Source organism: Citrobacter sp. CK185 (assembly GCF_030333565.1).
Lineage (GTDB): Bacteria > Pseudomonadota > Gammaproteobacteria > Enterobacterales > Enterobacteriaceae > Citrobacter_B > Citrobacter_B koseri.
Genome location: NZ_JAOWFR010000026.1, coordinates 623,908 through 679,450 on the forward strand (window position 1 = coordinate 623,908; position 55,543 = coordinate 679,450).

Consider the following 55,543-nt stretch of genomic DNA (forward strand, 5'->3'; position numbering starts at 1 on the left):
ACCGTCATGGAACGTATGCGAAAAATGCTGTTATCAGCGCCAAAGAATTATAAAAAATGATGCACGCCAGGGCCGAAAATAGTTATTCGGCCCTTTTATCAGGCAATTGTCGCAATACGTTCCCGAGCGTTACGTTTTGCCTTCTCGCTTAATAGGCCGGAGACATCATCTCGTCCAGAATGCTACTGACCTGTTTCCCGCTCATATTCCGATACCCGCATTCTTTTATTTTCGGAATTCGTTTAGGCAATCCCTTCGCTATTGATTCCGCCTGCTCTCAGCGTCAAGCGCACTTGCCTCGCTTATCACGTTACGCTTTCTGTGGCACTAAATGATTAACCCTCCTAACTAATTGGGTATCTATTAGCAATTTCTCTAACTGAAATGGATGATAATCATGGGATGGGACACAAGAAGCGCCGGAAACTGGGCAAAACATCACGCCGAACCGGGGCCAACGAATAACTGTGCATCGTATGTGCGCAAGGCCATAAAGGCAGGGGGCGTGACCGTAACAAACACGCAAAACGCCAAAGATTACGGCCCAATGCTGGAGTCTGCGGGGTTTAGAAAAATATCTTCAACGCAATCCCCCAGAGCTGGTGACGTGGTAGTGATTCAGCCTTACGCGGGAGGACACGCCGCCGGTCACATGGCTATTTACGACGGCCAGGATTGGTATTCAGACTTTAAACAGCGGGATTTTTGGGGCGGTCCTGGATACCGTTCGTCAAAGCCAGCGCATCAAATGTACAGGAAGGATTGATGAAAGCCCTTTATGTTGTTCTCATGATATTTGCAATTACCGCGTGCAGCTCAGGACGCGATAACGCAGAACGGCGTGTTTCAGATTTCTACACTTACTATCTAAACGTGTTTGCAAATAGTGAAGGGAAAATAAAGCCTGCGCCTGAAAAGATGGATGAATATATTTCGAAGGATACGCTAGCCCAACTAAATACTATCTCTCATATTTATGAGCAGGAGATTATCGACACCGATTACTATACATATGCGCAAGATTATTCAGCAGATTGGATCCCCTTATTGAAAGTTGGAAAAGCTAAAAACTGTTTTGGTGGTGAATACGTCGATGTTTGGTTGGGTCGACAAAACAATCAGACGTATCAAATTGGAGTCTACCTAAAAAGAGAGGGCGGCAAGTGGAAAATATACAGAGTGAAGAATGTTACCGCCGGTTATGAGCATTACATATTTGACGCACACGCCATTGAGAAAGCGAAGCAACATGCTGCAACCACCAATTAAATAGGGAGATTATGACGGCCGCTAAATTAATCCCAATGCGCGGCCGACCTTAACAGTCATTATGCTTTTCTTTCGTCCTCCGGTGGATTCAACAACGTCAGTGCTACGGAATGTTTTATGATTCAGCAATCATTTAAGGATATAAGAGCCCACTCCCGCCAGCGTCAGTCGCTGGCGGGTCAGATATTGCAGACCGTAGAGAACCTGTCATTACGCATCCACGGTGATGAGGATAAGTACGTTCTGCAATATATTGCCCGGTATGTCAAAAAGGGCATCAATGATTCAGACAGAATACGCAGTATGATTAAACGCGCGGTGGACTTAAATACCGTCATGGAACGTATGCGAAAAATGCTGTTATCAGCGCCAAAGAATTATAAAAAATGATGCACGCCAGGGCCGAAAATGGCTATTCGGCCCTTTTATCAGGCAATTGTCGCAATACGCTCCCGACCGTTACGTTTGCCTTCTCGCTTAAGGGGCCGGAGACATCATCTCGTCCAGAATGCTACTGACCTGTTTCATCACCCTTCCCGCCTCGGTAAGCCCGTTCTTTTCCTGTTCCTTCACCCACTCAGACTGAATCTCCTGGTATCGGGTGGCGGCTTTCCATTGCGCAACGTCTTCAGAGTGCAGGATTCTGACCGTCGCACCGCTTTTTTCCAGATCGGCGACTTGTGCGGTGAAACTTTTATCCATTACGGAACCCAGGGATTGATAAGCGACGTCAGCAGCCCGCTGAATCGCCGCCCGATCGTCGCGGGAAAGGTTATCCCAGGTATTTTTATTCATCACCAGCAGGTAAACATGCCCAAGCCAGAGATCCCGCGAAACCAGCACATCAGGCGCGAATCGCTGAGCATTTAACGCATAGCCGCTATCCACATTCAACATTAATCCGTCGAGACTTCCGCTTTGTGAGGCTTTGTAGGTTTCATCTCCCCAGGGCATGGTCACGGCTTTAGCGCCGACATTTTTCAGAAACCCCTGGTGCCAGAAACTGGCGGAGCGCCACGTTCCCCCCTTAAGTCCTTCAGGATTACTCAGCGCGGTAGTGCTAAAAAAAGCCAGCGGATAGCCGGTCGCAATGAAAACATTCACCACATTTTCTTTCTTGAATTCTGCCGAAAAATCCGGGATATCCGCATAAACGCGACGAAAGAAAGCAACCTGCTTTTCCCCGGCAGGGCCGACGGGGAAGCTTTTAAAGATTTGCTGCAATGGTAATACCTTAGCCGCATATTCAGGTACAACAACGGCCATATCCGCTTTGTCCCCCTTTCCCGCCAGAGCCAGAGCCGTATAACCATCACTTAGCTCACCTCCCCAGTGCGCCTCTACCTTCAGGCGACCACGCGACTCTTTTTCGATTGCGGGGAAAAATACGTCATTGATAAAACGAGTGCGCATTCCACCCAGCGGTTCATGGTCGCTGTAGATTAGGGTTTGCGCAGCCGAAGCCGCACCGGGAAACATTAGCATCGCAAACAGAACGGCGATGCATTTTCGTCCTGGTATAGTGGTGAGCATTTCTCTTATCCTTTTGAGAATCATGATGATCGCAGTTGCTGATGAAGCTTAAACAACGGGTTCAGACAGCCAGCGCTGCCCTTCGGTTTTCATCTGCTGTTCGAGCGCACTGCCGCGCGTTGCGAATACACGTGTGACCGGAAATCCGCTTTTTTCCAGCAGGTATGCCAGCGAGGCGTATTCTCGTGGGTATTTTGCTACCGCGCTTTGATCAATATCGACCACGCCCAGCGGGAAGGTAAAACTCCCCATGTCATAAATGCTCTGGCGTCTGAAGAGCTTCCACACGCCATCGCGTTTTTCCGCCATATCGTAAAAGCGATTATGGGTCACCATCCCCAGATTCAGCTTCACATTCTCGCCGATGATCATGGCATTGGTTTCAACAATAGCGCGGTTGACGCTGCTATTGAAGGTCACTACCGGCGTGCCAATCAAATGTTTGGTGCGGATGTCAGAAGCCCCCATACGCATTGAGCCGTCAACAAAATCGCTCGCCAGCCCTTCAAACCAGGTTATCTCAATGGTGCCATCCGGGTGAAACAGCCCGCGAAGTTGATCCCATTCGCCCAGATCGCGATGCATCCAGCCAGTGAGAAGATCGGTAATTTGCTGACGATCCGCCAGGTGATTGTGCATAATTTTTACTCCAGCCAGTTAAGTGGATTCAGTTTCCTCGCCATTAACGTTAAAATCCAATAGATAAATCTTACAGATTATTCAGTTTAGATGAATGATGAGGCCATCGTATGGATCTGCGCCACTTACGCTATTTTCTTGCCGTTGCACAAGAAGGACACTTTGGCCGCGCCGCCGAAAAACTCAATATCGTTCCGCCCGCGCTGAGCATGCAGATCAAGGCGCTGGAAGAAGAGTTAGGCGGCCCGCTGTTTATTCGTACCAGCCGGAAAGTTGAGTTAACCGAAGCGGGAAAATTGTTGCAGACCGAAGCGCAACGCACGCTTGAGCAGGCGGAACATGCCCGTCTGACAGTACAACGGTCGATGCGCGGAGAAACGGGTCTTGTGCGCGTTGGCTTTGCTGGCAACGCGGTGTTCAGCGGCAAATTGACAGAAGATCTGCGCGCCTTTCGCCAGGCCTATCCCGATGCGGAACTGGTTGTGTGCGAAATCGCACCGTTGCTACAAGCGGATGCCATTTTGAGCGGCCAGCTCGACATTGGTTACACACCCGATCACCATAACGTACGCCAGCCAGAATTAGCGGCTGAAAAAATAGGCCTCTGGGGCCGGATGGTCGCCATCGCCGACGATCATCCGCTGGCTTGTGAAACCCATTTGACGGTAGATATGCTGGCTGAAGAGCCCCTCATTTTCTACGACACCCACCGTGCGGATGAGCCGCTTTATATGATGCTTACAGAGATTCTGGGTCATGTTCCGCACGTCGCCCATTGCACCTCCAGCACGCTCAGCGTACTGGCTCTGGCCGCCGCCGGGCAAGGGCTGGCGCTGGTGCCTGAGCCGCTGATGCACATCGCCATTCCCGGCCTGGTCTATCGCTCTCTCGACGCGCCGGAGTTATCGGCCAATCTGATGCTGCTCAGCAGAAAGAACGACAATAACGGCGCGGTAAAGGCTTTTCTGGAGATTGCGCGGAGAAACGTCAGAACCCCGTCAGACCCGCGCTGATATTTGTCGGCATCCCGGAGCGGCGCTCCAGCGCCTCGTTGACGCGATGAATGTCAACGCCGTCGCCCTTCATAAAAGTACGCATCACCGGCGTGATCGGCAGCGGTACTTTTTTGTCAGATTCAAATTCAGTGCGATTACGCGATAACGGCTCATGCACTTCAATCCAGCGACTGCCGTCCGCTTCGACGGTGGTTTTCAGCGGTTGATCGATAATCTGCACGCGAGTGCCCACCGGCACACTGTCAAACAGGTATTTGATGTCATCGTTACGCAACCGGATGCACCCCTGGCTCACGCGCAGCCCAATACCGAAGTTCGCATTTGTGCCATGAATGGCATACAGCTTACCGATATAAATTGCATACAGCCCCATCGGGTTATCCGGCCCGGCGGGGACAAACGCGGGCAGACTTTCGCCTCGTTTAGCATATTCACGTCGGGTATTCGCCGTCGGCGTCCAGCTCGGCGCTTCCTGCTTACGCTCTACCGCAGTCACCCAGTTACGTGGAGTTTCTCGCCCCGCCTCGCCAATGCCAATCGGCAGGACATCAACGGTATCGCCCCCTTTCGGATAGTAGTAAAGACGCATTTCCGCCACGTTAACCACAATGCCTTCACGCACGGTATCCGGCAAAATAAGCTGCTGCGGCACCACCAGCGTCGAACCGGACTTCGGCAAAAAGACGTCCACATCGGGATTCGCTTCGAGCATATTGCTCAGCCCTTGTCCGTACTGCGCCGCAAATGCTTCCAGCGGTTGAGTATTATTGTCCGGGACGGTTATCGTCAGCGGGTTGCCGACCAGACGACTCCCTTCTGGCGGTAGTGGATAACTTACCGCCAGCGCGCTCTGGCTTGCGAACAGCAGAATAAAAGAACAAAACAATTTCACACGAGGCATCATTTCCCTTTCCTCAAATCGCAGCAGATGTCGGTTAATTATAGCTTTTTTATCGCCTTTCCGACGTTAACAGCGAATGAGCGCCACCGAAGGGAAACGATACGGCTTATCTTTATTTACCATCCGGCAGGACAATATTACTTGCCGCCAGTTGCCCCATGTTGCGGTACATCGCGCAGGCGGCTTCAACGATGGGCATTGCCAGCGCTGCGCCGCTGCCTTCGCCAAGACGCATTCCCATATGCAGATACGGCTCCAGCTCCAGGTGCTCCAGCGCAATCCGCGCGCCCTTCTCTGCCGAGAAATGCGACGGAATCAGATACGGTTTAATTTCCGGCGCAATCTGACACGCCGCCAGCGCCGCAGAATAGGAGAGAAAACCATCCAGCACAACCGGCAATCCACATGACGCGGCGCCCAGCATCACGCCCGCCATACCGACCAGGTCAAAACCGCCCACCTTCGCCAGCACCTCAACGCCATCACGCGGATCGGGCCGGTTCACCGCAATAGCGCGGCGCACAACCTCAACTTTATTGCCAATTCTGGAGAGCGGAAGATTCGCGCCAATCCCCACCACATCTTCGGCATCGCTACCGGTCAGTACACTCACAATCGCCGCCGCAGGGGTGGTATTCGCCATTCCCAGTTCGCCAACGCCAAACAGCGTCACGCCGCTTTGCGCCAGTTCGCGGGTGTAGCGCATCACTTCCAGCAGCAGTTCTTCGGCCTGAACGCGGCTCATCGCCGGGCCTGTCGCGATATTCCCGCACCCACGCGCCACGCGCATATTCACCACGCCGGGGATCGGGTCGGCATCAATCCCGACGTCAATCACATGGACTTTTGCCCCGGCCTGAACAGCCAGTACGCAAACACCGGTTGTTCCCTGCGTCATGTTGGCTGCCTGAATGGCGGTGACAACTTTTGGCGAGACCGCAACCCCTTCATCCCACACGCCATGATCGGCACACATCACCAGCATCGCCTTCTTACCGACATGCGGAGTGCCGTTGAGACCGGGCATCCCCGCTAACTGTACGGCCAGCGCTTCCAGGCGCCCGAGGCTGCCCGGCGGCTTGAGCAAGCCGTCAATGTGCTGCCGGGCGTGCGCCATTGCGTCGCTGTCCGGTTTGGGAATATCACGGAGTAAAGAGGTTAACGTCTGCATAAGGGTTCTCATCGTGTTGGCTGGCTCACAGCAGAGCCAGCAGGAAGATCAACTCGCCAAGTTCAATCGCCGCACCCAGCGTATCGCCGGTTTGCCCACCCAACGTGCGTTTTAATAATTGCCCAAGAATAAAAATTGCCGCCAGAGTGACCACCAGCGCAGCGACCCCGCGCATCCCCGGCATGAGTATCGCCGCGAGAATAGCGGTTAATCCCAGCGTGACGCAGGTTTGTCGCCCGGTAACTTTGCCGATAAACACGTTGCCCAGCCCTTCTTCACGGGCATAGCGATGACGATACATCAGCAATACGGCGACACCGCGCCCCGCCGCGCAGGCCATCGCCAGCGCCGCCAGCATCGGCGTGCCTCTCAGCGCCAGTTCGCTAATCACCAGCACTTTCGCCAGCAGGACAAAAATCAACGCCAGCCCGCCGTGGGTGCCCAGGCGGCTGTCACGCATAATTTCCAGCATCCGCTCCCGGCGGCGGGCGGAAAAAATACCGTCACAGGTATCCGCCAGACCGTCGAGGTGAAAACCGCCGGTCAGCAGCGCCAGCGTCAAAACGCAAAACAGGGCCGCCAGTGGAATGCCGCACCAGGACTGAAGCGCCACAAACACCAGGCCGCCAATCGCGCCCAGCAGCATGCCGATTAGCGGGAATGTCACAATACCGCGGGAATACTCCTCAAAATCCAGCCCCTGAGACCAACGGGTCGGAACAGGCAAACGCGAAATAAAAGCGAGCATCGCCCAGAACAACTTACTCATTTAATTTTGACTCCAATACCCGATACCACCAGCCAGACCTCATCCGCCGCCGCAGCCAGACGCTGATTGACCCGCCCGGCGATGTCGCGAAAATGTCGCGCCAGACGATTTTCCGGGACAATGCCCATGCCCACCTCATTGGTCACCAGAACCACCTGAGCCGGACAGCGCTGACAGGCGTCGATCAACGCGCAAATTTCGTCTTCAATCGCCTGCTCCATCGCCGCGTAATCCCAGTTGTCCGGGTTCGTATCGCCGCCCATCGCGAACAATAAATTGGTCACCATGGTCGTGATACACTCCAGCAGAATGGCCTCTTCGGGGGCGTTATCTGGCGTAATCAGCGCATCAAGATGCCGCCAGCATTCCGCTGTCCGCCAGTGCGGCGGTCTGCCATCCCGATGGTGCTGAATTCGCGCCGCCATCTCCTCATCAAAAATCTGCGACGTGGCGATGTACAGCACCTGCGGCGAATCCGCGATTAACGCCTCCGCATGGCGGCTTTTCCCGCTGCGCGCGCCGCCGGTCACCAGAATCATCATACGGGCTCCCGGTGCTGCTGCATGATGGTATAAATTTTCTCAATATCGATGTGTTGTCGCATCGCATCCGCCAGCAGATCAAACTGCTGCGATTTATATTGCGCGTAATGGAAGGCGTGATCCAGCGGCGTCAGCCCCTTACGCACGCGCAGGCCATTGACCAGCGCCCGCGTGAACGCATCGCTGTCGAACAAGCCATGAAGATAGGTGCCAAAGACCAGTCCGTCGTCCGTTACCGCGCCGTCAGCGATAGCGTTTTCGCCTTTGCGTAACGTCATGGCTGGCTGGCATTGTGCATTCAGTGTCGTCTCGCCCATATGAATTTCATACCCGCGCACCGCCAGGCCAGACGCCGCCGCCAGCCATCCCGGCAGCGCAGAGGCCATCTGCCCTTCAACCTGCGTGGTGGTTTTATCCTGCGCGAAGTGCGTGACGGTATTAAGCAGACCAAGACCGGGAAGCGTGCCCAGCCCGGACTCCACCTCATCAATAATGGTGTCGCCCAGCATCTGATAGCCGCCACAGATGCCTGCCACCGGTACGCCCTGACGATGCGCCTGCAACACGCCATGCGCCATTGCGCTTTCACGCAGCCAGACCAGATCGCCAAGCGTATTTTTGCTGCCCGGCAGGATTATCAGGTCCGCGCCCGCCAGTTCTTCAGGATGGCGCACATAGCGCACGCGAACATCCGGCTGCGCCGCCAGCGCGTTGAAATCGGTGAAATTCGAGATGTGCGGCACCTGAACAACGGCAATGTCGATATCACGCCTATCGGTACGCAGGTATTTGCCTTTTTGCAGCGCCACGCCATCCTCATCTTCAAGATCGACCTCCAGCCAGGGCATCACGCCCAGAACCGGCACGCCGGTCAGCGCTTCAATTTGTTCAATGCCGGAGTAGAGCAGCGTCACGTCGCCGCGAAACTTATTGATGATCACCCCTTTCACTCTGGCGCGTTCACTATCATGCAGCAGCGCCAGCGTACCGTAGATAGAGGCAAAAACGCCGCCGCGATCGATATCCGCCACCAGAATGACCGGGCATTGCGCCATTTCCGCCATCCCCATATTGACGATGTCGCGGTCACGCAGGTTTATTTCCGCCGGGCTACCGGCGCCCTCCAGCACCAGAACGTCATATTCTTGCGCCAGGCTATTGTAAACCATGAGGATCTGCTCACGCAGACGCGGCTTATATTCATGGTAGCTAACCGCGTCCATATCGGTGGCGACTTTGCCCATCAACACCACCTGCGCTTTCCGATCGCTGGTCGGTTTCAGCAGAACCGGATTCATCCGCACATCCGGCGCAATCCCCGCCGCTTCCGCCTGGAAAATCTGCGCGCGTCCCATCTCTTTGCCGTCCGGCGTGATGCCGGAATTCAGCGCCATATTCTGTGACTTAAACGGCGCCGTGCGCAGGCCATCCTGATAAAAGATGCGGCACAGCCCCGCCACCAGCACGCTTTTACCTACATCTGATGCCGTTCCCTGCAACATTACTGCCTGCGTCATGACGCCTCCTTCAGCGCGTTCTCTCGCATACGCCCAAAAAATTCTTCTTCCGTTTTACACAGCGGCAACCCCAGTTGCGCATGCAGTTTGACCAGCCACGGTTGCGTCAGCCCGGCTTGTTCGATCAGTTCAGTGCGTGCAAACACCTCCCCCGGTTCACCGTATGCCAGTACCTCGCCACGGCGCAGCACGTAAACGGCATCGCTGACTTCATAAATGAGATCAATATCATGGCTGGAAATAACCACATGATTCCCCTGCGCCACAATCCGCTTGATGATCGCGATCATCTGCGTGCGCCCGGCAGGATCAAGCCCGGCAGTGGGTTCATCCAGCAGCAGGTAGCGGGCCTGCAACACCATCGCACCCGCAATCGCCACGCGTTTTTTTTGCCCGTGGCTTAAACACTGGATCGGCTGATGACGGAAATGCTGCGCATCAACCAGGGTCAACGCATCGTCCACGCGGCGGGCAATCTCATCCTCAGCCACGCCTAGATTTCGCAGACTAAAAGCGATATCGCTGTCGATATCGGTATAAAAAATTTGTTGATCGGGGTCCTGAAAAACGGTTGCCACCTGTTGGCGCAGCGCCAGCAGCCCGCGCTTACTGTAATCCAGCGCTTTTCCCTGCCACAAAACCTCGCCTTTTTGCGGGCGCAGTAAACCGCTCAGGTTCATAAATAGCGTCGATTTTCCGCAGCCGTTCGCGCCCACCAGCCCGGTAACCGCATGGGGGGAGAAATCCAGCGTTAGCCCCTTGAGCACCTGCTCATCCTGATAGCGAAACCAGAGACCGGAAGTGGCAAGCATACGAATCCTTACAGGTGAAAATCACCCTGATACAGTTTGATATCAAGCACGGTGGTCATTTGCTGATAGCGGATAAGCACACGCGTAAACAGCAAACCCACCAGCATTGCCAGAGAACGATAGCCTTTCGGCAAACTACGATAGCCAAAACGCAGCGTTTGCGCGCGATGAATGGCCAGCGCTTCGTCTAACAGGATAAAAATAAAGCGCCATGTCAGCAGGATCTGCTCGGTCAGCAGCCGTGGCACATGCGCGCGCTTAAGCAAAATAATCAGTTGCGGAAACGGCAGATTCAACACCAGCCAGAACGTCGCCGCCAGCGCGCTCAGACTGCGCCAGAAGGTTTCATTGGCGGTATTCAGCCCTGACGAAGTCACCCCCAGCCAGTAATCGCCAACCGGAACGCTTGCCAGTAACGAGTGGGGATCGCGGCTCACGCTGAATAAAATCGTCACCACGCCCACGCTTAAAAAGCCAAACGGTATCGCCATCCAGCGACACCAGCGCCAGAACGAAATCCGCAGCAGCCAGCAGCTCAGCCCGGCGATGAACGCCAGTTCAATACCCTGCCCCAAAGGAGGCAGGGTAAAGGCCAGAATCATCATCAGCAACCAGAGCAAAAACTTACGCACCGGCGTAACATGAAGCCAGCGGCTCTGGTAGCTGAGTCGATCAAGCCCGGTCATCACGGCGCTGTCTGCCTTTGCTGTAACCGAGAATATAGAAAATCACCGCCGCGCCAAGCGAACCTTGCAGCGTAAACAGCAGGCTTTCAATTTCACCGCTGGCCGGTTCATACAATGGCTGGAACCACGGTTCATAGTGCGGCGCCACCACCTGGATCTGGCTTTCCGCTTCGCCGTCAGAGCCACCGAATTCACCGCCATGATCGATAAAAAACGGCAGGATCACCAGGGCAATCACCATAGCTAACAATATCAGCGTCTTTTTCATCTTAATGTCCTTGTACGGTAATCAACCGGCGTTTGGTCAACTGGTCGTAAATCATGACGGTCAGCAGCCCCTCCGCGATCGCAATGGGGATCTGCGTCAGGCAGAAAATCCCCATAAACTTAATCACTGAACCCATTGCCCCAGCCTGCGGGTCCGGGAACGCCACCCCAAGCTGCACCGACGTCACGAAGTACGTCACCAGATCCGCCAGCATGGCGCAAAGAAAGACGCCAACATCGCGGCGCAGCCCGGCGCGGCAGGCCATTTGCCATACCAGATACCCGACAACGGGGCCGATAACCGCCATCGACATCCCGTTCGCACCCAGCGTGGTCAGGCCGCCATGCGCCAGCAGCAGCGCCTGAAACAGCAGCACAATCGCCCCGAGGATCGCCACAACGCCTGGGCCAAATAAAATCACCGCAAGCCCTACCCCTGTCGGGTGCGAGCAACTACCTGTAACAGAAGGAATTTTAAGCGCCGACAGCACGAAGATAAACGCCCCGCACAATGCCAGCAGCACCTTCTGGTTGTTATCTTCCTGCACGATACGGCGCAGGCGCACCAGTCCGTACCACAGGCACGGTAAAAACAGCACCCACCAGGCCAGCGCCCACATCGGCGGCAGGAATCCCTCCATGATATGCATGGCGAACGCCTGTTCCGGGACAACCATCAGCAATAACGCCGCAGCTAACCCGCTGAAAGACAGCTGTTTTAGCTGTTGTTCAAGTTTCATTCTGCATACTCCCACTGTTTGTTGACCAGAATGGTCGAAAAATAGGGCAGCGGCTGCTCGTCGCTGACCTCATTCAGGTGACGCCAGCACTGCTCACCGGGCAGCGTGGCTTCTGCCATCATCAGGGCGCACGCCAGCAAACCTTCCTGTTGCAGCAATGCTTTAATGCGCGCGAAGCGACCGTAGACCTTCATCAGCACCAGACTGTCATGCTGTCTTAACGCCTGCTGAATTGTCTCTTCCGCCGCGGTGCAGGAGATCACCGCCAGCGATTGTTGTTCCATCGCCAGCGGCGTTTTTGCGCGGGCGGCAATGGCGGCAAACGAGGTGACGCCAGGAACGATTTCCAGCCACGCCGGGTTGCCGATCCGCTGGAGTAAAAAGACCCAGGTGCTGAACAGCATGGCATCGCCGAGGGTGATAAATCCCACCTGTTTACCCGCCTCCACTTCCTGAACCAGCGCTGCGGCTACCTCATTCCAGACGGCTTCTTTTTCCGCGCTGTCAGCGCTCATTGGAAAGTGGCAGCAGCGGACTTCCGTCTGCTCACCCAGATATTCACGCACAATAGAGAGCGCCAGACTGTCGCCGCCTTTGCGCCCTGCCGGAGCGTAAAGGATATCGAGCGAGCCAAGTATTCGCGCCGCGCGCACGGTGATCAGATCGGCTGCGCCCGGCCCGGTGCTTAACGCATACAGCTTTCCACTCATGCCGCTTCCTCCATGGCCGTATTCAGCGCCTGTTGCAGATGCGCCACGAACATGGCGCGTACCGCCGGATTCTCCCCCAGACCGCTCAGCCACGGCGTCGCCGGGATGCCTGCGGCGTTGAACTGCGTTTTCCAGGAGTCCTCTTCATCGGAAGCCATATCGTTGATGGCATGATCGCCGGCGACAAGCATCAGCGGCATCAGATGCACCGCCGTTACGCCTTCCTGACGTAAGCTCCCGATGAGAATATCCACCTCCGGGTAACTCTCAACCGCTCCCACACGCGCCGGAAAACGCTGCGCCGTCATCATATGGTCCAGACACGCATAGGCCGCAAAGGCGTGATGGCTGGCGCCGTGCCCCATAAACACCACTTTCTCCGTCGCGCCAAGCGTTGGCATCTGCTGCTGTAAAGCCTGCATCAGCTGCGCGTAATCGGCATGGCTACTCAACAGCGGCACGCCGAGCGTAAGACGGGTAAATAACGGGCGCAGAGTCTGAACTTCACGCACAATTTTTTCGTATTCGTCGCCGTTAATAATGTGCAGGGACTGAATCGCCACATCCTGATACCCCTGTTCAGCAAGCTTCTGCAATGCCTGAAGCGGCGTATCGATTTCAATGCCGTCACGCTGTTTGAGCTTGCGGATAATCATCCCGGAGGTGAACGCGCGAAACAGATCGCGATCCGGGCAGCTGGCTGCCAGATCGCGTTCGCAGGCCACAATGTTCTTCTCACAGGTGTCGTGATAGCTGGTGCCAAAACTCACCACCAGAAGCGCTTTTTTCATCTCTTACTCCTTAAGCAGCGGCCAGCCAGCGCGCCAAACGCTGCGCAAATGCGGCCTGACTTTCCAGTAACTCATCACCCGTTACAAGCGTTGCCGGGCGGGTAATCACGATGCAGGGGATACCGGCATCCAGACAGGGTTGAACTTTTTCCTGATAACCGCCCTCCGCCCCCGATGCTTTTGTCACCACGACATCGGCCTGGCACTGACGATAAAACGCCGCGTTAAATTCAGCGCTGAACGGCCCGCACAGGGCGAAAATCTCACCAACGCCAAATCCCAGGTCGGCACATTGCTGAATGACCTCAGGAACAGGTAAGACGCGGGCCAGCAGTTTTTTGTGCGGCAACCCGGCTCGCCAGGTCGCCAGATCTTTACTTCCGGTCGTTAACAGAACGCGTTCGCCAAAGCGCTGCGCCACATCGCAAGCCTCAGCAATCGTGTGGACATGGTGCAACAGCGGGTGCGTAAGCTCGCTGAGCTGTTCCGGGCGCTGATAGCGGCTCAGCAACACCCCCGCGCGTTCACAGGCGTGCATAATGTTGCGGCTGACGACCTCGGCATACGGGTGCGACGCATCAATGACCCAACGCGTGCGGTGCGCTTTCAGCCAGGCCACCATCTCCTCTGGCTCCAGGCGCCCGCAGCGGATCTGACCTTTAATGTCGCCAGCCAGCTGCTTTCCTGTCGGCGTGGCAACCGACAGGGTGTATGCCACCTTTGCCGCATCCAGTTGCTGACACAGCATCCGGGCATCGCTGGTGCCGCCCATAACCAGCACGTCGCCGTAACTCACAGTACGTAACCTCGCGGCGTGATCATCAGACCATCCTGTACGTAAGTGGCTTTGTTGCCGACAATCACCAGGCTGGTCATATCGACAGGCTCAAAATCCATATCGCCGAGCGTGGTCAGCCATTTTTCCTGCTTTTTACGCCCGGCCGACTTCACCACGCCAACCGGCGTTTGCGCGTTTTTGCTGGCGGACAGCAGTTCAAAAGCACGCGCCAGATGACCTTCACGGCCACGGCTGCGCGGGTTATAGAAACAGATCACGAAGTCTGCTTCTCCGGCGGCGATAATCCGTTTTTCGATGACCGGCCACGGCGTCAGGAGATCGCTCAGGCTGATATGACAGAAATCGTGCATCAACGGTGCGCCCAGCAGGGAGGCCGCCGCGATACTGGCGGTCATGCCGGGGATCAGCCGCACTTCAACGTCCAGCTTCTGTTTACTGACCAGTTCCAGCACCAGCCCCGCCATGCCATAAATCCCCGCATCGCCGCTGCTGATCAGCGCCACATTGTGTCCGGCCTGCGCCAGTTCAATCGCCGCCTGACAGCGTTCGATCTCTTTGCACATTCCGGTTTTGATCACCTGCTTGTCGCCGGTAAAGGCTTTTACCAGATGGGTATACGTTTTATAGCCAACGACAATTTCCGCCGCCTGTAAGGCTTCTACGGCTTCCATCGTCATCATTGCCTGCGAGCCAGGGCCAATTCCAATTACGCTTAACATCAGTGTGAAACTCCCAAAGTAATAGTAACGCCCTGTTCGCGCAGGGTTTCGCCAGACAGTTTTCCGTGACTTAACAGCCAGGCCGCCGGGCCGGATACGCTGCCCACACCGACGGTTTGCCGCACAAATCTGGAGGCCGGGAAGCGATGTTCATGCTCACGCAACGCGTCAGCGGTAAAGGTTTCAAAGGGAACGCGACAGCAGGAGGCAAGCTGGATTAATCCCTGCTCATCTTTTTTGAGCGAGACGCTGCCAATCGCTTTCAACGCCAGCGGATCAAATTTCTGCGCCTCCAGCTGTCGCGCCAGCAGCGCTGCCAGCAGCGGGAACGGCGTGTCGCGGCGACAGCCGATTCCGGCGACCACCCGCTGCGGCACCAGCTTCCAGTGTCGGACGGGTATTTCTGGCAATTCATTGCGCAAAGTGATGCAAATCAGCGCATCAAGCTCAGGAAGTTGGTGCAGGTCGGTCACGGTGATGAACCCGCGTCGATCGCAGTGACTGACATCGTCTGCCAGCTCCTCATCCCACCACAGCCCGACGCGCTGGTGGCTGACCAGCATCTGGTTGACGATTTTTACCGCCGAGCGGAAATCGGTCATCCGGGCATTGAGCTGAAATGCCAGCGTATCAAGCGCCGCCATATCGTTAACGTCAGTCGCCGTCGTGATGACCGGATCGGCACCGAGCATGCCCGCCAGATAGCGGGTCAGCGCATTGGCGCCCCCCGCATGACCAGAGAGCAGGCTGATCACATGCTGGCCTCGCTCGTCGATCACCACCACCGCCGGATCGCTGAATTTGTCGTTTACCAGCGGCGCCAGCACGCGTACCGCGATGCCGGTCGCACCGATAAAAATCAGCGCCGAATAGTTAGCAAACGCATCGCGGGCCGATTGTGCAAATCCGCCTTCGAAGGGCATAAACCCGTCGTCCAGCAGTTTCTCACTGGTAAAGCAGGTTAACGGCAGCATCGCCGCCAGCCGCTTCGCAAGCTGTACGCCGCCGGGCGTCAGACAAAACAGGGCTATAGATTCAGGCTTTACGGTATTCATGGCTAAAGTCCGCCGCATAGAGTTTTGAGTAGTGATACTCATCCCCCAGGAAATTCCCGACCAGAATGAGCGCCGTTTTACGGATACCCGCCTCACGTACTTTGTCACCGATATCCGCCAGCGTGCCGCGCACGGTCTGGCTTTCCGGCCAGGTCGCTTTGTAGATAACCGCCACTGGCGTGGTGGTCGGATAGCCACCTTCAATCAGCCGCTCGGCAACCCGGTGAATACGCTGCACGGAGAGATAAATCGCCATTGACGTCTGGTGGCTGGCGAAGGACTCCAGCTGTTCACGTTCCGGCACCGGAGTACGCCCTTCCAGGCGGGTAATGATGAGGCTTTGCGAAACTTCCGGGACGGTATACTCCACCCCCAGCTCCGCAGCAGCGCCGAGAAACGCGCTGACGCCCGGCACCACCTGCCAGTCGATGCCGCGCCGGGTAAGTTCTTCGCCCTGCTCACGCACGGAGCCGTACAGCGACACATCGCCCGTTTGCAGGCGTACGACCGTTTTTCCGGCCTTCACGCCCGCTTCCATCAGGTCCAGAATTTGCTCCAGATGCAGTTCGGCGCTGTCGTGGCACTCAGCGCCTGGCGGGCAATAGTCCAGCAGCTCAGTATTAATCAGCGATCCGGCATAAATAACGACCTGCGCCTGCTGCAACAGGCGATAACCTTTAAGCGTGATCAGTTCACGATCGCCCGGACCTGCGCCGACAAACCATACACAGCGGGGATCAAATGTCTCAGACATGGTTCTCTTCCTTCTGACAGGCGATAACAAAAACAGGATTATTCGGTTTGAAATAGTGGCCACTGCCGAGGGGAGTGAGTGACGACACCTGCACTTGCAGGCAATCCACCTCATGGATGCCAATCTGTGTCAGATATTCCAGCGCAGTATTCAGGTTTTCCTGAAGGATAAAGGTCATCACCAGACGGCCGCCGGGATGCAATTGCCGCATAGCCCAGTCAATCAGCGTCGTCAGATGGCCGCCGCTCCCGCCCATAAACACCGCATCCGCTTTTTCAGTCATCGTCATCGGCGCTTCACCCGGCAGAATGTCGATATTGCCGCAGGCAAAATGCTGGCGGTTTTCATCCAGCAACCGCAGGGCTGCCGGGTTACGTTCAATCGCCGTAACGTGCAGCGAAGGGTGCTGTAACGCCGCCTCTATCGACACACTCCCGGTCCCGGCGCCTACGTCAATCAGATGGCTGGCACGGTGCAAATCAAGTTTTGAGAGCGCGAGCGCGCGAACCGCTTCTTTGGTCATCGGCACGTTCTCGCCACGTAGAAAAAGCTCATCTTTCATCAAGGATCACCACTGCGTTCATGTCATAGTCGGCATTGACTTCACTGACGCGCAGCCAGTGAATCCGCTCGTTTTCCATTGCCAGGTTTTCGCCTATCACCATCCAGCGATGCCCCTTGTCGCGCGCCATTAACTGCGTCGCAATTTCTCGCGGCCCGCAGCGGGCATCCGTCACCATCGCGACCTTGCGATGACGCGCCAGCTCATCAAAACAGACGCTGCGACCGTGGCTGCTGGTCAGCCACATATCGTTCATATCGATACCCGATTGCGCGCACAGATATTGCACTGCGCTGATACCGGGAATAATGCGCACCCGCTCAATGCCAAAATGGGCCACCATGCGCGTCCCGATGCCGTAAAACAGCGGATCGCCGGACGCCAGCACCACGATGCGTTTGTCCTGCTGCCCGGCAATCCAGTTGAGCAATTCCGCAATATTGGCGCCCAGAACAAACTGTTCGCCGGTGAACGCAGGAAACTGCAATAAATGACGCTTTCCCCCCACCAGCACATCGGCATCCGCCACGGCCTCGCGTGCCGCTGGCGTCATCAAATGCAGCCCTGCCGGCCCCATGCCCACTACCGTTAGCATTGCATCTCCTCCACAATCTCTTCGATCGGACGATTGCTACCGAGGATCTGGTTATCAAAAGAGAACATGATGGCGTCGCAGGTAGGTGGCGTTTTCGTGAAGCGCAGCATCTGCATCACGCGCATACAGATGCGTTGCGCAAGATGGTTGTAAATATGTTGAAAACCGTATGCTTCAATGTGCTCCATTGCCGCTTCGGTGGTATCGCAGTCGCTGACCCGGGTCAGTAACTCAAGCGGCGCGCCAAGCAGTGCCAGATGCGCCACCAGGGTTTCCATGCGGGCATCTGCGATGTGGCTGTGAGTGTGGAAAATCCCCGCGGCTATTTTAATCAACTTACCGGGATGGCCGATCAACACGATATGGCGGTATCCCAGACGTACCGCTTCTTCAATCATGTAGCCGACGAAATTGCTCATGGTGACGACAACCTGCGTGTCGATCCCCATCTGTTCGCGCACAAAACGCTCGCCGTGGTTTCCCGGCACCAGCACAACGCGTTCCAGACCGGCGGCGCGTTTGATTTCCAGCTCCAGCGACAGCGAGCGTTTCCAGCTCTCCTCCGACATCGGAGTGACAATGCCGGTGGTTCCAATGATCGAAATACCGCCCAAAATACCGAGGCGCGCGTTATAGGTTTTCTGCGCCCGTTCTTCCCCCTCCGGGGCAAAAATTTCAATATCCGCTCCCCGCGCCGGGCCTATCGCTTCGCGTACTACAGACTCAATGGTATGGCGCGGAGTACGATTAATCGCCGCGCTGCCCACCGGCAGTCCAATTCCCTTACGCGTCACGGTTCCCACGCCTTCTCCGCCCTGCAACGTAATCTCGCCGCTATCGTTCAGCGTTACGCGGGCAAAAATCAGCATTCCGTGCGTGGCATCGACATCATCGCCGCCGTCCTTACGGATCGCGGCAATCGCCTGCCGCCCTTCGATATGCGGCGACTCGACGTTCAGGCACAATGTCACCCCGGACGGCGTAACGATGGAGACCTGATGAATCAGATGCTGGCGTAACACCATCAACGCGGCGACCTTTGCCGCAGCGGTCGCGCACGATCCGGTGGTATACCCTTTTCGCAACGCTTTGCCGTTGTGCCAGACAGGCGCGTCGAAGGATTGATCGCTCATCGCGCCCCCTGCAAGTAATAGAGCATGGCGTTTACGATCGCGGCGGCGACGTTGCTTCCTCCTTTACGCCCCAGCGCCGCGATAGCTGGCAACGCGCTTTTCGTCAGCGCATCTTTAGACTCCGCCGCCCCGACGAACCCGACCGGTACGCCTACCACGCCGCTCACGGCAACGTCATGCTCAAGCAACCGGAACAGCGCCGTCGGTGCATTGCCGAATACAAACACCTTTTCACTCTCTTCCGTCACGGCGATATCCACCGCCGCCATTGATCGGGTAATCCCCTGCGCTTTTGCTTCCGCCACAACTCGCGGATCGCTGATATAGCAACGGCATTCACCGCCAAACGTCGCCAGCAATGTTTTATTGATGCCGGAAAGCGCCATTGTAGTATCGGTATAGATAATGGATGGGCGACTCAGCGCCGCGCAGAGTCGCTCCAGCGCGTCATCGGAAAACCAGAGAATATCCAGCCAGTCAAAGTCGGCGGTGGTGTGAATCACCCGCTTGATGATCGCTTCGTGAAGCGGGCTGGCAAACTGATACTCCGGGCGTGTCTCGCGAATGATCTCGCCAATGATGTCGAAACTTTTGGCCTCAATCGCCTGGGGCTGCTGAATATATTGCATCGTCTGTTATCCTCAGGCTGCGCCAACCAGCAGGCACCGTACGGCGATAAACAGCGCCAGTGCCAGGGTCGAGGCTACCCACATCAATCGAATCGTTCGGGAAATGTCATCTACTGAAATGCCGCGCTGCGCGTCGCCTATCCAGGGTTTTTCAACACGCTCGCCAAAGTAGTCATTCGGGCCGCCAAGACGAATACCCAGCGCACCGGCAACAGAGGCTTCTGACCACGCGCAGTTAGGACTGCTGTGGTTGTAGCGATCCCGCCAGCCGATATGCAGGGCGCGATAGCCGTCGTAACGACACAACGTCGCGGCAATGCTCAGCAGCAGCCAGCTCAGACGCGCCGGGATAACGTTCGCAATATCATCCAGACGGGCGCTGACCATACCAATGGCGCGATATTTTTCGTGTTTATAGCCAACCATTGAATCGAGGGTATTTACGGCTTTGTACGCCATTGCCAGCGGCGCGCCGCCCAAAAAGAGGAAAAAAAGCGGGGCGATGATGCCGTCTACGGTGTTCTCGGCGACCGTTTCCACCACGGCACGATTAACCTGTTCAGGCTGTAACTGTGAGGTATCCCGTCCGACAATCCATGACAGCTTCTCGCGGCTTTCAGCTAAATCGCCCGCCCGCAGCGGGCGTTCAACATCGCGGGCAGCATTCGCAAGACAGCGGCCAGCCAGCACGGTAAAAATCATCCAGATCTCTACCAGCCAGCCAAACCAGGGATGGATCGCGCTCGCCAGAGCCAGCACGCCCCAGGAAACCGCCCACGTCACGCCGACCACCACCAGCCACATCACCGCTCCGCCAATGCGCAGCGATCTGTCGCTATGGCAGTAACGCCGCACAACACGTTGAGTTGCTGAAATTAAGTTGCCAATCCAGCGTACCGGATGCGGCCAGTTCTGCGGATCGCCAATAACGAAATCCAGAAGCCAGGCGATACACCACGCAAGCACGGTCATAGCGCCTCCCTTCCTGCCGCCAGCCAGTGGTTCAGCATTGCAGGGCGTTGTGCGAAATGAACGTGAAGGTAGCTTGCAAAGGTATTTCCCACCTGCCAGCCGCCAGACCATTCCTGCAATGTCTTACCATCGCGGACTTTACGGCACGCCATCACCGCCGGGTTTTCCGGGAGAAAATCAGAATAGTGGAACTCATGTCCACGCAGCACTTCGCCTGCCGCCGCCAGCAGCGTTTGCTCTCTGGCCTGCGCTTCGCAGTAGCCAAAGCGGGTCAACCGTTTCCCCATTTTGCTGTGCCCCGGAATCACATCCACCATCCGGTGAATCTCTCCACTGGCGTCCTCCAGGGTACTGCCGAGGTACATCAGCCCGCCGCACTCTGCGTAAATCGCCACGCCGCGCTGATGGGCGGCGCGCATTTGCGCCAGCATTGGGGTGTTCGCCGCCAGCGCGCCGGCGTGTAGCTCGGGGTATCCGCCTCCCAGCCAGATCATCTGGCATTCCGGCAGCGTGCTGTCATGCAGTGGACTGAAACGCGTCATCGTTACGCCAGTACGTTCCAGCAGTTTGATGTTATCGGGATAGTAAAAGTTAAACGCTTCGTCATCCGCGATGGCAACGGTAAGTCCTTTTCCCGCCTGCGGGTCGGGTAACGCCGGCCACTCGCCAGCAGGCAGCGCGGTTAGCTGACTCAGGGAAAGAAGCGCATCAATGTCCAGCGTTCGTTCAAGCGTATCGGCAAAATCCTGCCACGGCTGTTGATTAACGACGGACTCACGCGCGGTAATCAGCCCCAGATGACGCTCCGGCAACGCCACGCCTTCCACTCCGGGAACATAGCCAAGCACCGGTAGCGAACAATAGCGTTCAATCGCCGTTTTCAGGAGTTGGTAGTGAGTTTCGCTATTAACGCGATTAACAATCACGCCAGCGATATTGAGGTCAGGATCAAAGTGCTGAAATCCCATTACCATTGCGGCAATGGAGGTAGAAACGGCTTTACCGTCCACCAGTAAAATCACGGGGCAGCCCAGCTGTTTCGCCATCGCCGCCGTACTACAGTAGTTCGGGTCGGTGCCATAGCCGTCATAGAGTCCCATCACGCCTTCGATCACCGCGACGTCCGCCTGCTGCATGTGTTCACAAAACAGCGCGTTAAGCACGGGCTCCGGGAGCATAAAGCTGTCGAGGTTACGGGACGCACTGCCGCATACTGCCGTATGCCAGCCGGTATCGAGATAATCAGGGCCGACTTTGCATGGCTGAACACGCATTCCACGTCTTTTCAGCAGACTCAGCAGACCAAGCGTGACGGTGGTTTTACCACAGCCGCTTCCGGTCCCTGCGAGAATAAATGCGTGAAGCTTTGCCGCCATACCCTGATCCTGTTCAGGGTGGTAGAGGTATTGTTTAGCTGCGTATTACCCCAGTCTTTCGACTGTACGCTACTGAGCAACCCACTTCCCACCGAAGTTGTTGGTAAATACCGACAGGCAGGTCTTCTGGCTTAGCGTCCTCCTCGCCCGTCCTTCCCAATCTTGCGATCAGTGGTCTTACGGGGTCGTCAGCATCACAGCAGCGGGGGCTGCGGGGGATTCTCACCCCCTTCCCTGACACAAATGTGCCAAACCTGTCGGCTGATGTTATGAGCATCACTTTCTCGCTCATAACGACAATTAAATTTTAATTACCTGTTACGCGCCATTATGCCAACGCAATGGTGTAATGACGCCTGTTTTGAATGAAACACTGCGCAAAAGAATAATGAAACCTATTCATAATGACACTGTATCTCATCACAAAAATAAAAACTGGCTCAGTTTATCCTTCAGATAACATTATTTTGTTGCGCTATGACAATTTATTGCTCTGCTATAGTTTTTTTCATTTTATAATGACTGACATACAATACGATATCAAAAATCGGCAATAGCAAAATATTGCTATTTATGCGGACTCGGCGGACGAATTATCATTTATTTGCTGACGGAAAGCCTGTGGCGTGATCTGATAGGTCTGACGGAACACTTTGCAAAAATAACTGGTTTGAGAAAAGCCTAAATTACGTGCAATGCTGGCGATACTCCAGTCACTGTGACAAAGCAGCTCTCTGGCGCTGGCCATGCGCTGTTGGTTTACCCAGGCATTAAAACCGATTCCCTGATATTTCTTGAATAACTTACTAAAGTAGTACGGGCTGAGGTAGACGTGAGAAGCGACATCTTCAAGGCGAAGATCGTCCGATAAATGCGCATCAATGTAGCGTAACGCTTTCTTCATTTTGCTGTCGTGGGGATTGGGCCCACGTTGCGAACGAGCAGGTTCCGCTTGCGGCGGATTGTCTTTGATAACAACAAAATTAAGTTGTTTTTTAAGGCAATTTTCCACAATCAGCTTCAGCAGATCCGCAGAGGCTATCACCCGCGCGTAGTCCATTTCGGGGACGTTTCGGAACTCATTCAACAGTTCAGGATCGGCCTGCCAGCGATCATCGACATTAAGAATATCAACCAGTCCGACATCATCGCTTAAACGTACCTGACCGCATAACACAAACCCCACCAGATGACCGGCAATCACCAAAGGAATGGAGAAATCGGTTAGCCCGGCATGGCAACGATAAATACAGGGCTGATCTGATTTTGACGCTTCCAGCCCCCCGCAGCGATCGCTCATACGGCAACGAATACTGTGTTGAGGATGTTGACGCATTAGCTGACAAAAAGGCGTGAAATTGAATAACTCAGAAATTTCATCACCGTGAATATTGACAACCACGACCGCCAGACTGGTGGCTTGTGCAAAATCCTGTGCGATTTTATTAATGAGTTCTGAGTTCAGGGCACTCGCAGAAATCATGATAAAACCCCTCAGTTAATTTATTGTTGCAAATAGAACATTTATTTCACATTTACCTTTCATCATCACCATACTGTATTAGTGATAAAAAAGTATAAGGGACAATAACAAAAGTCTCCCATCCGTGGGAGACGTTTTGACCAGTTCGTGAAACCAGATCACGAAATGATTTTACGTGTTTCAAAAATACATACGTCCCGTCGTGTTAACGTCCATTTTCCTCCAGCTTACAGGTATTGCACGGTAAATTTTTACCAATCAGGTAACGATAAACCGCAGCTCCGGCGCAAGCTCCGACAATCGGCGCAATAATCGGCACAATAAAATAAGGAATATCGCGCCCACCGGTCATGGCAATGTCTCCCCAACCGGCAAACCACGCGAATAATTTTGGACCAAAATCACGCGCCGGATTCATCGCAAACCCCGTAAGCGGCCCGGTAGACGCCCCGATAACGGCAACCAAAATACCGATAAGCAAAGGCGCCAGCGGCCCTTTAGGAACCCCATTGCCATCATCGGTCAGCGCCATGATCATCCCCATCAGAATCGAGGTAATGACCACTTCGACCAGCGCCGCCTGCCATACGCTCAGCGCGGCTGCCGGGTAGGTACTGAAAATACTGGCAAGTTGCAGACTCTCCACGCTGCCGCGCACCATATGGTTCGCCGCTTCAAACTCGGTAAATAAGCTACCGTAGAGCAGATAGGCCAACAGCGCGCCGCCAAACGCTCCGGCAACCTGAGCGATGGAATAAGGCAAGACCTTTCGCCCAGGGAAACAGGCAAACAACCACAGCGCAATGGTAATCGCCGGGTTCAGGTGCGCGCCCGATATCCCGGCCGTGAGATAAACGGCAAGCGAGATCCCAAGCCCCCAAATGATGCAGATCTCCCATAGCCCCAGACTCGCACCCGCAACCTTTAATGCACTCAGGCAACCGATACCAAAGAACAAAAACAGCCCGGTGCCCAAAAACTCGGCAATACATTGTGCTTTTAGTGAATCGTTCATTGTGACACCTTCTAAGCAGAGTTCGTGTCTTTACCAGCACAACGCCGTACTGGCAGTAGAGTACAACGAGCATCACTATAAAAAGCGGCACCTGTAAATTGTTGGCAATCTGCCGTTAACCTGCCCCGAAAAATCGTGTTGCTATAGCAAAATATTGCTCTCTGTTTATTCTCCAGGGCAATAATGGAGCGTACTCTAACGAATAAAATGCCAGATTAGGAATAATAAAAAATTGCGATCACCAGATATTCGTTTTCAAACAAATATCACAATTCCATTTTTCGCGTAGCAAAAGTTATTTATTTTGTCACCCTGTAAAATGTAAAAATGGAATAGCGAAAACGAAATAATCATATCAAAAACAACACACTAAACATTTAAATTCAACGAGTTATAAAAAATCACAGCAATTTAGTGCTATTGAGCACCCATTATTTTTTCATTCTCTTTTTCAAGTCAGCCATTCTTTTTCCTCGCTTCTTTTTATAGTCATCAACATCGGGACAACCCAGGCGAGGTCTTTATGCAACAAGAAGCATTAGGAATGGTAGAAACCAAAGGCTTAACCGCAGCCATAGAGGCCGCAGACGCAATGGTGAAGTCAGCCAATGTGATGTTAGTCGGCTACGAAAAAATTGGCTCCGGGCTGGTAACGGTCATCGTTCGCGGTGACGTTGGCGCAGTAAAAGCGGCAACCGATGCGGGCGCCGCTGCCGCACGCAACGTGGGAGAAGTGAAAGCCGTACACGTTATTCCACGCCCTCATACCGATGTAGAAAAAATCTTACCGAAGGGAATTAGCCAATGAGCAGCAATGAACTGGTGGAACAGATCATGGCGCAGGTGATTGCCCGTGTGGCAACGCCAGAACAAACGGCCATTCCTGAAGAAACCCACCCAATACGAGAGACGGCTATGGCAGAGAAAAGTTGCAGTTTAACGGAATTTGTCGGCACCGCGATTGGCGACACCGTCGGTCTGGTGATCGCAAATGTGGACAGTGCCTTACTGGAAGCGATGAAGCTGGAAAAGCGCTACCGCTCCATCGGAATCCTTGGCGCGCGAACTGGCGCAGGCCCACACATTATGGCCGCCGATGAAGCAGTAAAAGCGACCAATACCGAAGTGGTCAGCATTGAGCTTCCCCGCGATACCAAAGGCGGCGCAGGCCACGGTTCGCTGATTATTTTAGGCGGCAATGATGTTTCGGACGTGAAGCGCGGCATTGAAGTTGCGCTGAAAGAACTCGACCGGACGTTCGGCGACGTATACGCCAATGAAGCCGGACATATCGAGCTGCAATACACCGCCCGCGCCAGCTATGCGCTTGAAAAAGCCTTTGGCGCGCCAATTGGCCGCGCCTGCGGCGTGATTGTCGGCGCCCCCGCCTCTGTTGGCGTGCTGATGGCGGATACCGCGCTGAAATCCGCCAATGTTGAGGTCGTGGCTTACAGCTCTCCGGCACACGGCACCAGCTTCAGTAACGAAGCCATTCTGGTGATTTCCGGGGATTCCGGCGCGGTGCGTCAGGCGGTTATTTCAGCCCGTGAAATCGGCAAAACCGTTCTGTCCACCCTCGGCACGACGCCGAAAAACGATCGTCCGTCCTACATCTGATATCCGTGAGGCTGATTCATGAGATCGAAAAGATTTGAAGCACTGGCGAAACGTCCTGTGAATCAGGACGGCTTCGTTAAGGAGTGGATCGAAGAAGGCTTCATTGCGATGGAAAGCCCGAACGATCCCAAACCGTCGATTAAAATCGTTAACGGCGCGGTTACCGAGCTGGACGGCAAAGCCGCCAGCGAATTTGACCTGATCGACCACTTTATCGCCCGCTACGGTATTAACCTGGCGCGCGCGGAAGAAGTGATGGCGATGGACTCGGTCAAACTCGCTAATATGCTGTGCGATCCAAACGTCAAACGCAGCGACATCGTTCCGCTCACCACGGCGATGACGCCAGCAAAAATCGTTGAAGTCGTCTCACACATGAACGTGGTAGAGATGATGATGGCGATGCAAAAAATGCGCGCCCGCCGCACGCCTTCTCAGCAGGCGCATGTCACCAACGTGAAAGACAACCCGGTTCAGATTGCCGCCGATGCCGCAGAAGGCGCGTGGCGTGGGTTTGATGAGCAAGAGACAACGGTTGCGGTTGCGCGCTACGCCCCGTTCAATGCTATCGCTCTGCTGGTGGGTTCCCAGGTCGGTCGCCCAGGCGTATTAACGCAGTGTTCACTGGAAGAAGCCACCGAACTGAAGCTCGGTATGCTGGGCCACACCTGCTACGCCGAAACCATTTCCGTCTATGGTACTGAACCGGTCTTTACTGATGGCGACGATACCCCCTGGTCAAAAGGCTTCCTCGCCTCTTCCTATGCCTCTCGCGGCCTGAAAATGCGCTTTACCTCGGGGTCGGGTTCCGAAGTACAGATGGGCTATGCTGAAGGCAAATCAATGCTCTATCTGGAAGCCCGCTGTATCTATATCACCAAAGCCGCAGGCGTTCAGGGTCTACAGAACGGTTCTGTCAGCTGCATCGGCGTTCCTTCCGCCGTACCGTCAGGCATTCGCGCCGTACTGGCGGAAAACCTGATCTGCTCCGCGCTGGATCTGGAATGCGCCTCCAGTAACGACCAGACCTTCACCCACTCCGATATGCGTCGTACCGCGCGTCTGCTGATGCAGTTCCTGCCGGGTACTGACTTCATCTCCTCGGGTTATTCCGCCGTACCGAACTACGACAACATGTTTGCCGGTTCAAACGAAGATGCGGAGGACTTCGACGACTACAACGTTATCCAGCGTGACCTGAAAGTGGACGGTGGTCTGCGTCCGGTTCGCGAAGAAGACGTTATCGCCATCCGTAATAAAGCCGCGCGCGCGCTGCAAGCCGTGTTTGCCGGAATGGGGCTGCCGCCGATTACCGATGAAGAGGTTGAAGCCGCAACCTACGCTCACGGCTCGAAAGATATGCCTGAACGTAACATCGTCGAAGACATCAAGTTCGCGCAAGAGATCATCAACAAAAACCGTAACGGTCTGGAAGTGGTGAAAGCCCTTGCAAAAGGCGGTTTCACCGACGTCGCGCAAGACATGCTCAACATCCAGAAAGCCAAGTTAACCGGAGACTATCTGCATACCTCCGCCATTATCGTCGGCGACGGGCAGGTGCTCTCTGCGGTGAATGACGTCAACGATTATGCCGGTCCGGCAACAGGTTATCGCCTGCAAGGCGAACGCTGGGAAGAGATTAAAAACATCCCTGGCGCACTCGATCCCAACGAACTTGGCTAAGGGGTGAAAAATGGAAATTAATGAAAAGCTGCTGCGCCAGATAATCGAAGACGTGCTGTCCGACATGCAAACCAGCGATAAGCCCGTCTCCTTTCGCGCACCGACAGCATCAACTTCGCCGCAAGCCGCAGCACCGCAAGACGACGGTTTTCTGACGGAAATTGGCGAGGCCAGACAAGGTACGCAGCAGGATGAAGTGATCATTGCCGTGGGCCCGGCATTTGGCCTGTCGCAGACCGTGAATATCGTCGGCTTGCCGCACAAAAATATCCTGCGTGAAGTGATCGCCGGTATTGAAGAAGAAGGCATTAAAGCCCGCGTGATCCGCTGCTTTAAATCCTCTGACGTGGCGTTCGTCGCCGTTGAAGGCAACCGCCTCAGCGGCTCCGGCATTTCAATCGGTATTCAGTCAAAAGGCACTACCGTTATTCATCAGCAAGGGCTGCCGCCGCTCTCCAATCTGGAGTTATTCCCTCAGGCGCCGCTGCTGACGCTGGAAACGTATCGTCAGATTGGCAAGAACGCCGCGCGCTATGCGAAGCGTGAGTCACCACAACCGGTTCCGACCTTAAATGACCAAATGGCGCGCCCGAAGTACCAGGCGAAATCCGCCATTCTGCACATTAAAGAGACGAAGTATGTCGTGACGGGCAAAAACCCGCAGGAACTGCGCGTGGCGCTTTAACAAAGGATACCTCCATGAATACCGACGCAATTGAATCGATGGTTCGGGACGTGTTGAGCCGCATGAACAGCTTGCAGGGCAACGCACCTGCTCCAGCCGCAGCAAGCGCATCAACGCATACCGCAAAAGTGACGGATTATCCGCTGGCGAATAAACATCCAGAATGGGTAAAAACCGCCACCAATAAAACGCTGGATGAATTCACGCTGGAAAACGTCCTCAGCGACAAAGTGACTGCACAGGATATGCGTATCACGCCGGATACGCTGCGCATTCAGGCGGCTATCGCCAGAGATGCCGGACGTGACCGCCTGGCGATGAACTTTGAGCGCGCAGCGGAACTGACCGCCGTACCGGACGATCGAATCCTTGAGATCTACAACGCTCTGCGTCCATACCGCTCGACGAAAGAAGAGCTGATGGCTATCGCAGACGATCTGGAAAATCGCTATCAGGCGAAGATTTGCGCAGCTTTCGTGCGTGAAGCGGCAACGTTATACGTCGAGCGTAAAAAACTCAAAGGTGACGATTAATTTTAGGGAAATACGATGCGATACATAGCTGGCATTGATATTGGCAACTCATCAACAGAAGTCGCGCTGGCGCGGCTGGATGAGGCTGGCGCGCTGACCATTACCGGCAGCGCGCTGGCGGAAACCACCGGAATTAAAGGCACATTACGAAATGTGTTTGGTATTCAGGAGGCGCTTACGCTTGCGGCAAAAAACGCAGGCATCAATGTCAGCGATATTTCGCTTATCCGCATCAACGAAGCCACACCGGTCATTGGCGATGTCGCGATGGAAACCATCACGGAAACCATCATTACCGAGTCCACAATGATCGGCCATAACCCTAAAACCCCAGGCGGGGTCGGTCTGGGTGTGGGAGTGACCATTACGCCGCAAGAGTTATTAACCCGCCCGGCGGATACGCCTTATATCCTGGTCGTGTCATCGGCGTTCGATTTCGCCGATGTCGCCACCATGATTAACGCCTCCGTACGCGCCGGATATCAACTCACCGGCGTCATTTTGCAGCAAGACGACGGCGTCCTGGTCAGCAACCGCCTGGAACAGCCTTTACCGATCGTCGATGAAGTGCTCTATATCGACCGGATTCCGCTGGGCATGCTGGCCGCAATTGAGGTTGCCGTACCAGGGAAAGTGATTGAAACGCTCTCTAACCCTTACGGTATTGCCACGGTTTTCGGCCTTAATGCCGAAGAAACCAAAAATATCGTCCCTATGGCGCGCGCGCTGATTGGCAATCGCTCCGCCGTCGTCGTGAAAACGCCATCAGGGGATGTCAAAGCACGCGCCATTCCCGCCGGGAATCTGGAACTGCTTTCTCAGGGACGCACGCTCCGTGTAGATGTTGCCGCCGGTGCTGAAGCCATCATGAAAGCGGTGGGCGAATGCCGCAAGCTGGACAACGTGACCGGCGAAGCCGGTACCAATATTGGCGGCATGCTGGAACATGTACGCCAGACCATGGCGGAACTGACCAATAGGCCCAGCAACGAGATCTTCATTCAGGATTTGCTGGCTGTCGATACTTCCGTTCCGGTGAGCGTTACCGGCGGGCTGGCTGGCGAATTTTCTCTGGAGCAGGCCGTGGGCATCGCCTCAATGGTGAAATCCGACCGTCTGCAAATGGCGATGATCGCCCGCGAAATCAAACAGAAGCTGAGTGTTGACGTTCAGGTTGGCGGTGCTGAGGCTGAAGCGGCGATTTTAGGCGCGTTGACGACTCCCGGCACCACGCGTCCGCTGGCGATTCTCGATTTGGGCGCAGGTTCGACAGATGCCTCCATCATCAATCCCAAAGGGGAGATCATTGCCACCCACCTCGCAGGGGCTGGCGATATGGTCACGATGATTATTGCCCGTGAGCTGGGTCTGGATGACCGCTATCTGGCAGAAGAGATTAAAAAGTATCCACTCGCGAAGGTGGAAAGCCTTTTTCATCTGCGTCACGAAGATGGCAGCGTCCAGTTTTTCCCCACCCCGCTGCCGCCAGCCGTATTTGCCCGCGTATGTGTGGTGAAGCCTGATGAACTGGTTCCATTACCCGGCGATTTAGCGCTGGAAAAAGTACGCGCCATTCGCCGCAGCGCCAAAGAGCGGGTTTTCGTCACTAACGCCCTGCGCGCGCTGCGCCAGGTCAGCCCGACCGGCAACATTCGTGACATTCCTTTTGTTGTGCTGGTTGGCGGATCGTCTCTGGATTTCGAGATCCCGCAACTCGTCACCGATGCGCTGGCGCACTATCGCCTGGTGGCCGGTCGCGGAAACATTCGCGGCACAGAAGGCCCGAGAAATGCGGTCGCGACCGGGCTGATTCTCTCCTGGCATAAGGAGTTCGCGCATGGACAGTAACGCCAGTACCCCGGCTATCGTTATTTCGACCATCAATGACGGTATCACGGTCTGGAAAGAGGTGCTTCTCGGTATTGAAGAAGAAGGTATCCCCTTTGTTATCCAGACGCAGACTGACGGTGACGTGACCCATTGTGCCTGGCAGGCGGCGCGTCGGTCTCCGCTACTCGTCGGCATCGCCTGCGACAAAGAAAAGCTGGTTGTGCATTACAAGAATTTACCCGCATCAGCGCCGCTTTTTACGCTGATGTATCACCAGGACAGCCATGCCCGGCGAAGTGCTGGTAACAACGCGGCAAGGTTAGTCAAAGGGATCCCCTTTCGGGATCTGAATACCTAAGCAACAGGAGAATCGCAGTATGAACAACGCACTGGGACTGGTTGAAACAAAAGGGTTAGTCGGCGCTATCGAAGCCGCTGACGCCATGGTGAAGTCCGCCAACGTGCAACTGGTGGGCTATGAAAAAATCGGCTCCGGCCTGGTCACCGTTATGGTTCGCGGTGATGTTGGCGCGGTTAAAGCGGCAGTCGATGCGGGAAGCGCCGCAGCAAGCGCCGTGGGCGAGGTGAAATCTTGCCACGTTATTCCACGTCCGCACAGCGACGTTGAGGCCATTTTACCCAAGTCAGCCTAAACGGCCGCAACCAAGGAGCACAGCGTGAAGCAATCACTGGGATTACTTGAAGTTAGTGGTCTGGCATTAGCCATCAGTTGCGCGGATGTCATGGCGAAAGCCGCTTCCATCACGCTGGTGGGGCTTGAGAGAACCAACGGTTCTGGCTGGACGGTGATCAAAATCACCGGTGATGTGGCCTCCGTGCAGTCCGCCATCATCACCGGTGCCAGTTTTGCCGATCAGCAGCAGGGGCTGATCGCCCATAAAGTTATCGCCAGGCCTGGGGAGGGGATTCTTTCCCGCGCGACGGTTATTCCGCCCGCGCCCATGCCAGCCCCGGAACCTGAAACAGAACCTGAATCTGAACCTGACGTCGTTGTTGTAGAAGAGTCAGTACCGGAAGCAGAACCCGAAGCCGGAATGGTCAGTTGCAATCTCTGTCTTGACCCTGCCTGTAAGCGGCAAAAAGGCGAGCCCCGGTCACTCTGCCTGCATTCAGGTAAGTGAGGTAAAGCGTAATGGATAAACAGCTTCTGGAAACAACCGTCAGCAAAGTGCTGGATGAAATGCGTGAGCGCCCTATTCCTCTGGGTGTTTCCAACCGTCATATCCATCTTAGCGCTGAAGACTATGCCCGGCTTTTCCCTGGTCAGCCAATCAGCGAGAAAAAAGCGCTGCTCCAGCCTGGGCAATATGCGGCCGACCAGACCGTCACGCTTATTGGCCCTAAAGGTCAGTTAAAGAATGTGCGTCTGCTCGGCCCCCTTCGCCGTACCAGCCAGGTTGAGATTTCCCGCACCGATGCCAGAACATTGGGCATCGCTGCGCCGCTGCGCATGTCGGGAGACCTTAAAGGAACGCCAGGCATTCGTCTTGTTAGCCCCTTCGCCGAGCTGGATCTCGCATCCGGCGTGATTGTCGCCCAACGCCACATTCATATGTCACCGCTTGATGCGTTGATATTTCGCGTTGCGCATGGCGATAAAGTTTCTGTCGCTATTGAAGGCAATGCGCGCAGGCTAATTTTCGACAACGTCGCGATTCGTGTCTCTGCGGATATGCGTCTTGAAATGCACATCGACACAGACGAAGCCAATGCCGCAGGCGCCGACAGCCCGGACGCGTTTGCCACTCTGGTTACACCGCGATGAACGGCGAGATGTTGCAGCGCATTATTGAGGAGGTCATTTCCCGCTTGCAGCGTCGGGCGGAAAGCACGGCCACGCTCAGTATTTCGCAACTGCGGGAGGCCGATTCCCGCGCGCTGTTTTGTCAGTATGCGGCGCTGCATATTGTGCAGGCAGATCTGCCTTCGCTGACGTATATCGCAGAGCAGGATGTCGACGACCCTGTAGCGAAGAAAGTCCATGACGCACTGGCATCAGGTATTCGTCTACAGATATCCCTGCACCATCGCCTGTTGCCGTCGCTGCCGGTGAAAAAGCTGGCGCGTCTGCCTATCAGGCTGGTCGATGAACGAGGGCAAACAATCTGCCTGCATCCGACCACTCTTTTGAGTTACGCCGACGTCGCCCTACTCGCGGGGCAATTACTGGTGCTGCGTCGTCGCTGTGTCGTCACCGCTCTGGCCCGTGAAGCCGCCAGCGCGCGGAATATTCAACTTATTAAGCAGGAGTGAACCATGCATCTGGCACGAGTCACAGGCGCGGTGGTATCCACGCAAAAATCGCCCTCTCTGGTTGGGAAAAAACTTTTGCTGGTACGTCGGGTAAGTGCCGATGGAGAGCTTCCCGACCCGCCCATTACCGGAGATGAGGTTGCCGTCGATTCCGTCGGCGCTGGCGTGGGTGAACTGGTTTTACTCAGCAGCGGCTCCAGCGCCAGACATGTTTTTTCCAGCCCGAACGAGGCCATCGATCTGGCCATTGTCGGCATCGTAGACACGCTTTCTCATTAAGGAGCGGATGATGGCGATTTATACCCGAACAGGAGATTCCGGCACTACGGCCTTATTTACCGGCCAACGGGTCAGTAAAACGCATCCACGCGTCGAAACCTACGGCACGCTGGATGAACTCAATGCAGCGCTAAGTTTATGCGTTTGCGCCACAACCTGCGCGCAACACCGCACGTTGCTCGAATCTATTCAGATGCAGATATTCTGGTTTAGCGCCGAACTCGCCAGCGAAAGCAAGCAGCCGTCGCCGGAGCAGCGCTATATCAGCGCGGAAGATATTGCCGCGCTTGAAGCGGCTATTGATACCGCGATGGGACGCGTTACGCCTTTACACAGTTTTATTTTACCTGGCCGTTGCGAAGCCGCGAGTCGCCTGCACTTTGCCCGCACGCTTGCCCGTCGGGCTGAAAGACGTCTGGTCGAGCTGTCGGCAACCGCCAGCGTCAGGCACGTCCTGATGCGCTACATCAACCGCTTATCTGATTGCCTGTATGCGTTGGCGCGCGCCGAAGATCATGACGCTCATCAGAACAACATCATTCGGGAGGTCACTGAGCGCTACCTGGCCTCAACCCCGGCCTCTGTCGTCAAGGAGTCCTCTATGGCCCTCTCTTTTCACGAGCTTCATCAGTTAACTCGTTCAGCGGTGGCGCGGGCGGAGGCGCTTCAGGTCCCTGTGGTCGTCAGCATTGTGGATGCCAACGGCACCGAAACCGTGACCTGGCGTATGCCGGACGCTCTGCTGGTGAGCAGTGAACTGGCGCCAAAAAAAGCCTGGACCGCCGTCGCCATGAAAACAGCCACCCACGAACTGGCCTGCGCCGTTCAGCCGGGCGCTTCGCTCTACGGTCTGGAAAGCCATATGCAGGGGAAAGTCGTCACTTTTGGCGGCGGATTCGCGTTATGGCGTGATGGTCTGCTCATTGGGGGTCTTGGCATCAGCGGCGGGAGCGTTGAACAGGACATGGATATTGCACAAGCCGCCATTGCGGCAATTAACGTGAGAACACATCAATGAATACTTCTGAACTGGAAACCCTCATCCGTAATATTTTAAGCGAACAGTTGGCGCCTGCGCAGGCCGAAACGCAAGGACACGGTATTTTTCAGTCCGTCGGTGAAGCGATAGACGCGGCGCATCAGGCTTTCTTACGTTATCAGCAGTGTCCGCTCAAAACGCGCAGCGCCATTATCAGCGCCCTGCGCCAGGAGCTTACGCCGCATCTTGCCACGCTGGCGGCGGAGAGCGCAGCGGAAACGGGGATGGGAAACAAAGAAGATAAATTCCTTAAAAACAAAGCCGCGCTGGATAACACGCCAGGCATTGAGGATTTGACAACCACGGCCCTCACCGGCGATGGCGGCATGGTGCTGTTTGAATATTCACCGTTCGGCGTCATTGGTTCCGTCGCGCCCAGCACCAACCCTACCGAAACCATTATTAACAACAGCATCAGTATGCTGGCTGCGGGCAACAGCGTTTATTTCAGCCCGCATCCTGGCGCGAAAAACGTCTCACTCAAATTGATCGGCATGATCGAAGATATCGCTTTCCGCTGCTGCGGCATCCGCAATCTGGTCGTCACTGTCGCAGAACCGACTTTTGAGGCAACCCAGCAAATGATGGCGCATCCCAATATTGCGGTGCTGGCTATTACTGGCGGCCCCGGCATTGTTGCGATGGGAATGAAAAGCGGTAAAAAGGTCATTGGCGCCGGGGCGGGCAATCCGCCCTGTATCGTTGATGAGACCGCCGATATCGTCAAAGCGGCCGAAGATATCATCAACGGCGCAGCGTTCGATTACAACCTGCCCTGCATCGCAGAAAAAAGTCTGATTGTCGTGGAGAGCGTCGCCGAGCGCCTGGTTCAGCAAATGCAGGCTTTCGGCGCATTGCTGTTAAACGCTGCGGATATCGATAAATTACGCGCCGTCTGCCTCCCGGAAGGTCACGCGAATAAAAAACTGGTCGGGAAAAGCCCGGCCGCCATGCTGGAAGCCGCCGGTATTGCCGTTCCCGCAAAACCGCCGCGTTTGCTTATCGGTATCGTCAGTGCCGACGATCCGTGGGTAACCAGCGAACAGTTGATGCCAATGCTACCCGTCGTGAAGGTCGATAATTTCGACAGCGCGCTGGCACTGGCGCTAAAAGTTGAAGAAGGCCTGCACCATACCGCCATTATGCACTCGCAGAATGTCTCTCGCCTGAATCTGGCGGCGCGCACCTTACAGACCTCTATTTTTGTGAAAAACGGCCCTTCCTATGCCGGTATCGGCGTTGGCGGCGAAGGGTTTACCACCTTTACCATCGCCACCCCGACCGGCGAAGGGACAACCTCGGCACGCACATTTGCCCGTTCCCGTCGCTGCGTACTGACCAACGGCTTTTCAATTCGCTAATGAGGTCGTTATGAATACGTTTTCACTACCAACCCGATTGTACAGTGGCAGAGGAAGTCTGGATGTGCTGACGCGTTTTACAAACCGTCATATCTGGATTATCTGTGATGGATTTCTGGCGCAATCACCGCTGATCAATACGCTGCGCGACGCCCTTCCAACGGATAATCGCATTAGCATATTCAGCGACATCACCCCGGACCCTACCATCGGTACGGTAGTGCAAGGTATTGCGCAGATGCATGCCCTGCGACCGGATGTAGTCATCGGCTTTGGCGGGGGATCGGCGCTCGACGCGGCAAAAGCCATCGTCTGGTTCAGCCGTCAGTTCGGCATCGAAATTGAAACCTGTGTTGCAATTCCCACCACCAGTGGCACCGGTTCCGAAGTCACCAGCGCATGCGTCATTAGCGATCCAGAAAAGGGCATTAAATATCCGTTATTTAATAAAGCGTTGTATCCAGATATGGCTATTCTCGACCCGACGCTGGTTGTCACCGTTCCGGCAAATATTACCGCCAACACGGGGATGGACGTCCTGACGCATGCGCTTGAAGCGTATGTGTCTCCGCACGCCAGCGACTTCACTGACGCGCTGGCGGAAAAAGCCGCGCAAATCGTCTTTCAGTATCTGCCCGTTGCGGTCAGGAAAGGGGATTGTCTGGCTACCCGTGGGAAGATGCACAACGCCTCAACGCTGGCGGGAATGGCGTTTAGTCAGGCTGGACTGGGGCTGAACCATGCTATTGCCCATCAGTTAGGCGGCCAGTTTCATCTACCGCACGGGCTTGCCAATGCGCTGCTGCTGACATCGGTCATCCGCTTTAACGCCCACGATCCTCGGGCGGCAAAACGATACGCAAGACTCGCGAAAGCCTGTCAACTCTGCCCCGCCAGCGCAAGCGAGACGTCATGCCTCAATGCGCTGATTCATCAGATTGAGCAGCTCAAAACACAGTGTGCGATTCCTTCATTCGCCCAGGCGCTTAAAGAGGGACGACAGGCGTATTCACAACGAATCCCGATCATGGTTCAGGCGGCGCTGGCTGATGTGACGTTAAGAACCAACCCGCGTACCGCCGATGCCAGCGCGATCCGGGAACTTCTTGAGGCGTTGTCATGAATACCGTCAGCGCCATTGAACAGGATAGCTATGATGCGCAAACCATACGCGATCGAGTACGTGCTGCGGGCGTGGTTGGCGCCGGGGGGGCGGGTTTTCCCGCCCACGTCAAACTACAGGCGCAGGTTGAGATCTTTTTGGTTAATGCTGCTGAATGTGAACCGATGCTCAAGGTTGATCAGCAATTAATGGCGCAGCAGCCCGCGCGCCTGATTCGCGGCGTGCAGTACGCCATGAAGGCAACCGGCGCACGCGAGGGGATTATTGCGTTAAAAGAAAAATACCACGATGCGATTGAGGCATTAACCCCCCTGCTACCTTCCAGTATCAGGCTGCATATTTTACCGGATGTCTACCCGGCCGGGGACGAAGTGCTGACCATCTGGATGGCGACAGGCCGACGCGTTCCGCCTGCGGCGTTACCGGTGAGCGTCGGCGTGGTGGTCAATAATGTTCAGACCGTACTGAATATCGCCCGTGCGGTAGAACAACAGTATCCCGTAACGCGCCGCACTCTTACCGTTAACGGCGCGGTTGCGAGGCCGCTGACCGTCACCGTTCCTGTCGGTATGCCTTTACGCGACGTTTTAGCACTTGCAGGCGGCGCCACCGTTGATGACCCCGGATTGATTAACGGCGGCCCCATGATGGGAAGCCTGGTGACATCGCTGGATTCACCGGTGACAAAGACCACCGGCGGCCTGTTAGTGTTACCAAAAAACCATCCCTTGATTCAGCGGCGAATGCAGGATGAACGCACCGTTTTGTCTGTTGCAAAAACCGTTTGCGAGCAATGCCGGTTATGTACTGATTTATGCCCCAGGCATTTGATCGGCCATGAGTTATCTCCCCATTTACTGGTACGCGCGGTGAACTATCAACAGGCCGCGACACCGCAACTCCTGCTTAGCGCGCTGACGTGTTCAGAATGCAATGTTTGCGAAAGCGTGGCATGCCCGGTGGGGATCTCCCCCATGCGCATTAACCGCATGCTGAAACGTGAGCTACGGGCGCAAAACCTCCGTTACGAAGGCCCGCTGAATCCCGCCGATGAAATGGCGAAATATCGGCTGGTGCCGATTAAACGATTAATTACCAAACTGGGGCTCAGCGACTGGTATCACGACGCGCCGCTAACGGACGTCGCCCCTTCAACAGACAAAACGACGCTGCTCTTGCGTCAGCATATTGGCGCCAGCGCCGTTCCCTGCGTGCAAAAAGGTGAACGCGTTGTCCGTGGACAGTGTGTCGCCGATATGCCATCTGGCGCGTTAGGCGCTCCCGTTCACGCCAGTATTGACGGCATTGTCAGCGACATTACTGAACACGCCATCACGGTTGTAAGAGGTTAACCATGTCTCAGGCTATAGGTATTTTAGAACTCACCAGCATCGCTAAAGGAATGGAAGCAGGCGATGCCATGCTGAAAAGCGCCAGCGTCAATTTACTGGTCAGTAAAACAATCTGTCCGGGTAAATTTTTACTGATGCTGGGCGGCGATGTCGGTGCGGTACAGCAGGCCATCGAAACGGGCACATCGCTGGCCGCAGACATGCTCGTGGATAGTCTGGTGCTACCGAATATTCATGCCAGCGTGCTGCCTGCGGTCAGCGGATTGAACAGCGTTGATCAACGTCAGGCCGTAGGGATCGTGGAAACCTGGAGCGTAGCAGCCTGTATCAGTGCCGCCGATCGCGCCGTTAAAGCCTCCAACGTGACGCTGGTGCGTGTCCATATGGCGTTCGGTATTGGCGGAAAATGTTACATGGTGGTGGCAGGCGATGTCTCCGATGTCAACAACGCCGTTACGGTAGCCAGTGAAAGCGCAGGCGAAAAAGGACTGCTGGTTTACCGCGCCGTGATCCCCCGTCCGCATGAAGCCATGTGGCGACAGATCGTGGAGGGATGATGGAAAAGCAACCGACAACGGAACGCATGATTCAGGAGTATGTTCCCGGGAAACAGGTGACGCTGGCGCATCTGATTGCTAACCCAGGCAAAGATCTCTTTAAAAAACTGGGTCTGCCGGATGCGGTGTCCGCTATTGGGATCCTGACCATTACGCCCAGCGAAGCCTCGATTATTGCCTGCGATATCGCCACCAAATCCGGCGCGGTCGAGATTGGTTTTCTTGACCGTTTCACCGGGGCCGTCGTGCTGACTGGCGATGTCTCAGCCGTCGAGTATGCGTTAAATCAGGTGACCAGAACATTGGGAGAAATGATGCGTTTTACCGCCTGCCCAATTACCCGGACATAACGCCATGAAACGCATTATGTTAATCGGCCCCAGCCAGTGCGGGAAAACCTCTCTTACACAGAGTCTGAACGGCGAAGCGCTTCATTACCAGAAAACACAGGCTATTGTCTGGTCGCCCGGTACGATCGATACGCCAGGCGAATATCTGGAGAACCGCTGTCTGTATAGCGCGCTGCTGGCAAGCGCCTGTGAAGCCGACATTATCGCGCTGGTTCTTAATGCCGATGCGCCGTGGTCGCCCTTCTCCCCCGGTTTTACCGGCCCAATGAACAAACCCGTTATCGGGATCGTCACCAAATCTGATTTGGCGGATTCGTCACGTATCTCATGCGTGGAAAACTGGCTGATTCAAGCCGGCGCGCAGAAAATTTTTGTCACCAGCGCGCTGATGAAATCCGGGATTGATGAAATGTTTGTTTTTCTGAGTGCTAAGGAACCCTTATGTCTCACAAAATAATGGCGATTAACGCCGGTAGCTCGTCGCTAAAATTCCAGTTGCTGGCAATGCCGCAGGGCGAAATGATCTGCCTGGGATTAATCGAACGTATCGGAATGGCGAACGCCAGAGTCACAATGAAAACATCCGCGCAAAAATGGCAAGAAACGGCCCCCATCGCCGATCACCGCGAAGCCGTTACCCTGCTGCTGGATAAGCTCCTCAGTCATCACATCATTAATACCTTACAGGATATTGACGGCGTGGGTCATCGCGTGGCGCACGGCGGAGAGTTCTTTAAGGATTCAGCGCGCGTGACCGATGAAACGCTCGCTCAAATTGAGCGTCTTGCCGAACTGGCCCCGTTGCATAACCCGGTTAACGTGCTCGGTATTCATATTTTTCGCCAGCTGTTACCCTCAACGCCTTCTGTGGCCGTATTCGATACCGCCTTTCATCAGACGCTGGACGAGTCGGCCTATATTTACCCCCTGCCCTGGCGTTATTACGCCGAGCTGGGTATTCGCCGCTATGGTTTTCACGGTACCAGCCATAAATATGTCAGCACGGCATTAGCTGAAAGACTGGGCGTCCCGCTCAGCGCCTTACGCGTTATTTGCTGCCATCTGGGTAATGGCAGCAGCATTTGCGCTATCAAAGGGGGGCAATCCGTCAATACATCAATGGGATTTACGCCACAATCAGGCGTGATGATGGGAACCCGTAGCGGAGACATCGATCCCTCCATTCTGCCCTGGATTGCAGAACGTGAAGGGAAGACGCCCCAGCAGCTTAATTATTTATTAAACAATGAGTCGGGGCTGCTGGGCATTTCCGGCGTTTCGCATGATTACCGCGACGTTGAGCAGGCCGCCGATGGCGGAAATCGCCGGGCGGCGCTTGCGCTTACGCTATTCGCTGAGCGCATTCGCGCGACAATCGGCAGTTATATCATGCAAATGGGCGGTCTGGATGCGCTCATTTTTACCGGTGGAATCGGCGAAAACTCCGCCCGTGCCAGAGCGGCAGTCTGCCATAATCTGCATTTCCTGGGGCTGAGTATTGATGAGGAAAAAAACCTGCGCAACGCTACGTTTATTCAGGCAGAAAACGCAGTGGTGAAAGTGGCGGTCATTAATACCAATGAAGAGCTTATGATCGCGCAAGATGTGATGCGGATTGCGTTAAGTGACAAGGTCACATTTGACGTTTCCGCCTGATTTTGCCCGACTGCAACTTGCGGAAAATCATGGTAATAGCGCAATCGCCGTGACACTATGCGCCGAGGATTGCTGACCAGAAAGGTGAAAACGTGGCTGTTGCGCAATGCCCCGCGTCATGCGGAGAACTTATCCAGGGCTGGATTCTGGGCAGTGAGAAACTGGTCTCCTGCCCTGTCGAATGGTACAGCACCGTGGAAGTAAGCTCGGGCGCTCCCCTTGCGGATGAACGGCCCCTTTCACGCGCAATGGTCAATCGGCTACTGGAATACTGGCGCTACCCTGCGCAGTGGAGCCAGGAGATTCGGATCGCAGTGCATTCCACCATTCCCGTCGCCAAAGGGATGGCCAGCAGTACCGCAGATATCGCGGCAACGGCGGTCGCAACCGCACACCATCTGGGGCATACGCTGGATGAACCCACGCTTGCACATCTGTGTGTTTCGCTTGAACCCACCGACAGCACCATTTTCCGTCAACTGACGCTTTTCGATCACAATGACGCCTCTACGCAAATAGCTTGTGAAGCGCAGCCACAGCTTGATCTTTTAGTCCTCGAAAGCCCAATAACGTTGCGCACGGCGGATTATCACCGCATCCCCCGACTGGAACGTCTGCATGCGGGGGCAGTGATGTTGCAGCAGGCATGGGAAAGGGTGCAGGAAGCCTGCATAACGCAAAACCCTCGTCGGATGGGGGAAGCCGCCACGCTCAGCGCTATCGCCAGCCAACAACTGTTACCAAAGCCAGGCTTTGATGCCCTGCTGGCGCTGGTGGAAGCATGTGATTTATACGGCCTGAATGTGGCGCACAGCGGAAGCGTTGTCGGGCTGATGCTGGACAGGCAGCGCCATGACGTTGACCATATTAAGTGGGAACTCGCACAACGAAAACTGACGGAACACTGGCCCGATCAGCATTTGCTGAAGATGGTCACTGGCGGGGTTGAATTGCAGTGAGGAACACGCGGCGTTCCCCACTGCCACAGGCTGTTACTCTGCTTTTGCGTCGCCGTTTTTCATTTCGCCCATCGCTTTCAGCTTTTTAGAAATGTCGCGGCGTTCTTTAGAGATTTCTGCGTTTTTGATGATGTAATCATCAACGCGGTCCTCATAGTCGCTCTTCATGCTGGCGATGATGCCCTGGATCGCTTCAACGCTCATACCTGGCTTGATGTAATCGCTCAGGTTGTCCAGCAGCAGAACACGCTTCTGGTTGTCACGGATCTTTTTCTCAACGTCCTGGATTTCACGTTGCAGTTTGTTCTTACGGCGGAACAGACGAACAAATTCCAGTACGTCCTGGAAAGAAGGCTTGTTGGTTTCCATTTTTACACCCCTGATAATGTGAGATTCGGATTCGTTTAAGCAACCGCTATACGTTAGGGTAAACATTACTTTTAGCCGTTGCAGATGACAATGGTTTTATCCTTTTTCAGTATCATACCCTTAATCGGTGCTGAATCGAAGCAGCAGCCGAATCACGAGCGTCATCTGCTTTTTATTTGCGCAATGCCCGGCAGATCAAATGGGAGAGCAGCTCCAGTTGCCGCGCCGTCTCCATACTTAGCCAAACATAGCCATGAATAGGCGTTTCAGCCACGGTATTGCCATGATGCTCGTTTATCAACTGGCGCAGCTCCGCGACAATCTCATTGAGTTTTTCCGTGTTTGCCAGTACCGGTTGCGGGTTGCCTTCGAACAGCGCATGGGCGATGGTGAGTAACGTTTGCTGCGTCATTTGCTGCGTTTCGCGCAGCGTGTGCGCATTCAGCATCACAAAATGGCTGGCACGAGATGCCCAGTGTGCATTAATTTGCAGCTCAAGCATACAGACCAGATTGCGGTTCACGGTTTGAATCGCTTCGAATATCGACTTTTGAATGCGGGTTTCTTTACTGGCTGGCGTAATCAGCCCACGCATTTTGACGACGTCGCTCAGCAGTTTCTGTAAATGCTTCTCCAGCCGGGGACGCTCTAACAAATTTGGCGACAACGCGGCCTGATAGACCCGATTGTACGCCGTCACACAATGCGCCATCTGAATGCGCCAGTGTAAAAATGCGCGTTGCGGCCAGATGCCGGTGAACAGCATCGCCAGCAGCGAACCTAAAATAACATCCCCGCCGCGCCACAATGCCGTGTTCATGTCGCCTGCCGGCGCGCCTACCACCACGGCGAGCGTGATGCCGATCAACAGAGCCTGATACGGCTTTTTCCCTAACGCCAGCCAACCGCACAAGAACATTGCCGCAGCGCACCAGATCAACATCAGCGGGAGGGAAAAAAGCTCCAGACGTAACGCTACAAGACCTAATACCGACCCCAGAATCGTGCCGCCAATGCGCTCAAACGCACGGGGAACCACGTTCCCCCAAAAGGAGATCGGCCCCATAATGACGACCAGTGTGATCAGCGGCCAGGTGCCTTCCGGGATGTTGAACAGTCGAACCAGCAGGAAAGTGAGAATAAACGCCAGCGCAATGCGAATGCCGTGTATAACACGATAATGGCGATATAAACGAATTTCAAAGGGACTCAGCGATTTATCAGCCCGCACTCACGCACTCCGTCTGGAAATGACCAAAAAACGAATTGTACCCGCTTTTGCAGCGAAAATATCACTATAGCGGACAGGACTCGCACGTAAACTGCCCCGTCACGACGCCTATCCGCCGGGTACTGCGTACAATTTACACAGGGCTATTTCGACTGTACGGGTACATACATTTCAATGTCCCAGTACCCGTCTTCCGTTCCATTGTTAAGATAGACCTCAAAACACGGTTTAGCCGCTATCTGGTAGTGATTGTCCTGTAACAGGCTATTGAAAAACTGATACCAGGGCGTCGCGAAATCATGATTCTCAACGCGCGCCACCGCTGTCGCATACTGCCCGCCGGCGATCTCCGTCAGGATGACGCCTTCGCTATTTTTCGGAATGGTGAAATTATCCGGGACAGACACCACCGTATCGCAGCGGAGTTTTTCCGCCGGAACCTCATCTGGATTATCGTAGTAAACCGCGATCCATTCGAGCGGAACAACCTGATTCCCGTCAACCCACATCATGAGTTGTTCAAAACCTTGCTTCACCGTTTTTTCCCACGGGCCAACCATGTGAAAACCGGCGATATTACGCTTCTCTGCCTGCCTGATTTCGTAGTCCATACTGCCTCCGATAGTTTCACTGAGACTGATAGCACACCGTCGACCTGATGGCGCTGCGCGTATCAGGTCGACGGTGTTCCATAATGCATTGAAGTCAGCGCCGGATAAGGAAGCGATGTCCCCTCCGGCAAATCTTATACTGTATATAAACACAGCATAAGATTTTGCATATAAAGGTCACAAGGAAATCATGATGAGTATGTGAGCAGACTCGCACTCTTACCAGTCTGCCGTGTCAGAAAAGGGGGTTACGCCTTATGGTGGAAGTAATCGCTCAGTCGGGAAAAAACGCCGCCTTTGCCAACAGACTCCAGCGTCACCAGAGGCCAGTGCGCCACCAGTTTATCCCGATCGTATAGCTCAATTTCACCGACCCGCTGATGTGCGGCAATAGGTGCTTCAAGTTCTTTTTTATCAAGGGCATACCGGGCCTTAATATGCGGAATTTCGGTTTTCGGCAGCGCCATCCAGAAATCCTGCTCGGTGCCCAGAGCAATATTTTCTTTATCGCCGTACCAGATACGTTCCGTGCCAACCTGTTTGCCACTACGTAAAATTTGTACCGTATCGAAATTTTGCTGCCCCCATTGCAACAACTTACGTGCCTGATCTTCGCGCCCTTTCGCGCTTTCCGCGCCCATCACAACGGCGATAAGACGACGCTGCCCGTCCACGGCTGAGGCAATCAGGTTAAAACCCGCGCCGGAGGTATGGCCGGTTTTCAACCCGTCGATATTCATGGTTTTATCCCACAGCAGTCCGTTACGGTTCTGCTGGGTAATACCGTTCCATGTCAGGCTCTTTTCACTGTACATATGATAAAACTCAGGCTCACCGTGAATAATGGCGCGGGACAATACCGCCAGATCATAGGCTGAGCTGTGCTGGCCTGGCGCATCCAGTCCGTGTACCGTTTCAAAATGGGTATCCTGCAATTTCAGGGTTTCAACGTAGTGATTCATCATGGCGACGAACTGCGGTTGCCCTCCGGCGATGTAATCCGCCAGCGCAACGCAGGCATCGTTTCCAGAGTCAACAATCAGCCCCCGGCTGAGATCCCGAACCGAAACGCGCTCCCCTTGTTTCAGAAACATTAATGAAGATCCCACAAACACCGGGTTGTCTTTGGCCCAGGCATCACGTCCAACGGTTACGATATCGTCCGGGCTAATACGATGGCTGTCGATAGCGCGATCGACAACATAGCCGGTCATCAGCTTGGTCAGGCTGGCCGGGTTACGCCGCTGATGTTCATTACCTGCGGTCAGAATTTGACCCGTGGTGTAATCCATAAGTACCCATGACCCTGCCTGAATGGCCGGAGGCTGGGGAGAAAAATCTGGCACATTGGCGGCCAGAGCGGAAGAAAGATTCATCGCGAGAAGTGAAGCGGCAATAAACAAACGGCGTTTCAACACTATTTCCTCAGGAAAGTCATAATTTGCCGTTCTTTTTACGGAAGTTCTGATAAACAAACAGGGATAAATTGCAAGAAAATGTGACATAACGCACGTTTTTCTATGCAGTGCCGGGCAGCGTAACCTTAACGCTCCCAATAACGACTCAGAAGCTGATAACACCGCCAGGATTTGATACCCTGCTGCGCAGAACCGCGCAAACGCACAGTAACGGATAGAACTGAACAATGAATGACGGCAAGCAGCACCCTACCTTCCTGTTCCACGACTACGAAACCTTCGGGACTCACCCGGCGCTGGACAGACCCGCACAGTTTGCCGCCATCCGCACGGATAGCGACTTTAATATTATTGGCGAACCTGAAGTCTTTTACTGCAAGCCCGCCGATGATTACCTGCCTCAGCCAGGCGCTGTGCTCATCACCGGGATTACGCCGCAGGAAGCGCGCGACAAAGGAGAGAACGAAGCCGCCTTTGCCAGACGTATTCATTCACTGTTCACCGTGCCAAAAACCTGTGTCATCGGCTACAACAATGTCCGTTTTGATGATGAAGTCACGCGTAACATTTTGTATCGCAACTTCTACGATCCCTATGCCTGGAGCTGGCAGCACGACAACTCGCGCTGGGATTTGCTGGATGTGATGCGCGCCTGCTATGCCCTGCGCCCGGAAGGCATAAACTGGCCGGAAAATGACGACGGATTGCCCAGCTTCCGCCTTGAGCACTTGACCAAAGCCAACGGGATCGAACATGCCAACGCGCACGATGCAATGGCAGACGTGTACGCCACCATCGCTATGGCGCAACTGGTGAAGTCGCGCCAGCCGCGTCTGTTTGACTACCTTTACACGCATCGCAACAAACATAAACTGGCGGCGTTGATCGATGTGCCGCAAATGAAACCGCTAGTACATATCTCCGGTATGTTTGGCGCCTGGCGCGGCAACACCAGCTGGGTTGCGCCGCTGGCCTGGCATCCAGAAAACCGCAACGCGGTCATTATGGTGGATCTGGCGGGCGATATGTCGCTATTACTGGAGCTGGACAGCGATACCCTGCGCGAGCGGTTATATACCGCTAAAGCCGATCTCGGCGATAACGCCGCGGTTCCAGTAAAACTGGTACACATCAATAAATGCCCGGTACTGGCTCAGGCTAATACGCTCCGCCCGGAGGATGCCGATCGCCTGGGGATTAACCGTCAGCACTGTCTCGATAACCTGAAAGTGCTGCGCGATAATCCGCAGGTACGCGATAAGGTTGTGGCAATCTTCGCTGAGGCCGAGCCGTTTACGCCGTCTGAAAACGTCGATGCGCAGCTATACAATGGCTTTTTCAGCGACGCCGATCGTGCCGCCATGAAAATCGTGCTGGACACCGAACCGCGCAATTTGCCCGCGCTGGATATTACGTTTGTCGATAAGCGGATCGAAAAACTGCTGTTTAACTATCGCGCCCGTAACTTCCCGGGGACGCTGGATGAAACCGAACAGCAACGCTGGCTGGAGCATCGTCGTCAGGTGTTTACGCCAGAGTTTTTGCAACGGTATGCGGAAGAGTTACAGATGCTGTATCAGCAATATGCTGACGATAAAGAGAAACTGGCATTGCTGAAATCACTCTGGCAGTACGCAGAAGAGATTGTCTGAGGAGCCACGCGTCGCTTTTGCCGGATGGCGGCGTAAACGCCTTATCCGGCCTACAGATTTTTGCATAAAAAAACCGGAGAACATGTCTCCGGTTTTTTACCTGTGAAAGGTCATTTCATTACTGTGCGATATCTTCGTACTGCGGTACCGGATTGCGGAAGCTTTTGGTCACGCAAGCCAGATACACCAGGCCAATACCCGCCCAGATCAGACCCAGAGTCATTGAGCTTTCTTCCAGGTTGATCCACAGTGCGCCAACAGTCAGCGCGCCGCACACCGGCAGAACCAGATAGTTGAAGTGGTCTTTCAGCGTTTTGTTGCGCTTCTCACGAATCCAGAACTGGGAAATCACGGAGAGGTTCACGAAGGTAAACGCCACCAGTGCACCGAAGTTGATCAGCGCCGTCGCCGTAACCAGATCGAAGTTAATCGCCAGCAGTGCGATCGCGCCAACCAGCAGCACGTTCCACGCCGGAGTACGCCATTTCGGATGAACGTAGCCGAAGAAACGCGTCGGGAATACGCCGTCACGACCCATGACGTACATCAGACGGGAAACGCCCGCGTGTGCCGCCATACCGGATGCCAGTACGGTCACGCTGGAGAAAATCAGCACGCCCCACTGGAAGGTTTTACCCGCAACGTACAGCATGATTTCAGGCTGTGATGCATCCGGGTCTTTAAAGCGCGAAATATCCGGGAAGTACAGTTGCAGGAAGTAAGACGCCGCGATAAAGATCAGGCCGCCAATCAGCGCCGTCAGGAAAATCGCGCGCGGAATAACGCGCTCCGCGTCTTTGGTCTCTTCAGACAGAGAAGAGATTCCGTCAAAGCCGAGGAACGAGAAGCACAGGATTGTCGCACCGGTAATCATCGGCACAACGTGCGCGCCTTCAGACCAGAATGGACGGGAACTTACCAGCGTACCCGCACCTTCGCCGTGAGACACGCCGTAGATAATCAGGCCGACGATCACCGCTACAATCCCCATTTGCAGAATAACAATCAGGGTGTTGAAGTTAGCGACGGTCTTGATGCTGCGCAGGTTAGAGATGGTCATAAAGGCCACCAGCGCCACCACAAAGATCCACGACGGCACTGTCGGCACCAGCGCTTCAAAATAAATTTTCGCCAGCAGAATGTTGATCATCGGCATGAACAGGTAGTCCAGCAGCGATGACCAGCCCACCATAAAGCCTACGGTCGGGCTGATGGATTTCTGGGCGTAAGTGTACGCGGAGCCAGCGGACGGGAAACGACGCACCAGTTTACCGTAGCTCAACGCAGTAAAAAGAATCGCGATCAGCGCAAAGGCATACGCCGTCGCAACGTGACCGTCAGTGAGGCCTGAGACGATACCAAATGTATCGAACAGCGTCATCGGCTGCATATAGGCAAGACCCATCATTACAACCGGAATCAACGTAAGCGTCTTACGTAATTCCACGCGAGAGGTGTTTGGAGTAACGTTATGCGACATGGTCATTCCCCTTTACGGCGAATGCCGTCGCGTAAGCAAAAAATTGCCCCATTTTCTGGATTCCTCAGCGACAACAACTGTCGGTTTTTAGTAAGTATCTATCCGGTACGAAGCCCGGCCTCTTTTATTGAATGATTGGTTTGATGCAAAAAAATAACCGACGCGTATTAAAACGTCGGTTAATGTCATTTTTTGCAAGCGGCGCATTGTGCACTAAATTAAGGCGAAATGACAAGAGAATGAGAGCCCCGTCAAAAAATATTTTTTATTAACTGTTTGATTTCCCAGCATCCCCCATTGTATAGACGCCAGCAATAGCACTATTTGCTAAAATTTTATCTCGCCACCACGCGCTGGCCAGTCCGGCCGTCTGTTCGTTCCAGCCCATCCACACCGGCTCCGACACGATCTGCGCCGCCACGTTCTTCTCAATAAGCGCACCGCTGTCCAGAAAGCGTTGCGCCAGATAGCGCGGTAAATACCCACATCCCAGGCCGCTGATTTGCAGTTCCAGTTTGGTTTTAAAATCAAAAACCGTTATGGCTTCCTGATCATCAAGCAATTGCGCGCTTGCCGAACATGCCGGATGCGTCTCATCGCCGACCACAATCGCGCGGAACCGTTTTATTGTGCGCCGACTCAACGGCTCTTCTTCCTGCACCAGTGGATGATGCGGGGCAATCGCAAAAACCTGCTCAAGCTCTCCCAGACGCGCAAAACCGAAACCACTGGCGTAGGGTGGATCGTGCATTGCGCCAACGATGATATCTGCCCGCCCCTGCGTCAGCGCCTCCCAGGAACCGCCCAGTACGCCATTTATGAATTTCAGGCGCGTTACGCTGTGATGTTGGTAGAAGGATTCAATGAGGGGAGTAAGGAGAGAAAAAGGAAACGTATCGTCCACACCGATGACCAGTTCGTTCTCCCAGCCTTCGTGAAGTTTGATGGCCTGCTTTTCCAGTTCGCGCACGGTATGCAGAACTTCCCGGCCTTTTTCCAGCAGCATCTGGCCGGTGCGGGTAAATTTAGCCCGATGCCCGCTGCGATCTAACAGTTGGATATTCAGATCGCTTTCCAGTTTATGGACGGTATAGCTGAGCGCTGACGGCGTCTTAAACAATTTTGCCGACGCCGCCGCAAAGCTCCCCTCTTTCTCTAACGCATCGAGAATCATCAGAACGTCCAGCAGTGGTTTCATACTCGCCCCCTTGCGGTGTATGGCGGTAGTCTGCTGGCGCGTCACTCCATCGGCATCACCAGCGGGTCGGGATACTGGTATTCAAACCCGAGTTCATTACAAATCCGGCTGCCATCAATAATCTTGCCTTTATCGTTACTCTGGCTTTCCAGAAAATGCGGCGGTTCCATACCCAGCAAACGCGCCATCTGCGGATAAAACACATTACGCGCCGGATGCGAAGGCGCACATATATTATAGATGTGTCCCCCTTTAGGTGCCTGTAACAGCAGAGTAATAGCGGCAATCACATCTTCCAGGTGGACCAGATTCACACCTTGCTGGCCGTCAGGCGCGGTTTTACCGGCAAAGAAACGCCCCGGATGCCGTCCTGGCCCTACCAGCCCGGACAGACGCAGAATATCGACGGAGGTGCCAGGCAGATTGTGCAGCCAGTCTTCGAGTTCCTTCAGGATGCGCCCACTCGCCGTGATGGGATTACGCGGCGTAGTCTCTTTCACAATGCCGTGCACATCGCCGTACACTGACGTGGAACTGGTAAAAATGATACGCGGAACGTGATACGCCAGCGCGCTGTCGACCACCTCCTGTATTGCCTGGCGGTAAAAATCTTCCCCCGGCCCGCTACGGCGAGCGGGCAGCGTAATGACCAGAGCATCCACATCCATCAGCGCATCAAGATCGTCCGTTTCGCAAACCAGCTCAGGTTCCAGGCGCAGCGGATAGCTCTCAATGCCGCTCATGCGGGCCGCTTCCACGCCATCCTGCGTGGTTTTCGTGCCAGTAACCTGCCAGCCTCTTGCCGTCAGCGACATCGCCAGCGGCATTCCTAACCATCCTAAACCGACAATTGCGACCTTTTTCATGCGTTCTCTCCTGACTTTAACGCCATCTTATCTAAGGCTACGCCAGCCCGCCGGGACTGACAATTCATACCTTCAATATGAAATGAATTAATGATGAAAAAAAGCCCTTGCTTTCCGGCGCTAAAGTGGTTTAGGTTAAAAGGCATCAAATGAATAAGCATTCATCGAGAATTTTATGGCACGCGTTCAATTTAAACACCACCATCATCACCATCATCCTGACTAGTCTTTCAGGCGATGTGTGCTGGAAGACATTCAGATCTTCCAGTGGTGCATGAACGCATGAGAAAGCCCCCGGAAGATCATTCTTCCGGGGGCTTTTTTTTGGTGCGCGATTCAGACCGGTTCAGACAGGATAAAGAGGAAAAAAGAATGTTAGATAACACCCGTTTACGCATAGCTATTCAGAAATCAGGCCGTTTAAGCGATGATTCACGCGAATTACTGGCCCGCTGCGGTATTAAAATCAACCTGCACACCCAGCGTCTGATTGCGATGGCGGAGAATATGCCGATTGATATTCTGCGCGTGCGTGATGACGATATTCCCGGCCTGGTCATGGATGGCGTTGTCGATCTGGGGATCATCGGGGAAAACGTTCTGGAAGAAGAACTGTTGAGCCGCCGCGCGCAGGGCGAAGATCCGCGCTACTACACCCTGCGCCGTCTCGACTTCGGCGGCTGCCGCCTCTCGCTGGCCACCGCCGTCGATGAAGCCTGGGACGGCCCGGCTTCCCTTGACGGTAAGCGTATCGCCACCTCTTACCCGCACCTGCTTAAGCGTTATCTGGATCAGAAAGGCGTGTCGTTTAAATCCTGTCTGTTAAACGGTTCTGTTGAAGTCGCTCCGCGTGCGGGTCTGGCCGATGCCATCTGCGATCTGGTGTCTACCGGAGCGACGCTGGAAGCCAACGGTCTGCGTGAAGTCGAGGTGATTTACCGCTCTAAAGCCTGCCTGATCCAGCGAGACGGCGAAATGGCCGAAGCCAAACAACAGCTTATCGACAAACTGCTGACCCGTATTCAGGGCGTTATTCAGGCGCGTGAATCCAAATACATCATGATGCATGCGCCAAGCGAGCGTCTGGAAGAAGTCATCGCGTTGCTGCCGGGCGCAGAGCGTCCAACCATTCTGCCGCTGGCGGGCGATCAGCAGCGCGTCGCCATGCACATGGTCAGCAGCGAAACCCTGTTCTGGGAAACGATGGAAAAACTGAAAGCGCTCGGCGCCAGCTCTATTCTGGTGCTGCCAATTGAAAAGATGATGGAGTGACGGCCATGAGCTTTAATACAATCATCGACTGGAATAGCTGCAATACTGAACAGCAGCGTGCATTGCTGATGCGTCCGGCTATTTCCGCCTCCGACAGCATTACCCGTACCGTCGCAGAGATCCTGGATAATGTGAAATCACGCGGTGATGATGCCCTGCGCGAATACAGCGCGAAGTTTGATAAAACGAACGTCGCAGCGCTGAAAGTGTCCGCCGAAGAGATTGCCGCGGCCAGCGCGCGTCTGAGCGACAATCTCAAACAGGCGATGGCGGTAGCGGTAAAAAACATCGAAACCTTCCACAATGCGCAAAAACTACCGGCGGTAGATGTTGAAACGCAGCCCGGCGTTCGCTGTCAGCAGGTGACGCGCCCTGTCGCATCTGTCGGTCTGTATATCCCGGGCGGCTCTGCCCCGCTCTTCTCCACCGTATTAATGCTCGCCACGCCCGCGCGTATTGCCGGATGCAAAAAAGTGGTGTTGTGCTCGCCACCGCCTATCGCGGATGAAATCCTTTACGCTGCGCAGCTGTGCGGCGTGCAGGAAATCTTCAACGTCGGCGGTGCCCAGGCCATTGCCGCTCTGGCGTTCGGCAGCGAATCCGTGCCAAAAGTGGACAAAATTTTTGGCCCCGGCAACGCGTTTGTCACCGAGGCGAAACGCCAGGTCAGCCAGCGTCTCGACGGCGCGGCAATTGATATGCCTGCCGGCCCTTCTGAAGTGCTGGTGATCGCCGACAGCGGCGCCACGCCAGATTTCGTGGCGTCTGACCTGCTCTCTCAGGCGGAACACGGCCCGGATTCTCAGGTCATCCTGCTGACCCCGGATGCCGGTATTGCGCAGAACGTCGCGGAGGCCGTCGAACGCCAGTTAGCGGAGTTACCGCGTGCGGAAACGGCGCGTCAGGCATTAAACGCCAGCCGTCTGATCGTGACGAAAGATTTAGCCCAGTGCGTCGCCATCTCGAACCAGTATGGGCCGGAACACCTGATCATTCAGACCCGCAAGGCGCGCGATCTGGTGGAGGATATTACCAGCGCGGGTTCCGTTTTTCTCGGTGACTGGTCACCGGAATCCGCAGGCGACTATGCTTCCGGCACCAATCATGTGCTACCGACCTATGGTTATACCGCCACCTGCTCCAGCCTCGGTCTGGCGGATTTCCAGAAACGCATGACCGTTCAGGAATTGTCGCAGGCGGGTTTCTCCGCACTGGCATCCACCATTGAAACGCTGGCTGCGGCAGAACGGCTGACCGCCCACAAAAATGCTGTCACCCTGCGCGTTAACGCCCTTAAGGAGCAAGCATGAGCACTGAAAATACCCGCAGCGTCACCGACTTAGCCCGGGAAAACGTTCGCAACCTGACGCCGTACCAGTCCGCTCGCCGTTTGGGCGGTAATGGCGATGTCTGGCTGAATGCCAATGAGTTCCCGACGGCAGTGGAATTTCAGCTGACTCAGCAAACGCTCAACCGCTACCCGGAATGCCAGCCAAAAGCGGTTATTGAAAATTATGCGCAGTACGCCGGAGTGAACCCCGGACAGGTGCTGGTCAGCCGTGGCGCAGACGAAGGTATTGAACTGCTGATTCGCGCATTCTGCGAACCGGGGAAAGATGCGATTCTCTATTGTCCGCCAACATACGGCATGTACAGCGTCAGCGCGGAAACTATTGGCGTTGAATGCCGGACGGTTCCGACGCTGGAAAACTGGCAGCTGGATCTGCGGGGCATCGCCGATAAACTCGATGGCGTTAAAGTGGTGTTTGTATGCAGCCCCAACAACCCGACCGGGCAGCTTATCAATCCACAGGATTTACGTACTCTGCTGGAAATGACGCGCGGCAACGCCATTGTGGTGGCGGATGAAGCCTATATTGAATTCTGCCCACAGGCGACGCTGGCTGGCTGGCTCTCTGAATACCCGCATCTGGTGGTGCTGCGCACGCTCTCCAAAGCCTTTGCGCTCGCCGGTCTGCGCTGCGGATTTACGCTGGCGAATGAAGAGGTCATCAACCTGCTGCTGAAAGTCATCGCCCCCTACCCGCTCTCTACACCGGTCGCCGATATTGCCGCTCAGGCGTTGACGCCGCAAGGCGTCAACGCGATGCGCGAACGTGTGGCGCAGATTCTGCTGGAACGTCAGTATCTGGTTAATGCGCTGAAAGAGATTGCCTGCGTAGAACAGGTGTTCGATTCAGAAACCAACTACATTCTGGCACGTTTTACCGCGTCAAGTAGCGTGTTTAAATCTCTGTGGGATCAGGGCATTATCTTACGTGATCAGAATAAACAACCTTCTTTAAGCGGCTGTCTGCGTATCACTGTTGGAACCCGCGAAGAAAGCCAGCGCGTCATTGACGCCTTACGTGCGGAGCAAGTATGAGCCAGAAGTATCTTTTTATTGACCGTGATGGAACCCTGATTGCCGAACCACCGAGTGATTTTCAGGTGGATCGTTTTGACAAACTCGCCTTTGAACCGGACGTGGTGCCGGTTCTGCTGAAGCTGCAAAAAGCCGGCTTTAAGCTGGTGATGATCACCAACCAGGACGGGCTGGGAACGCAGAGCTTCCCGCAGGCAGACTTCGACGGCCCGCACGACCTGATGATGCAGGTTTTCACCTCCCAGGGCGTACTGTTTGATGAAGTGCTGATCTGCCCGCACCTGCCAGCAGATGAGTGCGACTGCCGTAAGCCGAAGGTAAAGCTGGTTGAACGTTATCTGGCTGAACAGGCGATGGATAGCGCCAACAGCTACGTGATTGGCGATCGCGCTACCGACATCCAGTTGGCCGAAAACATGGGCATTAACGGGTTACGTTATAACCGTGAAACCCTGAACTGGACGATGATTGGTGAGCAGCTGACAAAACGCGACCGCTATGCCCATGTTGAGCGCAATACCAAAGAAACACAGATTGACGTCAAGGTGTGGCTGGATCGCGAAGGCGCCAGCAAGATCAATACCGGCGTAGGCTTCTTTGACCATATGCTCGATCAGATCGCCACGCATGGCGGTTTCCGTATGGAGATCGCGGTCAAGGGCGACCTCTATATTGACGATCACCATACGGTAGAAGATACCGGTCTGGCGCTGGGTGAGGCGCTAAAACTGGCGTTGGGCGATAAGCGCGGCATCAACCGCTTTGGTTTTGTGCTGCCGATGGACGAATGCCTGGCGCGTTGCGCACTGGATATCTCCGGGCGCCCGCACCTGGAATATAAAGCCGAGTTTACCTATCAGCGCGTGGGCGATCTGAGCACCGAGATGGTTGAACACTTCTTCCGCTCGCTCTCCTACACCATGGGCGTGACGCTGCACCTGAAGACCAAAGGTAAAAACGATCACCACCGTGTAGAAAGCCTGTTTAAAGCGTTTGGCCGCACGTTGCGCCAGGCCATTCGGGTAGAAGGCGACACGCTGCCTTCTTCTAAAGGAGTGCTGTGATGAACGTCGTCATCCTTGATACCGGCTGCGCCAACCTGAACTCGGTGAAATCCGCCGTGGCGCGCCACGGTTATGATCCGCTGGTCAGCCGCGACCCGGAGGTCGTCTTAAAAGCTGACAAACTCTTCCTGCCCGGCGTGGGAACCGCCCAGGCGGCGATGGATCAGTTGCACGAGCGTGAGCTTGTCGAATTGATTAAGGCTTGTACTCAGCCCGTTCTGGGAATTTGTTTAGGCATGCAGA

The 55,543-nt window shown here is 54.8% G+C and carries 64 protein-coding genes, 1 pseudogene, 1 riboswitch and 1 other annotated feature (1 of these 67 cut by a window edge); of the genes and pseudogenes, 32 read left to right on the forward strand and 33 right to left on the reverse strand.

Annotated elements, in window-relative coordinates:
• Positions 1-397: 397 nt before the first annotated feature.
• The 3 genes from OGV79_RS17700 to OGV79_RS17710 all read left to right on the forward strand — a co-directional run bounded on the left by OGV79_RS17700 (position 398) and on the right by OGV79_RS17710 (position 1,659).
• On the forward strand, positions 398-766 hold the full coding sequence (locus OGV79_RS17700; protein WP_024130212.1) for an NlpC/P60 family protein: 369 nt from the start codon (positions 398-400) through the stop codon (positions 764-766).
• Positions 766-1,269 (forward strand): YqhG/Tai3 family protein, encoded by a 504-nt coding sequence (locus OGV79_RS17705; RefSeq protein WP_012131801.1) that lies wholly within the window; start codon positions 766-768, stop codon positions 1,267-1,269. The genes OGV79_RS17700 and OGV79_RS17705 overlap by 1 nt, the downstream gene beginning before the upstream one ends.
• Positions 1,270-1,386: 117 nt before the next feature.
• Entirely contained in the window at positions 1,387-1,659 is a 273-nt protein-coding gene (locus OGV79_RS17710; protein ID WP_200030336.1) for a hypothetical protein, read from the forward strand.
• 87 nt (positions 1,660-1,746) lie between these two features.
• Here the strand turns inward: OGV79_RS17710 and dctP are convergent, their stop codons facing one another.
• Together dctP and OGV79_RS17720 are read right to left on the reverse strand one after the other, a co-directional pair.
• A complete protein-coding gene (gene dctP / locus OGV79_RS17715) occupies positions 1,747-2,802 on the reverse strand; it encodes a TRAP transporter substrate-binding protein DctP (protein WP_286468756.1) in 1,056 nt (351 codons plus the stop codon).
• A gap of 48 nt (positions 2,803-2,850) precedes the next feature.
• The gene (locus tag OGV79_RS17720) at positions 2,851-3,441 is read right to left on the reverse strand and encodes a nuclear transport factor 2 family protein (protein ID WP_286468757.1); all 591 of its coding nucleotides are present in this window, start codon (positions 3,439-3,441) and stop codon (positions 2,851-2,853) included.
• A gap of 110 nt (positions 3,442-3,551) precedes the next feature.
• Here OGV79_RS17720 and OGV79_RS17725 point away from each other — a divergent pair, with 110 nt between their 5' ends.
• Complete coding sequence (locus OGV79_RS17725; RefSeq protein WP_286468758.1) at positions 3,552-4,454, forward strand: LysR substrate-binding domain-containing protein; 903 nt, start codon at positions 3,552-3,554, stop codon at positions 4,452-4,454.
• Here the strand turns inward: OGV79_RS17725 and ldtA are convergent.
• From ldtA to pduF, 23 genes are all read right to left on the reverse strand, one after another.
• Positions 4,429-5,358 carry a L,D-transpeptidase gene (gene ldtA / locus OGV79_RS17730; RefSeq protein ID WP_058669460.1) on the reverse strand — a complete coding sequence of 310 codons (930 nt, stop codon included), beginning with the start codon at positions 5,356-5,358 and terminating at the stop codon, positions 4,429-4,431. The two genes, OGV79_RS17725 and ldtA, sit on opposite strands and share 26 nt — an antisense overlap.
• A 112-nt stretch (positions 5,359-5,470) precedes the next feature.
• Complete coding sequence (cobT, locus tag OGV79_RS17735) at positions 5,471-6,529, reverse strand: nicotinate-nucleotide--dimethylbenzimidazole phosphoribosyltransferase (protein WP_286468759.1); 1,059 nt, start codon at positions 6,527-6,529, stop codon at positions 5,471-5,473.
• A 25-nt stretch (positions 6,530-6,554) separates the two neighbouring features.
• On the reverse strand, positions 6,555-7,298 hold the full coding sequence (gene cobS / locus OGV79_RS17740) for an adenosylcobinamide-GDP ribazoletransferase (protein ID WP_058669344.1): 744 nt from the start codon (positions 7,296-7,298) through the stop codon (positions 6,555-6,557).
• On the reverse strand, positions 7,295-7,840 hold the full coding sequence (cobU, locus tag OGV79_RS17745; protein WP_286468760.1) for a bifunctional adenosylcobinamide kinase/adenosylcobinamide-phosphate guanylyltransferase: 546 nt from the start codon (positions 7,838-7,840) through the stop codon (positions 7,295-7,297). The genes cobS and cobU overlap by 4 nt, the downstream gene beginning before the upstream one ends.
• On the reverse strand, positions 7,837-9,357 hold the full coding sequence (locus OGV79_RS17750; protein WP_286468761.1) for a cobyric acid synthase: 1,521 nt from the start codon (positions 9,355-9,357) through the stop codon (positions 7,837-7,839). Before OGV79_RS17750 ends, cobU begins: the two co-directional genes overlap by 4 nt.
• Complete coding sequence (locus OGV79_RS17755; RefSeq protein ID WP_012131791.1) at positions 9,354-10,169, reverse strand: energy-coupling factor ABC transporter ATP-binding protein; 816 nt, start codon at positions 10,167-10,169, stop codon at positions 9,354-9,356. The genes OGV79_RS17750 and OGV79_RS17755 overlap by 4 nt, the downstream gene beginning before the upstream one ends.
• 8 nt (positions 10,170-10,177) lie before the next feature.
• Positions 10,178-10,855, reverse strand: coding sequence for an energy-coupling factor ABC transporter transmembrane protein (locus OGV79_RS17760; RefSeq protein WP_286460372.1), 678 nt, complete (start codon positions 10,853-10,855; stop codon positions 10,178-10,180).
• Entirely contained in the window at positions 10,842-11,123 is a 282-nt protein-coding gene (locus OGV79_RS17765) for an energy-coupling factor ABC transporter substrate-binding protein (protein WP_012131789.1), read from the reverse strand. The genes OGV79_RS17760 and OGV79_RS17765 overlap by 14 nt, the downstream gene beginning before the upstream one ends.
• Position 11,124: 1 nt before the next feature.
• Entirely contained in the window at positions 11,125-11,862 is a 738-nt protein-coding gene (gene cbiM / locus OGV79_RS17770; RefSeq protein WP_286468762.1) for a cobalt ECF transporter S component CbiM, read from the reverse strand.
• Positions 11,859-12,572: a cobalt-factor II C(20)-methyltransferase gene (locus OGV79_RS17775; protein ID WP_058669348.1), complete on the reverse strand. Its 714-nt coding sequence runs from the start codon at positions 12,570-12,572 to the stop codon at positions 11,859-11,861. The genes cbiM and OGV79_RS17775 overlap by 4 nt, the downstream gene beginning before the upstream one ends.
• Positions 12,569-13,363, reverse strand: coding sequence for a sirohydrochlorin cobaltochelatase (cbiK, locus tag OGV79_RS17780; protein ID WP_012131786.1), 795 nt, complete (start codon positions 13,361-13,363; stop codon positions 12,569-12,571). Before cbiK ends, OGV79_RS17775 begins: the two co-directional genes overlap by 4 nt.
• 10 nt (positions 13,364-13,373) lie before the next feature.
• Complete coding sequence (locus OGV79_RS17785; protein ID WP_012131785.1) at positions 13,374-14,159, reverse strand: cobalt-precorrin-6A reductase; 786 nt, start codon at positions 14,157-14,159, stop codon at positions 13,374-13,376.
• On the reverse strand, positions 14,156-14,881 hold the full coding sequence (locus OGV79_RS17790; RefSeq protein WP_012131784.1) for a precorrin-3B C(17)-methyltransferase: 726 nt from the start codon (positions 14,879-14,881) through the stop codon (positions 14,156-14,158). Before OGV79_RS17790 ends, OGV79_RS17785 begins: the two co-directional genes overlap by 4 nt.
• Positions 14,881-15,936: a cobalt-precorrin 5A hydrolase gene (cbiG, locus tag OGV79_RS17795; protein ID WP_286449145.1), complete on the reverse strand. Its 1,056-nt coding sequence runs from the start codon at positions 15,934-15,936 to the stop codon at positions 14,881-14,883. The genes OGV79_RS17790 and cbiG overlap by 1 nt, the downstream gene beginning before the upstream one ends.
• Positions 15,917-16,690, reverse strand: coding sequence for a cobalt-precorrin-4 methyltransferase (locus OGV79_RS17800; protein WP_012131782.1), 774 nt, complete (start codon positions 16,688-16,690; stop codon positions 15,917-15,919). Before OGV79_RS17800 ends, cbiG begins: the two co-directional genes overlap by 20 nt.
• Positions 16,683-17,252 (reverse strand): decarboxylating cobalt-precorrin-6B (C(15))-methyltransferase, encoded by a 570-nt coding sequence (locus OGV79_RS17805; RefSeq protein ID WP_012131781.1) that lies wholly within the window; start codon positions 17,250-17,252, stop codon positions 16,683-16,685. The genes OGV79_RS17800 and OGV79_RS17805 overlap by 8 nt, the downstream gene beginning before the upstream one ends.
• Complete coding sequence (locus tag OGV79_RS17810; RefSeq protein WP_047462737.1) at positions 17,242-17,847, reverse strand: cobalt-precorrin-7 (C(5))-methyltransferase; 606 nt, start codon at positions 17,845-17,847, stop codon at positions 17,242-17,244. Before OGV79_RS17810 ends, OGV79_RS17805 begins: the two co-directional genes overlap by 11 nt.
• A complete protein-coding gene (cbiD, locus tag OGV79_RS17815) occupies positions 17,841-18,980 on the reverse strand; it encodes a cobalt-precorrin-5B (C(1))-methyltransferase CbiD (RefSeq protein ID WP_012131779.1) in 1,140 nt (379 codons plus the stop codon). Before cbiD ends, OGV79_RS17810 begins: the two co-directional genes overlap by 7 nt.
• The gene (locus OGV79_RS17820; RefSeq protein ID WP_012131778.1) at positions 18,977-19,609 is read right to left on the reverse strand and encodes a cobalt-precorrin-8 methylmutase; all 633 of its coding nucleotides are present in this window, start codon (positions 19,607-19,609) and stop codon (positions 18,977-18,979) included. The genes cbiD and OGV79_RS17820 overlap by 4 nt, the downstream gene beginning before the upstream one ends.
• Positions 19,610-19,621: 12 nt before the next feature.
• The gene (cbiB, locus tag OGV79_RS17825) at positions 19,622-20,581 is read right to left on the reverse strand and encodes an adenosylcobinamide-phosphate synthase CbiB (RefSeq protein ID WP_047462732.1); all 960 of its coding nucleotides are present in this window, start codon (positions 20,579-20,581) and stop codon (positions 19,622-19,624) included.
• Positions 20,578-21,957: a cobyrinic acid a,c-diamide synthase CobB gene (locus OGV79_RS17830; RefSeq protein ID WP_286468763.1), complete on the reverse strand. Its 1,380-nt coding sequence runs from the start codon at positions 21,955-21,957 to the stop codon at positions 20,578-20,580. Before OGV79_RS17830 ends, cbiB begins: the two co-directional genes overlap by 4 nt.
• Before the next feature lie 99 nt (positions 21,958-22,056).
• Positions 22,057-22,230, reverse strand: a riboswitch (cobalamin riboswitch).
• A 298-nt stretch (positions 22,231-22,528) separates the two neighbouring features.
• Positions 22,529-23,440, reverse strand: a complete 912-nt coding sequence (gene pocR, locus OGV79_RS17835) for a transcriptional regulator PocR (RefSeq protein ID WP_012131773.1) — start codon at positions 23,438-23,440, stop codon at positions 22,529-22,531.
• 205 nt (positions 23,441-23,645) lie between these two features.
• Positions 23,646-24,455, reverse strand: coding sequence for a propanediol diffusion facilitator PduF (gene pduF, locus OGV79_RS17840; RefSeq protein WP_012131772.1), 810 nt, complete (start codon positions 24,453-24,455; stop codon positions 23,646-23,648).
• A 523-nt stretch (positions 24,456-24,978) separates the two neighbouring features.
• Here pduF and pduA point away from each other — a divergent pair.
• From pduA to OGV79_RS17945, 21 genes are all read left to right on the forward strand, one after another.
• Entirely contained in the window at positions 24,979-25,263 is a 285-nt protein-coding gene (gene pduA / locus OGV79_RS17845) for a propanediol utilization microcompartment protein PduA (protein ID WP_001183618.1), read from the forward strand.
• Positions 25,260-26,072 (forward strand): propanediol utilization microcompartment protein PduB, encoded by an 813-nt coding sequence (gene pduB / locus OGV79_RS17850; protein ID WP_112001953.1) that lies wholly within the window; start codon positions 25,260-25,262, stop codon positions 26,070-26,072. Before pduA ends, pduB begins: the two co-directional genes overlap by 4 nt.
• An 18-nt stretch (positions 26,073-26,090) precedes the next feature.
• Complete coding sequence (pduC, locus tag OGV79_RS17855) at positions 26,091-27,755, forward strand: propanediol dehydratase large subunit PduC (protein WP_047462720.1); 1,665 nt, start codon at positions 26,091-26,093, stop codon at positions 27,753-27,755.
• Positions 27,756-27,765: 10 nt separating this feature from the next.
• Positions 27,766-28,440 (forward strand): propanediol dehydratase medium subunit PduD, encoded by a 675-nt coding sequence (gene pduD, locus OGV79_RS17860; protein WP_286468764.1) that lies wholly within the window; start codon positions 27,766-27,768, stop codon positions 28,438-28,440.
• Between the two features lie 14 nt (positions 28,441-28,454).
• Positions 28,455-28,973 carry a propanediol dehydratase small subunit PduE gene (gene pduE, locus OGV79_RS17865; RefSeq protein ID WP_012131768.1) on the forward strand — a complete coding sequence of 173 codons (519 nt, stop codon included), beginning with the start codon at positions 28,455-28,457 and terminating at the stop codon, positions 28,971-28,973.
• Between the two features lie 15 nt (positions 28,974-28,988).
• A complete protein-coding gene (locus tag OGV79_RS17870; protein WP_286468765.1) occupies positions 28,989-30,821 on the forward strand; it encodes a diol dehydratase reactivase subunit alpha in 1,833 nt (610 codons plus the stop codon).
• Positions 30,811-31,161, forward strand: coding sequence for a glycerol dehydratase reactivase beta/small subunit family protein (locus OGV79_RS17875; protein WP_114848177.1), 351 nt, complete (start codon positions 30,811-30,813; stop codon positions 31,159-31,161). Before OGV79_RS17870 ends, OGV79_RS17875 begins: the two co-directional genes overlap by 11 nt.
• Before the next feature lie 19 nt (positions 31,162-31,180).
• Positions 31,181-31,456 (forward strand): propanediol utilization microcompartment protein PduJ, encoded by a 276-nt coding sequence (gene pduJ, locus OGV79_RS17880; protein ID WP_004853788.1) that lies wholly within the window; start codon positions 31,181-31,183, stop codon positions 31,454-31,456.
• Between the two features lie 24 nt (positions 31,457-31,480).
• Complete coding sequence (locus OGV79_RS17885; protein ID WP_047462701.1) at positions 31,481-31,945, forward strand: BMC domain-containing protein; 465 nt, start codon at positions 31,481-31,483, stop codon at positions 31,943-31,945.
• An 11-nt stretch (positions 31,946-31,956) separates the two neighbouring features.
• On the forward strand, positions 31,957-32,589 hold the full coding sequence (locus OGV79_RS17890) for a phosphate propanoyltransferase (protein ID WP_012131764.1): 633 nt from the start codon (positions 31,957-31,959) through the stop codon (positions 32,587-32,589).
• On the forward strand, positions 32,586-33,077 hold the full coding sequence (pduM, locus tag OGV79_RS17895; protein ID WP_198447536.1) for a microcompartment protein PduM: 492 nt from the start codon (positions 32,586-32,588) through the stop codon (positions 33,075-33,077). The genes OGV79_RS17890 and pduM overlap by 4 nt, the downstream gene beginning before the upstream one ends.
• A 3-nt stretch (positions 33,078-33,080) precedes the next feature.
• On the forward strand, positions 33,081-33,356 hold the full coding sequence (locus OGV79_RS17900; RefSeq protein WP_047462697.1) for a EutN/CcmL family microcompartment protein: 276 nt from the start codon (positions 33,081-33,083) through the stop codon (positions 33,354-33,356).
• 10 nt (positions 33,357-33,366) lie between these two features.
• Positions 33,367-34,374, forward strand: a complete 1,008-nt coding sequence (gene pduO / locus OGV79_RS17905; RefSeq protein ID WP_286468851.1) for a two-domain cob(I)yrinic acid a,c-diamide adenosyltransferase PduO — start codon at positions 33,367-33,369, stop codon at positions 34,372-34,374.
• A complete protein-coding gene (gene pduP, locus OGV79_RS17910) occupies positions 34,371-35,756 on the forward strand; it encodes a CoA-acylating propionaldehyde dehydrogenase PduP (RefSeq protein ID WP_012131760.1) in 1,386 nt (461 codons plus the stop codon). The genes pduO and pduP overlap by 4 nt, the downstream gene beginning before the upstream one ends.
• A 10-nt stretch (positions 35,757-35,766) precedes the next feature.
• Positions 35,767-36,879 (forward strand): 1-propanol dehydrogenase PduQ, encoded by a 1,113-nt coding sequence (locus OGV79_RS17915; protein WP_286468766.1) that lies wholly within the window; start codon positions 35,767-35,769, stop codon positions 36,877-36,879.
• A complete protein-coding gene (locus OGV79_RS17920) occupies positions 36,876-38,231 on the forward strand; it encodes a 4Fe-4S dicluster domain-containing protein (protein WP_286468767.1) in 1,356 nt (451 codons plus the stop codon). The genes OGV79_RS17915 and OGV79_RS17920 overlap by 4 nt, the downstream gene beginning before the upstream one ends.
• A 2-nt stretch (positions 38,232-38,233) precedes the next feature.
• Positions 38,234-38,788 carry a propanediol utilization microcompartment protein PduT gene (gene pduT / locus OGV79_RS17925; protein WP_012131757.1) on the forward strand — a complete coding sequence of 185 codons (555 nt, stop codon included), beginning with the start codon at positions 38,234-38,236 and terminating at the stop codon, positions 38,786-38,788.
• The gene (pduU, locus tag OGV79_RS17930; RefSeq protein WP_047462685.1) at positions 38,788-39,138 is read left to right on the forward strand and encodes a propanediol utilization microcompartment protein PduU; all 351 of its coding nucleotides are present in this window, start codon (positions 38,788-38,790) and stop codon (positions 39,136-39,138) included. Before pduT ends, pduU begins: the two co-directional genes overlap by 1 nt.
• 4 nt (positions 39,139-39,142) lie before the next feature.
• The gene (gene pduV / locus OGV79_RS17935) at positions 39,143-39,595 is read left to right on the forward strand and encodes a propanediol utilization protein PduV (RefSeq protein WP_214143297.1); all 453 of its coding nucleotides are present in this window, start codon (positions 39,143-39,145) and stop codon (positions 39,593-39,595) included.
• Positions 39,580-40,794: an acetate/propionate family kinase gene (locus OGV79_RS17940; RefSeq protein ID WP_286468768.1), complete on the forward strand. Its 1,215-nt coding sequence runs from the start codon at positions 39,580-39,582 to the stop codon at positions 40,792-40,794. Before pduV ends, OGV79_RS17940 begins: the two co-directional genes overlap by 16 nt.
• A gap of 92 nt (positions 40,795-40,886) precedes the next feature.
• Positions 40,887-41,753 (forward strand): L-threonine kinase, encoded by an 867-nt coding sequence (locus tag OGV79_RS17945; RefSeq protein ID WP_275374950.1) that lies wholly within the window; start codon positions 40,887-40,889, stop codon positions 41,751-41,753.
• Between the two features lie 33 nt (positions 41,754-41,786).
• On the opposite strand, the gene OGV79_RS17950 is transcribed toward OGV79_RS17945, so the two are convergent.
• The 4 genes from OGV79_RS17950 to dacD form a co-directional block, all read right to left on the reverse strand.
• Positions 41,787-42,122, reverse strand: a complete 336-nt coding sequence (locus OGV79_RS17950) for a DUF496 family protein (RefSeq protein WP_024130204.1) — start codon at positions 42,120-42,122, stop codon at positions 41,787-41,789.
• Positions 42,123-42,294: 172 nt separating this feature from the next.
• A complete protein-coding gene (locus tag OGV79_RS17955; protein WP_060816102.1) occupies positions 42,295-43,353 on the reverse strand; it encodes an FUSC family protein in 1,059 nt (352 codons plus the stop codon).
• A gap of 143 nt (positions 43,354-43,496) precedes the next feature.
• A complete protein-coding gene (gene sbmC, locus OGV79_RS17960) occupies positions 43,497-43,964 on the reverse strand; it encodes a DNA gyrase inhibitor SbmC (protein WP_012131750.1) in 468 nt (155 codons plus the stop codon).
• Between the two features lie 248 nt (positions 43,965-44,212).
• Positions 44,213-45,385, reverse strand: coding sequence for a serine-type D-Ala-D-Ala carboxypeptidase DacD (dacD, locus tag OGV79_RS17965; RefSeq protein WP_110494900.1), 1,173 nt, complete (start codon positions 45,383-45,385; stop codon positions 44,213-44,215).
• 224 nt (positions 45,386-45,609) lie between these two features.
• Here dacD and sbcB point away from each other — a divergent pair, with 224 nt between their 5' ends.
• Entirely contained in the window at positions 45,610-47,034 is a 1,425-nt protein-coding gene (gene sbcB / locus OGV79_RS17970; protein WP_286468769.1) for an exodeoxyribonuclease I, read from the forward strand.
• A 118-nt stretch (positions 47,035-47,152) separates the two neighbouring features.
• Here the strand turns inward: sbcB and OGV79_RS17975 are convergent, their stop codons facing one another.
• The 4 genes and pseudogenes from OGV79_RS17975 to OGV79_RS17990 form a co-directional block, all read right to left on the reverse strand.
• Positions 47,153-48,514: an APC family permease gene (locus OGV79_RS17975; protein ID WP_024130202.1), complete on the reverse strand. Its 1,362-nt coding sequence runs from the start codon at positions 48,512-48,514 to the stop codon at positions 47,153-47,155.
• Complete coding sequence (gene yoeI / locus OGV79_RS17980) at positions 48,504-48,566, reverse strand: membrane protein YoeI (RefSeq protein WP_099433339.1); 63 nt, start codon at positions 48,564-48,566, stop codon at positions 48,504-48,506. Before yoeI ends, OGV79_RS17975 begins: the two co-directional genes overlap by 11 nt.
• Before the next feature lie 161 nt (positions 48,567-48,727).
• A pseudogene (locus tag OGV79_RS17985) lies at positions 48,728-49,712 on the reverse strand (LysR family transcriptional regulator).
• A 41-nt stretch (positions 49,713-49,753) separates the two neighbouring features.
• Positions 49,754-50,578 carry an SDR family oxidoreductase gene (locus OGV79_RS17990; RefSeq protein WP_286468770.1) on the reverse strand — a complete coding sequence of 275 codons (825 nt, stop codon included), beginning with the start codon at positions 50,576-50,578 and terminating at the stop codon, positions 49,754-49,756.
• A 175-nt stretch (positions 50,579-50,753) separates the two neighbouring features.
• On the opposite strand from OGV79_RS17990, the gene hisL reads away from it, so the two are divergent.
• From hisL to hisH, 6 genes are all read left to right on the forward strand, one after another.
• Positions 50,754-50,804, forward strand: a complete 51-nt coding sequence (gene hisL, locus OGV79_RS17995; protein ID WP_114053249.1) for a his operon leader peptide — start codon at positions 50,754-50,756, stop codon at positions 50,802-50,804.
• Positions 50,780-50,904 (forward strand) — a sequence feature (His leader region). Its footprint overlaps the gene before it by 25 nt.
• Positions 50,905-50,950: 46 nt before the next feature.
• Complete coding sequence (hisG, locus tag OGV79_RS18000; protein WP_024130200.1) at positions 50,951-51,850, forward strand: ATP phosphoribosyltransferase; 900 nt, start codon at positions 50,951-50,953, stop codon at positions 51,848-51,850.
• Positions 51,851-51,855: 5 nt separating this feature from the next.
• A complete protein-coding gene (hisD, locus tag OGV79_RS18005) occupies positions 51,856-53,160 on the forward strand; it encodes a histidinol dehydrogenase (RefSeq protein ID WP_286468771.1) in 1,305 nt (434 codons plus the stop codon).
• Positions 53,157-54,236: a histidinol-phosphate transaminase gene (gene hisC / locus OGV79_RS18010; protein WP_058669369.1), complete on the forward strand. Its 1,080-nt coding sequence runs from the start codon at positions 53,157-53,159 to the stop codon at positions 54,234-54,236. The genes hisD and hisC overlap by 4 nt, the downstream gene beginning before the upstream one ends.
• On the forward strand, positions 54,233-55,300 hold the full coding sequence (hisB, locus tag OGV79_RS18015) for a bifunctional histidinol-phosphatase/imidazoleglycerol-phosphate dehydratase HisB (RefSeq protein WP_199971595.1): 1,068 nt from the start codon (positions 54,233-54,235) through the stop codon (positions 55,298-55,300). Before hisC ends, hisB begins: the two co-directional genes overlap by 4 nt.
• On the forward strand, positions 55,300-55,543 hold the beginning of the coding sequence (gene hisH / locus OGV79_RS18020; protein ID WP_012131737.1) for an imidazole glycerol phosphate synthase subunit HisH. 347 nt of this gene lie beyond the right edge of the window; 244 of the gene's 591 nt are visible here — the first part of the coding sequence; its start codon is at positions 55,300-55,302; the stop codon falls past the right edge of the window. The genes hisB and hisH overlap by 1 nt, the downstream gene beginning before the upstream one ends.

Coding starts and splice junctions, on each gene's coding strand:
- OGV79_RS17700 (WP_024130212.1), top strand. CDS start 398: ATGGGATGGGACACAAGAAGCGCCGGAAACTGGGCAAAACATCACGCC.
- OGV79_RS17705 (WP_012131801.1), top strand. CDS start 766: ATGAAAGCCCTTTATGTTGTTCTCATGATATTTGCAATTACCGCGTGC.
- OGV79_RS17710 (WP_200030336.1), top strand. CDS start 1,387: ATGATTCAGCAATCATTTAAGGATATAAGAGCCCACTCCCGCCAGCGT.
- dctP (WP_286468756.1), bottom strand. CDS start 2,802: ATGCTCACCACTATACCAGGACGAAAATGCATCGCCGTTCTGTTTGCG.
- OGV79_RS17720 (WP_286468757.1), bottom strand. CDS start 3,441: ATGCACAATCACCTGGCGGATCGTCAGCAAATTACCGATCTTCTCACT.
- OGV79_RS17725 (WP_286468758.1), top strand. CDS start 3,552: ATGGATCTGCGCCACTTACGCTATTTTCTTGCCGTTGCACAAGAAGGA.
- ldtA (WP_058669460.1), bottom strand. CDS start 5,358: ATGCCTCGTGTGAAATTGTTTTGTTCTTTTATTCTGCTGTTCGCAAGC.
- cobT (WP_286468759.1), bottom strand. CDS start 6,529: ATGCAGACGTTAACCTCTTTACTCCGTGATATTCCCAAACCGGACAGC.
- cobS (WP_058669344.1), bottom strand. CDS start 7,298: ATGAGTAAGTTGTTCTGGGCGATGCTCGCTTTTATTTCGCGTTTGCCT.
- cobU (WP_286468760.1), bottom strand. CDS start 7,840: ATGATGATTCTGGTGACCGGCGGCGCGCGCAGCGGGAAAAGCCGCCAT.
- OGV79_RS17750 (WP_286468761.1), bottom strand. CDS start 9,357: ATGACGCAGGCAGTAATGTTGCAGGGAACGGCATCAGATGTAGGTAAA.
- OGV79_RS17755 (WP_012131791.1), bottom strand. CDS start 10,169: ATGCTTGCCACTTCCGGTCTCTGGTTTCGCTATCAGGATGAGCAGGTG.
- OGV79_RS17760 (WP_286460372.1), bottom strand. CDS start 10,855: ATGACCGGGCTTGATCGACTCAGCTACCAGAGCCGCTGGCTTCATGTT.
- OGV79_RS17765 (WP_012131789.1), bottom strand. CDS start 11,123: ATGAAAAAGACGCTGATATTGTTAGCTATGGTGATTGCCCTGGTGATC.
- cbiM (WP_286468762.1), bottom strand. CDS start 11,862: ATGAAACTTGAACAACAGCTAAAACAGCTGTCTTTCAGCGGGTTAGCT.
- OGV79_RS17775 (WP_058669348.1), bottom strand. CDS start 12,572: ATGAGTGGAAAGCTGTATGCGTTAAGCACCGGGCCGGGCGCAGCCGAT.
- cbiK (WP_012131786.1), bottom strand. CDS start 13,363: ATGAAAAAAGCGCTTCTGGTGGTGAGTTTTGGCACCAGCTATCACGAC.
- OGV79_RS17790 (WP_012131784.1), bottom strand. CDS start 14,881: ATGTTAAGCGTAATTGGAATTGGCCCTGGCTCGCAGGCAATGATGACG.
- cbiG (WP_286449145.1), bottom strand. CDS start 15,936: ATGAATACCGTAAAGCCTGAATCTATAGCCCTGTTTTGTCTGACGCCC.
- OGV79_RS17800 (WP_012131782.1), bottom strand. CDS start 16,690: ATGTCTGAGACATTTGATCCCCGCTGTGTATGGTTTGTCGGCGCAGGT.
- OGV79_RS17805 (WP_012131781.1), bottom strand. CDS start 17,252: ATGAAAGATGAGCTTTTTCTACGTGGCGAGAACGTGCCGATGACCAAA.
- OGV79_RS17810 (WP_047462737.1), bottom strand. CDS start 17,847: ATGCTAACGGTAGTGGGCATGGGGCCGGCAGGGCTGCATTTGATGACG.
- cbiD (WP_012131779.1), bottom strand. CDS start 18,980: ATGAGCGATCAATCCTTCGACGCGCCTGTCTGGCACAACGGCAAAGCG.
- OGV79_RS17820 (WP_012131778.1), bottom strand. CDS start 19,609: ATGCAATATATTCAGCAGCCCCAGGCGATTGAGGCCAAAAGTTTCGAC.
- cbiB (WP_047462732.1), bottom strand. CDS start 20,581: ATGACCGTGCTTGCGTGGTGTATCGCCTGGCTTCTGGATTTCGTTATT.
- OGV79_RS17830 (WP_286468763.1), bottom strand. CDS start 21,957: ATGGCGGCAAAGCTTCACGCATTTATTCTCGCAGGGACCGGAAGCGGC.
- pocR (WP_012131773.1), bottom strand. CDS start 23,440: ATGATTTCTGCGAGTGCCCTGAACTCAGAACTCATTAATAAAATCGCA.
- pduF (WP_012131772.1), bottom strand. CDS start 24,455: ATGAACGATTCACTAAAAGCACAATGTATTGCCGAGTTTTTGGGCACC.
- pduA (WP_001183618.1), top strand. CDS start 24,979: ATGCAACAAGAAGCATTAGGAATGGTAGAAACCAAAGGCTTAACCGCA.
- pduB (WP_112001953.1), top strand. CDS start 25,260: ATGAGCAGCAATGAACTGGTGGAACAGATCATGGCGCAGGTGATTGCC.
- pduC (WP_047462720.1), top strand. CDS start 26,091: ATGAGATCGAAAAGATTTGAAGCACTGGCGAAACGTCCTGTGAATCAG.
- pduD (WP_286468764.1), top strand. CDS start 27,766: ATGGAAATTAATGAAAAGCTGCTGCGCCAGATAATCGAAGACGTGCTG.
- pduE (WP_012131768.1), top strand. CDS start 28,455: ATGAATACCGACGCAATTGAATCGATGGTTCGGGACGTGTTGAGCCGC.
- OGV79_RS17870 (WP_286468765.1), top strand. CDS start 28,989: ATGCGATACATAGCTGGCATTGATATTGGCAACTCATCAACAGAAGTC.
- OGV79_RS17875 (WP_114848177.1), top strand. CDS start 30,811: ATGGACAGTAACGCCAGTACCCCGGCTATCGTTATTTCGACCATCAAT.
- pduJ (WP_004853788.1), top strand. CDS start 31,181: ATGAACAACGCACTGGGACTGGTTGAAACAAAAGGGTTAGTCGGCGCT.
- OGV79_RS17890 (WP_012131764.1), top strand. CDS start 31,957: ATGGATAAACAGCTTCTGGAAACAACCGTCAGCAAAGTGCTGGATGAA.
- pduM (WP_198447536.1), top strand. CDS start 32,586: ATGAACGGCGAGATGTTGCAGCGCATTATTGAGGAGGTCATTTCCCGC.
- OGV79_RS17900 (WP_047462697.1), top strand. CDS start 33,081: ATGCATCTGGCACGAGTCACAGGCGCGGTGGTATCCACGCAAAAATCG.
- pduO (WP_286468851.1), top strand. CDS start 33,367: ATGGCGATTTATACCCGAACAGGAGATTCCGGCACTACGGCCTTATTT.
- pduP (WP_012131760.1), top strand. CDS start 34,371: ATGAATACTTCTGAACTGGAAACCCTCATCCGTAATATTTTAAGCGAA.
- OGV79_RS17915 (WP_286468766.1), top strand. CDS start 35,767: ATGAATACGTTTTCACTACCAACCCGATTGTACAGTGGCAGAGGAAGT.
- OGV79_RS17920 (WP_286468767.1), top strand. CDS start 36,876: ATGAATACCGTCAGCGCCATTGAACAGGATAGCTATGATGCGCAAACC.
- pduT (WP_012131757.1), top strand. CDS start 38,234: ATGTCTCAGGCTATAGGTATTTTAGAACTCACCAGCATCGCTAAAGGA.
- pduU (WP_047462685.1), top strand. CDS start 38,788: ATGGAAAAGCAACCGACAACGGAACGCATGATTCAGGAGTATGTTCCC.
- pduV (WP_214143297.1), top strand. CDS start 39,143: ATGAAACGCATTATGTTAATCGGCCCCAGCCAGTGCGGGAAAACCTCT.
- OGV79_RS17940 (WP_286468768.1), top strand. CDS start 39,580: ATGTCTCACAAAATAATGGCGATTAACGCCGGTAGCTCGTCGCTAAAA.
- OGV79_RS17950 (WP_024130204.1), bottom strand. CDS start 42,122: ATGGAAACCAACAAGCCTTCTTTCCAGGACGTACTGGAATTTGTTCGT.
- sbmC (WP_012131750.1), bottom strand. CDS start 43,964: ATGGACTACGAAATCAGGCAGGCAGAGAAGCGTAATATCGCCGGTTTT.
- sbcB (WP_286468769.1), top strand. CDS start 45,610: ATGAATGACGGCAAGCAGCACCCTACCTTCCTGTTCCACGACTACGAA.
- OGV79_RS17975 (WP_024130202.1), bottom strand. CDS start 48,514: ATGTCGCATAACGTTACTCCAAACACCTCTCGCGTGGAATTACGTAAG.
- OGV79_RS17990 (WP_286468770.1), bottom strand. CDS start 50,578: ATGAAAAAGGTCGCAATTGTCGGTTTAGGATGGTTAGGAATGCCGCTG.
- hisG (WP_024130200.1), top strand. CDS start 50,951: ATGTTAGATAACACCCGTTTACGCATAGCTATTCAGAAATCAGGCCGT.
- hisD (WP_286468771.1), top strand. CDS start 51,856: ATGAGCTTTAATACAATCATCGACTGGAATAGCTGCAATACTGAACAG.
- hisC (WP_058669369.1), top strand. CDS start 53,157: ATGAGCACTGAAAATACCCGCAGCGTCACCGACTTAGCCCGGGAAAAC.
- hisB (WP_199971595.1), top strand. CDS start 54,233: ATGAGCCAGAAGTATCTTTTTATTGACCGTGATGGAACCCTGATTGCC.